This window comes from Streptomyces sp. NPDC058985 (assembly GCF_042740985.1).
In the GTDB taxonomy this organism is placed as follows: Bacteria; Actinomycetota; Actinomycetes; order Streptomycetales; family Streptomycetaceae; genus Streptomyces.
In genome coordinates, this window is sequence record NZ_JBHYJX010000030.1 from 57,018 (window position 1) to 104,062 (window position 47,045).

The window sequence follows — 47,045 nt, forward strand, 5'->3', positions numbered from 1 at the left end:
CCGAGGGAGGCGGCGTGCGCGAGGGCGGCGCGCTGGGCCGCGGCACGCTGGGCCGGGGTGACGGCGCCGAGCGCGGCGGCGCGTACGGCGTGGTGGTCGTCGCCGGTGAGCGGGCCGTCCCCGCGGGCGACCCGGCCGGGGGTCAGATCGAGCAGGGCGGTGGTGGCGACGGCCGAGTGGACGTCGATACGGCTGAGATAGAGGGGCCGGCCGCCGGTGGCCCGGTCGAGTTCGGCGCGGGTCGGCGGTACGCCGTCGGGCCAGCGGGCGGCGTCCCAGCCGTGGCCGAGGAGTACACGGTCGTCCGGGCGGGCGGCGGCGAAGTCGCGTACGAGGGTGAGGGCGGCCTCCCGGGTGGGGGCACCGGAGAGGTCGAGACCGGTGAGGGCGAGGCCCGTCGCGGTGGTGTGCACATGTGCGTCGGTGAACGCCGGGGTGACGAGGGCGCCGTCCAGGTCGACCACCTCGTCCACACCGTCCGCGAAGGCGTCCGCGGCGCCCTCGGAGCCGACCCAGGCGACCTGGCCGCGCTCGACGACCATGGCCGTGGCGAAGGGGTCGGCGGGACTGTGGACCTCGCCGCGGCGCAGCAGGACGGTCGAGGACGGGGTGGTGGTCTCACTCATGGACACCAGTCTCGCCCCTCACGGGGACCGCCCGGCAGCCGGGGCGGCCACGCGGGCGAGGGGGCGGCCCGGAGTCAGACGCGTGGCGGACGGGCCTCGTACGGCGTGGAGAGCACCACGGTGGTCCGGGTCGAGACGCCGGCCAGGGAGCGCACCCGGGCGAGCAGTTCCTCCAGTTGGTGCGGCGTGGAGACGCGGACCTTGAGGATGTAGTTCTCGTCGCCCGCCACGCTGTGGCAGGCCTCGATCTCGGGGACGCCGGCCAGGCGGTCCGCGATGTCGTCGGGGGCGCTGGGGTCGAAGGGTTTCACCGAGATGAAGGCGGTCATCGGCAGCCCGACGGCCTCGGGGTCGACGACCGCGGCGTACCCGCGGATGACGCCGCGCTGTTCCAGCCGCCGCACCCGCTGGTGCACGGCCGACGTGGACAGGCCCGTGGCCTTGCCCAGGTCGGTGTAGCTCATCCGCCCGTCCTTGACGAGCAGCTGCACGATCTGTCGGTCCAGCTCCTCCATGGCGCAAGAACCTACAGTGCGGTTGATCTCCTCGGATACCTGAGCGGTCCGGGGCATGTCCGGTTCGTGATGTGACGGGGCGTCGGCCGCGTTCGGGGCGGGGACAAATCCGCCGGACGGGGCACCTGCGCACGGCATGTGACGAAGACCACACCGCCCGAACGGTCTCCGTGATGTTCGCGTGATTACCCCGCGGAGGGGACGGGAAGTGCTTGCTGTGGTCGAGGCCGCAGTGCCGTCACGGCCCAGCCCGAGGGGGAGAATCCCATGCAGAGTCTTAAGCGCCCTGGTCGTACCACGCCCAAGCGGCAGCAGCCGGTCGTCGAGCCCGTATCGGAGGGCGTCGAACCCGACGCCTTCGACGACGAGGACCTCGACGCCTACGACACCTTCGAGATGTACCGGGTGATCTGCCCGGACTGCGCGCAGCCCATCGCGCTGCTGGCGGACGAGCGGGAGCTGCCGGAGCACGCGCTCTGCGCCTCTCCGTGGAACCCGTTCGGGCTCACGGTCTGCGCCGGCACCGGCCGCAGGGCCACGGACGCGCGCCCCGCGGACGAGTCGTCCAAGCCCCACGAGCAGGACACGGCCCTGCTGTTGACGCTCCCCCTGGGTCTCGACTGGCGGACCCAGCCCTTCTCCCACGTCGGCGGCCCGGGCTCACGCCCGATGCGGGTGCCGACGATGCGGAGCGAAGCGGCCTGAGGCACCCGGGCACCCCCGTTCGGGGACGCCGCCCGACTCGGTCACCCCACCCGCGCCACGGCTCGCAGGACGCCGGGGCGCGGGTCGGCGTCGACGGAGCCGACGACACGTCAGATCGCCCCGGCAACCGCGCGACGGCGGCGGACACCCGCGAACTCACGCTCGATTGCGCCCGCCGGTGACCTGTCCTCACATCGCCGCGTTGCCCTGGTATGACCCACACGTACTCGGCGACCGGGAGTCGGCGCCGCGTGTTCGTCCCGGTGCCCGCCGGACCGGTTCCGTCGGCCCCGCAGATCCCGGACCCGCCCATCTACCGCGAGCTGATGCGGACCTGGGCCGACGGCGGCCGCACCTTGCCCGGGCGCCACGACCCGGAGTGGATCAGGCTCGCGGAACCCCCGCGCGGACTCGGCGACTTCTTCACCGGCGCCGACACCCTGACCACCGCCGACGCCCTCGCCACCGGCGACTCCCGCGTCACCGGTGGCTTCACCGTCACCGGTGACTTCAGCGTCCCTCGGGGCCCGCGAGGTGCCGGGCGATGACCATGCGCTGGATCTGGTTGGTGCCCTCGACGATCTGGAGCACCTTCGCCTCGCGCATGTACCGCTCGGCCGGGAAGTCCGCGGTGTAGCCGTACCCGCCGAGGACCTGCACGGCGTCGGTGGTCACCTGCATCGCCGCGTCGGTGCAGTACAGCTTGGCCATGGCCGCCTGCTTGGCGAACGGGCGTCCGGCGTCACGCAGCCGCGCCGCCGTCAGGTACAGCGCACGCCCCGCCTCGATCCGGGTCGCCATGTCGGCCAGCATGAAGCGCAGCCCCTGGAAGTCGGAGATCGGCTTGCCGAACTGGCGCCGCTCGGACGCGTAGGACACCGCCTCGTCCAGCGCCGCCTGGGCCACGCCGACCGCGCAGGCGGCGATGCCGAGGCGCCCCGAGTCGAGCGCGGACAGCGCGATCGCGAAGCCCTGACCCTCGTCGCCGAGCCGTCGGTCGTCGGGGACCCGCACGCCGTCGAGGTGGACCTGCGCGGTGGGTGAGCCCTTGAGCCCCATCTTCTTCTCCGGCACCGCCGCGCTCAGCCCCTCGGCGTCGCCGGGCACCAGGAAGGCCGTGATGCCGCGCGGCCCGTCCTCGCCGGTGCGCGCCATGACGGTGTAGAAGTCCGCGACGCCGCCGTGGGTGATCCAGGCCTTGGTGCCGTCGATCACCCACTCGTCGCCCTCGCGCACGGCCTTGGTGCGCAGCGAGGCCGCGTCGGAGCCGGAGGCGGGCTCGGAGAGGCAGTAGGCGCCCACCAGGCCGCCGCCGAGCATCGCGGGCAGGTGGCCGGCCTGCTGCTCCTTGGTGCCGTAGGCGGCCAGCGCGTAGCAGGCGAGGGTGTGCACGCTGACGCCGAGGCCGACGGTGAGGCGGGCCGCGGCGAACTCCTCCAGGACCTGGAGGTACACCTCGTAGGGCTGCTCGCCACCGCCGAACTGGGCGTCGTAGGGCAGGCCGAGCAGGCCGGAGTCGGAGAGCAGGGCGAAGACCTCGCGCGGGAAGCGTCCGGCGTCCTCCTCCTCGGCCGCGCTCGGGGCGATCTCACGCTGCGCGATGTCGCGGACGAGCGAGATCAGATCCCGTGCCTCGTCCGTGGGCAGTTGCCGGTCCACCGGCTGCGGGGCGCGGTCGGGCATGGCGACGCTCTCCTCCCTGTCGGGCGCAACGGCGGGTGCGCGCCTTGGGTGGAGGCGGTTCCGCCGGGTCGTTCGGGCCTGGCCGATGCTCGCACTCCCGGGTCGCGGAAGCGGCTGACCAGCGGCTGTGCGCTGTGAGTATGCCCGATCGGACGCATGGAGTCACCAGTTAACGACCGCTTACTTCAAGAAAGGGGCCGGCCCGCCGCGCAGGGCCGCAATTCGACGCTCCGGACGGAAAATGGTCCGCACCATTGACCCCACTGGTCTAGTCCTTCTACGGTGACGGCCCGAACGCGTTACCGCGTTCATGCCAATCGGCGCGCGTTTCCCTCTTCCCCCCACGAGGAGACACCCGATGCACGTCCCGCACCTCCCCCGCGCCCGCTCCCTGCGGACGCTCCTCGGCGCTCTGTGTTCCGTCGCCCTCGGCGCGGGGCTGCTGGCCGGCGCAGGCACGGCCACGGCCACGCCCCCTCCGCAGGCACCCGCCACGCAGGCCGCGGCCGGTTCCAAGGTCGTCGGCTACTTCACCGAATGGGGCACCTACGACCGGAAGTACTACGTCAAGAACGTCGAGACCTCCGGTTCCGGCGCCGAACTGACCCACATCAACTACGCGTTCGGCAACGTCACCGGCGGCAAGTGCGCGATGGGCGACGCCTACGCGGCGACCGACCGGGCGTACACAGCGGCCGAGTCCGTCGACGGCACCGCCGACACCTGGGACCAGCCGCTGCGGGGCAACTTCAACCAGCTGCTCAAGCTGAAGAAGAAGCACCCCGACCTCAAGATCCTGTGGTCCTTCGGCGGCTGGACCTGGTCCGGCGGGTTCACCGAGGCCGCCAAGGACCCGGCCGCCTTCGCCCAGTCCTGCTACGACCTGGTCGAGAACTCCAAGTGGGCCGATGTCTTCGACGGCATCGACATCGACTGGGAGTACCCCAACTCCTGCGGCCTGAGCTGCGACGAGAGCGGCCGGGAGGCGTTCCCGAAGCTGATGGGCGCGCTGCGTGCCAAGTTCGGCCAGGACTACCTGGTGACCGCGGCGATCACGGCCGACGCGACGGCCGGCGGCAAGATCGACGCGGCGGACTACGCGGGCGCCGCACAGTACGTCGACTGGTACAACCCGATGACGTACGACTTCTTCGGCGCCTGGGACGCCACCGGGCCGACCGCCCCGCACTCGCCGCTGACCTCGTACTCCGGCATCCCCAAGGCGGACTACCACTCCTCGGCGACCATCGCGAAGCTCAAGGGCCTCGGCGTTCCGGCCTCGAAGCTGCTGCTCGGCATCGGCTTCTACGGCCGCGGCTGGACCGGCGTCACCCAGTCGGAGCCCGGTGGCACCGCGACCGGCCCGGCGAAGGGCACGTACGAGAACGGCATCGAGGACTACAAGGTGCTGAAGACCAGTTGCCCGGCGACCGGCACGGTGGCGGGCACCGCGTACGCCAAGTGCGGCAGCGACTGGTGGAGTTACGACACCCCGCAGACCATCGCGACCAAGATGTCGTACAAGAACGAGCAGGGTCTGGGCGGGACGTTCTTCTGGGAGCTGAGCGGCGACACGGCGAACGGTGAGCTGATCAAGGCGATCGACTGAACCACCCGGCGCACGGGGGCGGGGCGGAGGCCGGCTCGGGCCTCCGCCCCCTCGTCAGGTGTCGCGGCGGGCGGCTTCGGGGGCCGGGTAGGCGGGGTCCAGCTCCTCGATGGCGCGCAGGGTGCCGCCGAGCGACTTGACCAGCAGTTCGCGCATGGTCTCGCGGGGCAGTTCGGGCCGGCCGATCCAGTCGAGGGTGGCGCCCTCGACGCTGCACACCCAGGCGAGCAGGCCCATGCGGGCCAGCGGCCCGATGTCGGAGCGGCCGTAGGCCCCCTCCGCGATGGTGGCGACGATGGCCTCGCGCACCCCGTCCCGGATGGCGTGCACCTCGGCGTCGAAGCCGACCCCGCCGCTGACGATGGTCCGGTAGGCGGCCTGGTTGTGCTCGGCGTAGCGCAGGTAGCCGTCGATGGTGCGCTGCACGCGGTCCACCTGCGGCAGTTCGGTGCCCCGGGCGGCGGTGGTGACCAGGTCGGCGACGGAGTCCTCGATGATCGCCAGGTAGTAGCCCCGCTTGGACTGGAAGTAGTAGTAGATCAGCCCCTTGGCGACATGCGCCTGGCGGGCGATGTCGTCCATCGAGAGCGCGTCGTAGGACGTGTCCGCGAACAACCTCCGCCCGATGGCGATGAGTTCGGCGCGACGTGCCAGCGACCGCTCGGTGCCGCGCGCCCGGGGACGGACGTCGGCACGCTGTTGACTGATATTCAATTTCGACCCTGGTCTCCTACGGGCGGCGGGACATCCGCAGTATGGCAGGTCGGGTCGTGGGGCAGGTCACACGCCGGTCACGTCACAGCAGCCCCAGCTGAACCACGAGCATCGCGACCACCACGACGAGGGTCCAGCCCATGACGTGCTCGAGGATCTTCGGACCGTCGTCCTTGGGGCCCCCGGTACGGACACGGGCGGCAGTGGCGGTGTGTGCGGTCATGGCTTCTCACTGGTCTCGGGCGTTCGGTGGACTCCCCCCGCGGTCCTGTCCACCTTGCCACCGACGGCGGCTTTTGCGCCGGAGACCTTGGTCACAGCGAAGGCCCCGGCGGCGGTCCGCCGCCGGGGCCTTCGAACGGCGTCAGCGCACGCCCACCGCCGCGAGCGCCCTGCGCTGGCGCGCGCTCGGGTGGGCCGGGAAGTACAGGTAGCAGACGCCGCCGGTGCCGGAGACGACCTTGCCGTCGGCGTTGTACCGCTTGGTCCGCAGCCAGATGTTCTCCCACTCGCGCCGCTTGTAGACGCGCCGCACCGCCTCGTTGTCGTCCGAGGCGGGGTCGTTGGCGATCACGTCCCCGTCGGCGGTGAAGCCGATCACGGTCATCAGGTGGCCCGAGGTGCCGTACCCCGCCCCGGTCAGCTCCTTCTCCAGGAACGACTGGGACGTTATGGCCGGGATGCCGGCCGCGATCAGCGTCTCCAGGTCGGTGAGGGAGCCGAGACGGGTCACCACGCCCTGGAGGCCCTTGAAGGTGGCCGCGTAGGCGGCGTTGAACGGCCAGTTGCCGCAGCCGGAGTACTGGTAGTCGTATGTGTGCCGGGCCGCGTGGCAGACCTGCGGGTCGGCGTAGGAGGGGTCGACCCAGGAGAGCTGGTCCTCGGTGAGCCTGCCGCCCCAGTACTCGATGATCATCTGCGAGGAGGTGGGGCTGCACCAGGCCTCGCCGCCGTTGTCGTACTCGGGGTACTGGCCCTTGTGGATCTCCTGCGAGTAGCGCGGGACGCGCAGTTCCCGGGCGAGGCCGGGCGCGGAGGCCGGGACGGTGAAGCGGTCGGGGACGTCGGAGCCCATCGCGCCGAGCCGCCAGACGGTGGGCGCGCTCCGTGCGCCGGGGCGCCGGTACAGGGTGAGCCGGAGCCGGTAGGAGGCCAGGCGGAGGCCCGAGGCCGCGTCGTCGATCGCGAAGGTGTCCGTCCAGACGCTGCTCCTGCCGTCGCCCTGGTCGTCGACCGACGTGCGGCGGATGTCCTGGTCGCCGTCGCCCGCCGCCCAGCGGCCCAGCACGTACCAGGGCGTGTCCGTGCCGTCCGAGTAGGTGCCCCGCAGCTCGACCTGGATCCAGGTGCCGCTCGGGGTGTGCGCGTTCCAGGAGGCGATGGCCTCCGTCGAGGGCACGGCGAGCCGGTGGACGGGCGAGGTCCAGGTGGCGTACTCCCAGGCGGCGGTGGTGCCGGTGTGCGGGTCGGTGTAGTCGGTGGTGCCGGCCGGGGTGCCGATCGTCACGCCGGGCCGGGAACCCGCCACGACCCGGGCTCCCCGGGTGGTACCGCGCCGCCAGTCGCCGTACGTCGTCCAGGCGCGGTAGTCGACCCGTCGGGCGGGGGCACCGCCGGTGCCCCCGTCGCCACCGCCGGTGCCCGCGCCGGACGCGGCGGCCTCGGCGGTGGCCGGGACTGCGCCACCGGCCACGGCGGCCGCGGCGACTGCCACGGCCAGGACGGCTCTGCGGGACGGCTGTTCGGCTCTGCTCATGGGCGGGAGACCCCCAGGTGTCCGAGTCGGGCGTGTCCATGCACGGTCGTGCGCCCACTATGACCGCAGGCGCCCGCTCCTGCCAGCACTTCCGCGCACGCCACGCCACGAACATTGGTGTCGACCTGTGGCGCGAACGGCGAGGTGGGGGCGGGCCGGGCACGCGGTTAGAGTGCGGGGCGAACCGTGTCCGCCCCCTCGTCCCGCACAGGATCCGTCATCCACGACCTCACCGCCCGGCTCCGCAGCCTTCCGCCCTCCTGCGGGCCCGTGCGCCTGATCGGCGTCGACGGGCACGCCGGCTCCGGGAAGTCCACGTTCGCCGGGCGGCTGGCGGCCGGGCTGGGCGGCGCACCGGTGCTCCGCCTCGACGACATCGCCAGTCACGACGCACTGTTCGACTGGACCGAACGGCTGCTCGGCCAGGTGATCGAGCCGCTGCGGCACGGGGACACCGCGCGCTACACCCCCTACGACTGGCGGTCCCGGCGCTTCGGGGCGCCGCGTCCGCTGCCGCCCTCGCCGGTGGTACTGGTCGAGGGGGTCGGCGCGGGCCGCCGGGCGCTGCGCCCGCACCTGGCGCTGCTGTTCTGGATGGACCTGCCCGCCGAGGAGGCGTGGGCCCGCGGCCGGGCGCGCGACGGAGCGGAACAGCGGGAGTTCTGGGACGGATGGGTCCCGGCGGAGCGCCGCCACCTCGCGGACGACCCTTCGCGCCCCTTCGCGCACTGCCTGGTACGGCAGAGGGAGGAGGGGTACGAGGTGCTGCCGGGGCCGGCGGGGACCACTTCCGGACCCCATTTTTTCACGCAGGGTGACGGACCGTCGGCAATGTGCTGAACTCGTGAAGATCGCGACCCGACAACCCGCGGAGGCGCCCCAACTCCGCTTGACCCAGGGGTCGTACAGGTCTTACGTTCTGGATGTGCGGTCGTTCGAAGCCGCCGACAGACGCGAAGCCCCCGGTTGTTCCCCCGTGACCGGGGGCTTCGTTCTGCCCTGAGCCCGTTTTCCGGGTGCTCCGTGACGCCGGACACTCACCCTCGGTCACCATTCGGTCGCCTGTTCCAGCCACTCCCACCTCGCGGAACGGCGGCTCCCCCGCACCCTTCGGAGGACCGGGCGCCGCGGGTACGATGCCCTCGGTGCGACCTACGGGCGGTTGCCGCGCGCACCTGCAACTCCGGTCCTCGGTGCAGCCGTTGACCGAGGCGGCCGACGGGCGACGGCTCGGCGGCATACCGACGGGGGCACGGTACGTGGGGGACGGGATGGACTTCGGCACGCGGGGCCCGCGGGCCCCGGCCGACCTCGCCTGGCTGCGCGGCGTGGACGCCTACACCATGGGTGCCTACCCGCAGGCGGAGGAGGAGTTCCGGACCGCGGTACGCATCGACCCCACCATGGCCGACGGCTGGCTGGGACTGCACGCCCTGCGCGTCGACACCACGAACGCCCTGCTGCGGATGTTCCGCAACCGCGAGCGCTTCGGCGAGCAACGCGGCCGCCACCGCCGCACCCTCAACTCCTGGTACTGGCTGGGCTGGTGGGTGCAGCCCGTGCTGGAGAACCCGCGCGACCTGCTACTCGCGCACGCCTCCCACTGGCTGGACGGACGCCACGTCCCGGAACTGGACCGGGCGCTGGCCGGGCTGCCGCCGGTCGACACCGACTCCCAGGTCCGCTTCCTGCATGCCTGCCGCGCCTACCTCGTCAAGGACTGGGAGCAGCTCGTCCGGCACACCGACCCCCTGCTCGGCGATCCCCTGCTGGGCATCGAGGCCGGCCTCTTCAGCGGCATGGCCCGGGTCCGTCTGGAGATGTTCGGACAGGCCGAGCCGCTGCTGTCGGCCGCCCTGATGCGGTGCCGCAGCGAGCAGCCCCAGCGCAAGGAACTGCGCTACTGGCTGGCGCGGGCCCACGAGGGCACCGGCCGCAGCGCCGCGGCGCTCCCCCTGTACCGGGCCGTGCACCGCGTCGACCCGGCGTTCATGGACACCTCGGCCCGGCTGGCGGCGATCGACGAGAGCGACGGCTACGACGACGCCGCCGACCTCGCCGGCCTCGCGGGAGCCGGCCCGGGCGTGGACGGCCTGGACGGTCTCGACCCGCTCTTCGGCACCGAGGAGCGCGACCTCAAGGTCTCCACGCCCGGGTCCCCGCCGGCCGCGCCGCTGCCCGCGCTGAGCGGACCGCCGGTGCGCCGGAAGGCCGACGGGGCCGACCCGTCCCTGCCGACCGGGCCCACCGACCCCGCGCTGCTGGAGGAGGCGCTCGCCGAGCTGGAGCGCATGGTGGGACTCGAGCCGGTGAAGCGTCAGGTCAAGGCGCTGTCCGCGCAGCTGAACATGGCGCGGCTGCGCGCCGGGCAGGGCCTGCCGGTCCAGCCGCCCAAACGTCACTTCGTCTTCTCCGGCCCCTCCGGCACCGGCAAGACCACCGTGGCCCGCATCCTGGGCCGCGTCTTCTACGCCCTCGGCCTGCTCGGCGGTGACCACCTGGTGGAGGCGCAGCGGGCCGACCTGGTCGGCGAGTACCTCGGCCAGACCGCCGTGAAGGCCAACGAACTGATCGACTCCGCGCTCGGCGGCGTCCTCTTCGTGGACGAGGCGTACTCCCTGTCCAACTCCGGCTACGGCAAGGGCGACGCGTACGGCGACGAGGCGCTCCAAGTGCTGCTGAAGCGCGCCGAGGACAACCGCGACCACCTGGTGGTGATCCTGGCCGGTTACCCGGAGGGCATGGACCGGCTGCTCGCCGCCAACCCGGGCCTGTCCTCCCGCTTCACCTCCCGGGTCGACTTCCCCTCGTACCGGCCGCTGGAGCTGACCTCGATCGGTGAGGTGCTCGCGGCCGAGAACGGGGACGGGTGGGACGAGGAGGCGCTGGACGAGCTGCGGTCGATCGCCGGGCACGTGGTGGACCAGGGGTGGATCGACGAGTTGGGCAACGGGCGGTTCCTGCGGACGCTGTACGAGAAGAGCTGCGCCTACCGGGATCTGCGGTTGTCGGTGTACCCCGGGGAGCTGACCCGGGACGACCTGGCTACGTTGCGGCTGCCGGACTTGATGCAGGCGTACGGGGAGGTGCTGTCGGGGCGGGGGCCGCAGGATCCGCCGGCCGGGTGAGGTACGGCGTCACCACCCGGTGGGCCGGGTCCCTGACCTCCCCCACCAGCAGCTCCAGCACGTCCTCCAGCGCGACCAGGCCCAGCACCCGGCCGGAGGCGTCCGTCACCTGGGCCAGGTGGGTGGCCGCGCGGCGCATCACCGTGAGGGCGTCGTCGAGGGGAAGTTCGGGGCGCAGTGTGGTCATCGGGCGCCAGAGGTGCTGGGGCACGGCCCGCTCGGACTCCTCCAGGTCGAGGACGTCCTTGACGTGCAGATACCCCATGAAGGCGCCCTGTCCGGCGGCGACCGGGAAGCGCGAGTACCCGGTGCGGGCGGTGAGCGCGACGATCCGGGCCGGGGTGACCGCGGGGCTGACCGTCACCAGGGACTCCCTCTTGAGGAGTACGTCGGTGACCGGGCGGGAGCCCAGTTCCAGGGCGTCCTCCAGGCGCTCCTGCTCCTCCGGGTCGAGCAGGCCGGCCTGGCCGGCGTCCTCCACCAGGCGGTTGAGCTGCTCGCTGGTGAAGACGGCCTCGACCTCGTCCTTGGGCTCGACGCGGAACAGCCGCAGGACGACCCGCGCGCAGGCGCCCAGTGCGACGGTGACCGGTCCGCAGAGGCGGGCGAAGGCGACCAGGCCGGGGCTGAGCCACAGCGCGGCCTTCTCGGGGGCGGCCATCGCGAGGTTCTTCGGGACCATCTCGCCGATGACGAGGTGGCAGAAGACCACGGCGGCCAGCGCGATGACGTAGCCGAGCGGGTGGATCATGCCGTGCGGCAGGTGGATCCACACGAAGGCGGGCTCCAGCAGATGCGCGACGGTCGGTTCGGCGACGGCACCGAGCGTCAGTGAGCAGACGGTGATGCCGAACTGGGCGGCGGCCATCATCCGCGGCAGCCGCTCCAGCCCGTACAGCACCTGGCGGGCGCGGGCGGTGCCGAGTGGTTCGATCTGGCTGCGGCGCACCGAGACCAGCGCGAACTCGGCGCCGACGAAGAACCCGTTGGCGAGCACGAGCAGCGCGGCGAACAGGAGTTGCAGGACGCTCATCGGGCGCCCTCCGGCACGGGGACCGGTGCCGTGCGCACCAGCCGTATCCGTTCGGCGCGGTAGTGGCCCACCTGGCGGACGGAGAGCCGCCAGCCGGGCAGTTCCGCGCGGTCGCCGACGGCGGGGATGCGGCCGAGCAGGTCGGCGACGAGCCCGGCCACGGTCTCGTAGGGTCCGTCGGGCGCTTCGAGGCCGACGCGGCGCAGGGCGTCGACGCGGCAGCTGCCGTCGACGTCCCAGGCGGGGCGGCCGTCCTCGGGCGGGGCGGGGGCCAGTTCGGGCGCGTCCAGGCCGTCGTGCTCGTCACGGACCTCGCCGACGATCTCCTCGACGATGTCCTCCAGCGTGACGAGGCCGGCCGTGCCGCCGTACTCGTCGACGACGACCGCGACGGGCTGCTCGCTGCGCAGGCGGGCGAGGAGCGGCCGGACGGGCAGCGTCTCGGGGACGAGCAGCGCCGGACGGGCGATCCGGCCGGTCAGGACGCGCAGCCGGTCGTGGGCGGGGACGGCGAGCGCGTCCTTGAGGTGCACCATGCCGACGATCTCGTCGATCCTCTCCCGGTAGACGGGGAAGCGGGACAGGCCGGTGGCGCGGGTCAGGTTGACCACGTCCTGGGCGGTGGCCGAGGAGTGCAGGGCGCTGACCTTCACCCGCGGGGTCATGACGTGCTGGGCGGTCAGGTCGCCCAGGGACAGGGTCCGCACGAAGAGGTCGGCGGTGCCCTGTTCCAGCGCGCCGGCGCGGGCGGAGTGCCGGGCCAGGGAGACCAGCTCGCCGGGGGTGCGGGCGGAGGCCAGCTCTTCGGCGGGCTCGATGCCGAGTGCGCGGACCAGACGGTTGGCCACGGAGTTCAGGGCCGCGATCACGGGGTGGAAGAGCCGGGCGAAGGCGTGCTGCGGGCCGGCGACGAAGCGCGCGACCTGGAGGGGCCTGGAGACCGCCCAGTTCTTGGGCACCAGCTCGCCGATCACCATCTGCACCGCCGATGCCAGCAGCATGCCGACGACGACCGACACGCCGGGCACGGCGCCGTCGGGGACGCCGAGGGCCGTGAACGGGCCGTCCAGGAGCTGGGCGAGCGCCGGTTCGGCGAGCATGCCGACGACCAGGGAGGTGATGGTGATGCCGAGCTGGGTGCCGGAGAGCTGGAAGGACAGCTCCTTGAGGGATTCGACGACCCGGTGGGCCCGCCGGTCACCGTCGGCGGCGGCCTGTTCGGCGTCCGGCCGTTCGACGGTGACGAGGCCGAACTCGGCGGCGACGAAGAAGCCGTTGGCGAGGATCAGCAGGAACGCGGCTGCGAGGAGCAGCAGGGGGGTGGTCATGATGCCGCCGCCTGCGGGATGTCACGACAGGGGGCGGCGCAGGTACTGAAGGACGGTCCGTCCATCGCCGGAGGGAGTCACTCCTCGGGTAGCAGGAACCCCCGCGCACCGGGCGGAGCGGCAGGGGCGAGGACGCGGTGGGCGCGTCTGTCGTTCCCAGATTAATCAGGAAAAGGGCGCCCGCGGCAGGGCTCGCGGCGCGCTGTCAGTCGCGCGTCGGATCGGGTTGGGCGCCGGACCGGGCCTCCACGAGGGCGCGCAGGGCGCGGGCGTCGGCGATGGCGTGCTGCTTGGCGATGCCCGGCTGGATGCCGAGCACGGGCAGGCTGGTGCCGTCGCTGAGGTCGAGGAAGACCCAGGGGTCGCCGTGGCGGAGGTTGACCCGGAGGATCTCGGGCCAGGCCAGGCGCCGCCTGGTGGTCAGGTTGACGACGGTGACACCCGTCGCGTCGGCGGCGACGTGGGGCCGGGCCAGCAGCAGCAGTCCGCCGGCCAGGAGGAGGGCCGTCAGCACGAAGCTGAGGCGCTCCCCCGTCCCGAGGCCGCCGAGCACCGTCCCGACCGCCGTGATGGTCGCGAAGGTGGCGACGGCGAGGACGACCAGGACGGCGCGGGTGCGGCCCGGCCGGAAGGTGACGGGCAGGGCGGGCAGGTCCGGCGTGGTGTCGGGCATGGCGTCGCTCCGGGCGGGCTCAGAGACGGCAGGCGTGGATGGCCGTGGTCAGGATGGCCCGGGCACCGATCTCGTACAGGTCGTCCATGATCCGCTGGGCCTCCTTGGCGGGGACCATCGCGCGGACGGCGACCCAGCCCTCGTTGTGCAGCGGGGAGACGGTGGGGGATTCGAGGCCGGGGGTGAGCGCGACGGCCTTCTCCAGCTGCTCCACCCGGCAGTCGTAGTCCATCATCACGTACGTCCGGGCGACCAGGACACCCTGGAGGCGGCGCAGGAACTGCTGGACCTTGGGCTCGGTGGTCGCGTCGGGCTCGGCACCCGCGCGGCGGATCACGACGGCCTCGGACTTCATGATGGGCTCGCCGAAGACCTCCAGGCCCGCGTTGCGCAGGGAGGTGCCGGTCTCCACGACGTCGGCGATGACTTCGGCGACGCCGAGTTCGATGGCGGTCTCGACGGCGCCGTCGAGGTGGACGACGGAGGCGTCGATGCCCCGGTCGGCGAGGTGGGCGGCGACGATGCCCTCGTAGGAGGTGGCGACGGTGCGGCCCTTGAGGTCCTCGACGCCGCCTGCCGCGCCGGGCTTCCCGGCGAAGCGGAAGGTGGAGCGGGCGAAGCCGAGCGGCAGGATCTCCTCCGCGTCGGCGCCGGAGTCGATCAGCAGGTCCCGGCCGGTGATGCCGATGTCCAGCTGGCCGGAGGAGACGTAGATCGCGATGTCGCGGGGCCGGAGGTAGAAGAACTCCACCTCGTTGACCGGGTCGACGACGCGCAGTTCCTTGGACTCGCGGCGCTGCTGGTAGCCGGCCTCATGCAGCATGTCCGCCGCAGGGCCGGAGAGGGAACCCTTGTTGGGGACGGCGATGCGCAGCATGAGGTCGGCTTCCTTTGCGTGGAGTGGGGCAGGGGGTGTGCTGGGCTTACAGGTGGGCGTAGACGTCGTCCAGGGAGATGCCGCGGGCGACCATCATCACCTGGACGTGGTACAGCAGCTGCGAGATCTCCTCGGCCGCCGCGTCCTTGCCCTCGTACTCGGCGGCCATCCAGACCTCGGCGGCCTCTTCGACGACCTTCTTGCCGATGGCATGGACCCCCTTGTCCACCAGCTCGGCGGTGCGGGAGGTGGCGGGGTCGCCGTTGGCGGCCTTGTGCTGGAGCTCGGTGAAGAGCTCCTCGAAAGTCTTCTTGGACATGGTGGCGCCCACTTTACGCGTAGTGCCGGCGGGGCTAGCGCCACGGTTCGGATACTGAGCGGAGCGTGGCCGCAGTGGCGACGGCCGCGGTCACCGCTTCGTGCCCCTTGTCCTCGCTCGACCCCTCGAGTCCGGCGCGGTCCAGGGCCTGCTCCTCGGTGTCGCAGGTGAGGACGCCGAAGCCGATGGGGACGCCGGTCTCCACGGAGACCTGGACCAGGCCCTGGGTGACGCCCTGGCACACGTAGTCGAAGTGGGGGGTGCCGCCGCGGATGACGACGCCGAGGGCGACGACCGCGTCGTAGCCGCGGCCCGCGAGGACCTTGGCGACCACCGGGAGCTCGAAGCTGCCGGGGACCCTGAGGAGGGTCGGCTCGTCGATGCCGAGGTCGTGCAGGGCGCGCAGGGCGCCGTCCACCAGTCCGTCCATCACCTGGTCGTGCCACTGTGCCGCGACGACGGCGACCCGCAGGTCCCCCACGTTGCGTACGGACAGTTCCGGTGCACCCTTGCCGCTCACGTCGCTCCTCGCGTTGCTGCTTGCTTACTGGTTGCCGCAGGTGGACACGGGCTTCGTGTCCAGCCAGGGCAGGTCGTGTCCCATCCGGTCCCGCTTGGTGCGCAGGTAGCGGAGGTTGTGCTCACCGGCCTGGACGGGCATCGGCTCGCGGCCGGTGACGTCGATGCCGTGCCGGACCAGGGCGTCGCTCTTGTCCGGGTTGTTGGTCATCAGGCGGACGGAGCGTACGCCGAGGTCCTGGAGGATCTGGGCGCCGGCGCCGTAGTCGCGGGCGTCGGCGGGCAGGCCCAGTTCCAGGTTGGCGTCGAGGGTGTCCCGGCCGCGCTCCTGGAGTTCGTAGGCGCGCAGCTTGGACATCAGACCGATGCCGCGCCCCTCGTGGCCGCGCAGGTAGACGACCACGCCCCGGCCCTCGGCCTGGATGCGGTCCAGGGAGGCGTCGAGCTGGGGGCCGCAGTCGCAGCGCTGGGAGCCGAAGACGTCGCCGGTGAGGCACTCGGAGTGGATGCGGACGACGACGTCCTTGCCGTCGCCGATCTCGCCGTGCACGAGGGCGACGTGCTCGACGCCGTCGACGGTGGAGCGGTAGCCGTACGCCGTGAACTCGCCGTGCCGGGTGGGGAGGTGGACCTCGGCCTCGCGGCGGACGGTGGGTTCGGCGCTGCGGCGGTAGGCGATCAGGTCCTCGATGGAGATGATCGTCAGGCCGTGCTTGCGGGCGAACGGGATCAGCTCGGGCAGCCGCAGCATCCGGCCGTCCTCACCGGCGATCTCGACGATGGCGCCGGCCGGGCGCAGCCCCGCGAGGCGGGCCAGGTCGACGGCGGCCTCGGTGTGGCCGTCGCGGACGAGGACGCCGCCGGAGCGGGCGCGCAGCGGGAAGATGTGGCCGGGGCGGACCAGGTCGGTGGGTTCGGCGGTGCCGCTCGCGAGGAGCTGGAGGGTGGTGGCACGGTCCGATGCCGAGATGCCGGTGCTCACGCCGTGGGCGGCGGTGGCGTCGACGGAGACGGTGAAGGCGGTCTTCATCGACTCGGTGTTGTCGTCGACCATCTGCGGGAGCCGGAGCCGGTCCAGTTCGTCGCCCTCCATGGGGGCGCAGATCAGGCCGCGGCACTCGCTCATCATGAAGGCGACGATCTCCTCCGTCGCCTTCTCGGCGGCGATGACGAGGTCGCCCTCGTTCTCGCGGCTCTCGTCGTCGACGACGACGACCGGGCGTCCGGCGGCGATGTCGGCGATGGCCCGCTCGACCGGGTCGAGCGAGAGGTCGTCGATGCCGTCGGGGCTGTAGAGGATCGGTGCGGTACTCATGCGGGCGCTCCTTCCGGGATGGGCCGCGTCGCCTCACGGGAGCGCAGCCACCAGTCGCGCAGGCCCCACAGGACGAGCGCGCCGTAGAGGACGTAGACGAAGCCGGAGAAGGCGAAGCCGTTGGCGAAGTTCAGCGGGACGCCGACCAGGTCGACCAGCAGCCAGGCGAACCAGAACTCGACCATGCCGCGCGCCTGGGCGTACATCGCGACGACGGTGCCGACGAAGATGTAGGCGTCCGGCCAGGGGTCCCAGGACAGGGTCGGGTAGGCGGTGAACAGGCCGCCCACCGCGAGGGTGCCGGCGGCGGCCGCGGCGGCCAGGACGCCGCGCTCGCGCCAGGTGGCGAACCGGACGGCGATGGAGCCGTCCTGGTTCTGCTGCCGGCCGCGGTTCCACTGCCAGAAGCCCCAGGCGGCGACCGCCATGACGACGACCTGCTTGCCGGCGCTGCCGGAGAGGTGGGCGGTGGCGAAGGCGGTGAAGAGGACGAGTCCGGAGACGAACTGCACGGGCCAGGTCCAGATGGAGCGCCGCCAGCCGAGCGCGAGGCCGAGCAGACCGATCACGTTGCCGATCATGTCGGACCACTTGATGTGCTGGTCGAAGAGCGTGAACGCCTCGGAGTTGAGCCAGTTCACCGGGCGTCTCCCTGTCCGGCGCGGTCGCCCAGCAGCCGCTCGACGTACTTCGCGATGACGTCCACTTCGAGGTTGACCGGGTCGCCGGGCTGCTTGAGGCCCAGCGTGGTCAGGGCGAGGGTGGTGGGGATGAGGCTGACGGTGAAGAAGTCGGGTCCGGCGTCGACGACGGTGAGGCTGATGCCGTCGACGGTGATGGAGCCCTTCTCCACGACGTAGCGGGCGAGGTCCGCGGGCAGGGAGATCTTCACGACCTCCCAGTGCTCGGAGGGCTTGCGCTCCAGGATCCCGCCGGTGCCGTCGACGTGGCCCTGCACGATGTGGCCGCCGAGGCGGGCGCCGACCGCGGTGGGGCGCTCCAGGTTGACGCGGGAGCCGGCGGTGAGGACGCCCAGGCTGGAGCGGTTCAGGGTCTCGGCCATCACGTCGGCGGTGAACTCGTCGCCCTCGTGGTCGACGACCGTCAGGCAGACGCCGTTGACGGCGATGGAGTCTCCGTGCCGGGCCCCTTCGGTGACCACGGGGCCGCGCAGACGGAAGCGGCAGGCGTCGTCGAGGGTCTCGACGGCGGTGATCTCGCCCAGCTCTTCGACGATTCCGGTGAACACTTCCCGGGTCCTCCTGCCTCTTCGGGCACGGACTCCGGGGCTGTCGAGATCGACAGAGACCGCGAGCGAGGACACCTCGGACGACGCCGGACGGGCCCACCCGTGACGGGCGAGCCCAGAGATCGGCGGCGCGCACGCATGCCCGCTCGCCGCGCACTGCCTCCCATCCGGACTTTAACCGTCGGTCCAGGAATTTCACCTGGTCAACCGGTCGCTGGAGGCGACCGGGTCGCGGACTGTAACCGCCGGTTCGGACTTTCACCGACCCCGGAGTGCGCTGCTTCTGGTACAGAGCCAGTGTGCCACGCCTGATCGCCGTCCATGCGGACGGAGTGTGTGGGGTGGCTCACAGAGCGCTTTCCGGCCGGGGCCCGACCGCCCGGCACCTCCTCAACTGGCCCGCCCGCACTGGGCTTTTCAATTGGTCCATACCTATTGACGCTCTGGTCTAGTCCTCTCTACTGTCTGCGCAACTTCCGTGGAGAGGAACCCGACTGTGCCTTCCCCCTCACGTTCCAGATCCCCCCGCCGGGCGAGACCCGCGCTCCTCGCCGCTGCCGCCGCCATCGCCGGGCTCTTCCTCGCCGGACTCCCGGCGACCGCCTCGCAAGCCGCCGACCAGGAGTCCTGTCGCCCGGACGGGCTCTACGAGACCCCCGGCACCGACGTCCCGTACTGCTCGGTCTACGACTCCGCCGGCCGGGAGAAGATGGGCGCGGACCACCCGCGCCGGGTGATCGGGTACTTCACGAGCTGGCGCACCGGCAAGGACGGCAAGCCGGCGTACCTGGCCTCGGACATCCCGTGGGACAAGATCACCCACATCAACTACGCCTTCGCGCACGTCGACGGCGGCAACCGGCTCTCCGTGGGGTCGGACGGCGCGAAGAACCCGGCCACCGGCATGACCTGGCCCGGGGTCGCGGGCGCCGAGATGGACCCGGACCTCCCCTACAAGGGCCACTTCAACCTGCTCAACAAGTTCAAGAAGCAGCACCCCGACGTCAAGACGATGATCTCGGTGGGCGGCTGGGCCGAGACGGGCGGCTACTTCGCGGACGACGGCTCGCGCGTGGACTCGGGCGGCTTCTACTCGATGGCCACCCACGCGGACGGCTCGGTCAACCAGGCCGGCATCGACACCTTCGCGGACTCGGCCGTCGACTTCGTACGCGAGTACGGCTTCAACGGCGTCGACATCGACTACGAGTACCCGACGACGATGAAGGACGCGGGCAACCCGCTGGACTGGTCGTTCGCGGGCGGCCGCCGGGCCGGACTGGTCAAGGGCTACGCGGCGCTGATGAAGACGCTGCGCGAGAAGCTCGACCGGGCGGGTGCCGCGGACGGCCGGCACTACCTGCTCTCCGTCGCCGCTCCGTCCTCCGGGTATCTGCTGCGCGGCATGGAGACCTTCCAGGTCCAGAAGTACCTGGACTACGTCAACATCATGTCGTACGACCTGCACGGCGCCTGGAACGAGTACGTCGGCCCCAACGCCTCCCTCTTCGACGACGGCAAGGACGCGGAACTCGCCGCCGCGGGCGTGTACACGACCTCCCAGTACGGCGGCATCGGCTACCTCAACACCGACTGGGCCTACCACTACTTCCGCGGCTCGATGCCCGCGGGCCGCATCAACATCGGGCTGCCGTACTACACGCGCGGCTTCAAGAACGTCACCGGCGGCACCGACGGGCTCTGGGGCCGGGCCCCCGCCACGGACTGCCCGGCCGGCTCCGGCCTGACCAAGTGCGGTGACGGCGCGGTCGGCATCGACAACCTGTGGCACGACCTGGACACCGACGGCGAGGAGTCGCCCGCGGGTTCCAACCCCATGTGGCACGCGAAGAACCTGGAGAAGGGCATCGTCGGCGACTACGTCACCGACTACGGCTTCCCCGCCGGCACCCGGCTGACCGGGACGTACGCCCGCAAGTACGACGCCACACTGGTCGCGCCCTGGCTGTGGAACGCCGAGAAGAAGGTCTTCCTCTCCACCGAGGACGAGCAGTCGGTGCGGGCGAAGGCCGACTACGTGGCCGACCGCGGCATCGGCGGGGCGATGATCTGGGAGCTGGCCGGCGACTACGCCTGGGACGCGGGCAAGGGCCAGTACGTGCCGGGTTCGACGCTGACCGACACGATGTACGACACCTTCAAGGCGGCCGGTCCGTACGGCGCCCGGCGCGCCACCATCGAGATGCCGTCCGAGACGCTGGACGTCGGCGTGGAGTTCGAGCAGTTCCCGCTGGGCGACTCCAACTACCCGATCAGCCCCAAGCTCAAGATCACCAACAACACGGACACGGCGCTGCCCGGCGGTACGGCTTTCCGGTTCGACTACGGCACGTCCGCGCCCGGCAACGCCAAGGACCAGTCCGGCTGGGGCACTTCGGTGGTCCGCAGCGACCACACCGGCGCCAACGTGGGCGGGCTCAAGGGCGACTACCACCGGGCCTCGCTGAAGCTGCCCGCCTGGCAGTCGCTGGCGCCGGGGGCCTCCACGACGGTGGACCTCGTGTACTACCTGCCGGTGTCGACGCCGTCGAACTGGACGGTGACCTTCGGCGGGAAGTCGTACGGCCTGACGGGTGACCTCGCCCGCGGCACGACCGTGGTCGACCCCGGCACACCGAGTCCGACGCCGACACCCACGCCCTCCCCCACGGGATCCGGGTCGCCCGGCCCGACGGAGTGCGCCGCCCCGGCGTGGGAGACGGCCACGGCGTACGGCGGCGGCATCACGGTGTCCCACCAGGGGCACACGTGGAAGTCCAAGTGGTGGACGAAGGGCGAGGAGCCCGGCACCACCGGTGAATGGGGCGTCTGGCAGGACCTGGGGGCCTGCTGACCTCCGGACAGAACCGGCCCGGCGGCGGTGACGACGGCCCTTGCCCGCCGCCGGGCCACCCAGTCGGCGACCTGCGGAGCGGGACCGGCCTCGACAGACTGGACGTGACAGCAGGGCGCTCCACCCCGGAGCCCCGCGTCCGACAGGGGCTGAGCAGCATGACCGACATCCTGGTGACCGGCGGTACCGGCACCCTCGGCCGGCTCGTCACCGAACGGCTGCGCACGGACGGGCACGAGGTACGGGTGCTGAGCCGGCACAGCCCGCCGTACGCCGTCGACCTGCGCGAGAACGGCGGCGGACTGGACGCCGCGCTCGGCGGAGTGGAGACGGTCGTGCACTGCGCGACCTCACCGCGCGGTGGTGACGAACGGGCGGCCTCGAACCTCGTCGCGGCGGCGCGGCGGGCCGGGGTGGCCCATCTGGTCTACATCTCGATCGTCGGCGTCGACCGGGTGCCGTACGGCTACTACCGGTCCAAGCTCGCGGTCGAGCGGATGGTCGAGGAGTCGGGGCTCGGCTGGACCGTACTGCGGGCGACCCAGTTCCACGACCTGGTCGTGCAGGCGCTCCAGGCGCTGGCCAAGGCGCCGGTCCTGCCGCTGCCGGCCGGGATCCGCGACCAGCCGGTCGAGGTGGCGGAGGTGGCCGGCCGGCTCGCCGCACTGGCCGCCGGCGCGCCCGCCGGACGGGTGGCCGACATGGGCGGCCCCGAGGTGCGGACGTTCGAGTCACTGGCCCGCGCGTATCTGCGCGCGACGGGTCGCAGGCGGGCCGTGGTGAAAGTGCCGCTGGCGGGGAAGACTTACCGGGCGTTCCGCGAGGGCGGGCACCTGGCGCCCGGACGGGCGGTCGGCACGGGCACGTTCGAGGAGTATCTGACGGCACGGTTCGGCGGCGGGGAGGACGGGCGGCGCGGATGAGCCGACGCGCGTGGCTGCGGGCGGGTCTCGGTCTGCTCGCCGGTACGCAGGTGGTGCTGGGGCTGGCGATCGTGCTGCTGCCCGAGCTGTTCTGGAAATGGCCCTGGGTGTCGCACCTGCCGCCCTACAACGAGCATCTGCTCCAGGACTTCGGCGGCGCCAGCCTCGCGCTCGCCGTGGTGCTGTGCGCGGCGGTGGCGGCGATGGAGCGGCGTCTGGTGCTGACCGCGCTGGTGGCCTACCTGGTGAACTCCGTCGCCCATCTCCTGTTCCACGCCCGGCACCTGGAGCCCCTGCCCGCGGCGAGCGCCGCGGGTTTCATGGCACTGCTGGGAGCGGCGGTCCTGCTGCCCGCGGTCCTGCTGTGGCTGGCGGCGGACGGGTCGGCCTTCGGCGGCACGGACGCGGAGGCGCGGCGGCCGGCACCCTGACCGCGCACGCGGGCTCGCGACGGCAAGGGTAGTAAGCGGCCCGCGCACCGGCCGTGGAGGTGCCCCGCCCGCCGGGGAGTGCAGCGCGCGCCAGGGACGGCCCGGTTCCGTGCACCGGCTTCGGGGCCGAGTGCCCGAGCCGACTCGCCGGTCCACCTGCCTGGGCTTCCGGGACGGGCATGTGTGCACCGCCGCCGGCGCGGTGGGTGCGTGCCGGGCCGAGGTAGGCCGACCCACCACCGCCATCGCGCCGCCGGCTACCGCTCCGGCGGGGTGAACAGGTCGTCCTGGGCCCGGTCGCGGGCGGTGAGCAGGGCGCCGCGCAGGACGGCGCCGCCGCCCAGGGTGCTGGGGCGTACCTCGGTGGCGAGGGGTGACATCCGGGTGAGGCGGTGCTGGACGCGGGTGGCCAGGGCGTCGGCGCCCGCCCGGCCGATCTCGCCGGCCAGCACCAGGCAGCCGGGGTCGAGGACGGAGACGACGGCGGCGGCCCCGAGGACGATCCGGTCGGCGAGCGCGTCCAGGAAGGGTTCGGCGCCCGGCGCACAGCCGCGTACCGCCTCCCGGACCAGCGCGGCCGCGTACGGCTCGGCACCGGCCGGGGTCGCGGTGAGGCCGTGCTCCGCGGCGAGGGCGGTCACCGCGGCCGCCCCGGCGACGGAGTGGAAGCCGCCGTCGCAGTCGGTGGCGGACGGCAGGCCCGAGGTGCCCGGCACCGGCATGAAGCCGATCTCGCCGGCGCCGCCGGAGACGCCCCGGCGCAGCGTGCCGTCGAGGACGACGGCGGCACCGATGCCGCGGCCGAGCCAAAGGAGCACGAAGGTGTCCCGGTCCCGGGCCGCGCCGTCGCGCTGCTCGGCCAGGGCGGCGAGGTTGGTCTCGTTCTCGACGCCCACCCGCGCCTCGGGGAACTTCTCCTGGAGGGCGGCCGTCAGCCGGCGGTGCCACGCGGGCAGGCCGCTGGAGTCGCGGAGTTCGCCGCTGGCCGGGTCGATCAGGCCGGGCGCGCCGATGCCGACGGTGTGCAGCCGGTCGGCGCCGGCCTCCTTCGCCGCGCGCTCCACCAGGCCCATCGCCTGCTCCACCGCGGGCCCGGTGCCCGAGTCGTCGTCGATCGGCGCGGACGCCTCGGCGAGCACCCGGCCGACCAGGTCGGAGACCAGGACGGCGACGCCCTCGGTGCGGACGTCGAGGGCGGCGAGGTGGGCCCGCCCGGCGACGATGCCGTACAGCTTGGCGTTCGGACCCCGGCGCTGCTCGCCCGACTCGCCCGCCACCTCGATCAGCCCGGCGGCGGTGAGGCGTTCGACGAGGTCGGCCACGGTGGGCCGGGACAGGCCGGTCAACTGCTTCAACTGCCCTGCCGTCAACGGGCCCTGCCGCTGGAGCAGGTCGAGGGCGAGCCGGTCGTTGATGGCCCGGGCGGTGCTCGGGGATGCGGGCATGCCGGGATCCTTCCAGATCGGCGGCGCGGAGCGCGCGCCGGTTATTCACTATCTATCAGGCAGGGTCCCTGATAGTTTACGCGGCGGCCGCCGGCTCGCGCGGCGCGGAGACGGAGGGGTGGACGATGGGCACAGTGGCCTACGGGCAACGCGAGGTGAGGCGGGCCCGGTACGCCGTGGCGGCCGTGTTCGCCGTGCACGGCGCCGTCACCGGTTCCTTCGCGACCCGCGTGCCGTGGATCCAGGACCACGCCGGGGTGAGCGCGGGGCAGCTGGGGCTGGCCCTGGCCTTCCCGGCGCTGGGCGCGTCCGTCGCGATGCCGCTGGCGGGCACCGTCAGCCACCGCTTCGGCGCCCGCACCGCGCTGCGCGGTCTGCTGGCGCTGTGGACGCTGGCGCTGGTGCTGCCCTCCCTCGCCCCGAACCTGCTCACCCTGTGCCTCGCCCTGTCCGTCTACGGCGCCACCGCGGGCATGTCGGACGTGGCGATGAACGCGCTCGGCGTGGAGACGGAGAACCGGCTCGACCGGTCGATCATGTCCAGCCTGCACGGCATGTGGAGCGCGGGCGCGCTGATCGGATCGGCCGCCGGCACACTCGCCGCCCACCTGGGCGCGGACGCCCGGCTGCACCACGTGCTGGCCGCCGCGGTGCTGACCGTGACGGGCCTGGTCGCCTGCACATGGGTGCTGGACCTCCAGTCCGCCGAGGACGAGGACCCGCCGCCGCGGTTCGCGCTGCCGCCCAGGTCGGCGCTGCTGATCGGCGCGGTCGGGTTCTGCGCGGTGTTCGCGGAGGGGGCGAGCCTGGACTGGTCGGCGGTCTATCTGCGGGACGAGCTGGAGACCTCGGCCGGTCTGGCGGCGGCCTGCACGACCGGCTTCACGCTCACCATGGCGCTGGCCCGGCTGGCCGGCGACAAGGTGGTGGACCGGTTCGGCGCGGTGCGTGTGGTGCGCGTGAGCGGCGTCCTGGCCACGCTCGGCGGTCTGCTCGTCGTCGTGGGGGGCCGTCCGGCGGTGGCGATGACCGGTTTCGCGCTGATGGGCCTCGGCATCGCCGTGGTCGTCCCGCTGTGCTTCGCCGCGGCCGGCCGGGCCGGGTCCAACCCGAGCCTGGCCATCGCGGGCGTCGCCACCATCACGTACACCTCGGGGCTGGTCGCCCCGAGCGCGATCGGCGGGCTGGCCCAGGCGACCAGCCTGGTGGTGTCGTTCGGTCTGGTGACCGTGCTGGCCTGCTGTCTCGTGGTGTTCGCGAAGGTGCTGCGCGTCGGGGACCGGGACCGCCCGAAGATCAGCCCGTCGAACGCGGGCGTGCCCGGCCGGCAGTCCTGAGGACCGCCGCCCCGGGGCGCCACCGGGCGACAGCCACCGGGAAGTCGCTGGTCAGCCGGGGAGGGGGGCGGGACGTGAGCGGGCCGGGCGTCCCTGACAATGGTCCGGACCGTCCTCACGTACAGAGAAAGCGAAACCTCACCATGGACCTCGGCGTGCGCTGGAAGCTGCACGGGGACGGGAAGACCCCCGCCCCCGGAGCGGTGGTCCGCCCCGACGAACGGCTCTCGTGGCCCCGCACGGCCGGGCTCGGCGCCCAGCACGTGGTCGCCATGTTCGGGGCGTCCTTCGTGGCTCCGGTCCTGATGGGCCTGGACCCGAACCTGGCGATCATGATGTCGGGCGTGGCGACCGTCATCTTCCTGCTCGCCACCCGCGGCCGGGTCCCCAGCTACCTGGGCTGCTCACTCTCCTTCGTCGGCGTCGCCGCGGTCATCCGGGCGCAGGGCGGCACCAGCGCCACGGTGACGGGCGCGGTCCTGGTGGTCGGCGCCGCGCTCTTCCTGGTGGGTCTCGCCGTGCGGCGCTTCGGGGCGCGGATCATCCACGCCGCGATGCCGCCGATCGTCACCGGTGCGGTGGTGATGCTGATCGGCTTCAACCTGGCGCCGGTCACCGCGTCCACCTACTGGCCGCAGGACCAGTGGACGGCGCTGCTGGTGATGCTGTTCACCGGTCTGGCCGTGGTCTGCCTGCGCGGCTTCTGGTCCCGGATCGCGATCTTCCTGGGGCTGGTCTTCGGCTACCTGCTGTCCTGGGTGCTCGACCTGGTCTTCGGGAAGATCCACTCGGTGGACGGCAGCGGCAAGCTCACCGACCACTGGCGCCTCGACCTGTCCGCCGTGGGCCAGGCCGACTGGATCGGCCTGCCGTCGTTCCACGGGCCGAGCTTCGAGTGGTCGGCGATCCTGGTCGCCCTGCCGGTCGTCATCGCGCTGGTCGCGGAGAACGCCGGGCACGTCAAGGCGGTCGGCGAGATGACCGGCGACCCGCTCGACGACAAGCTGGGCACGGCGATCTCCGCGGACGGCGTGGGCTCGATGCTCTCCACCGCGGTGGGCGGCCCGCCCAACACCACGTACTCCGAGAACATCGGCGTGATGGCCGCGACCCGGGTCTACTCGACGGCCGCCTACTGGGCCGCCGCGGGATTCGCCCTCCTCTTCGGCCTCTGCCCGAAGTTCGGCGCGGTCGTGGCGGCCATCCCGGGCGGTGTCCTCGGCGGCATCACCGTCATCCTCTACGGCATGATCGGCCTGCTCGGCGCCCAGATCTGGGTCAACGCCAAGGTGGACCTGCGCAACCCGCTCAACCTGGTGCCGGCCGCCGCGGGCATCATCATCGGCGTCGGCAACGTCAGCATGGAGTTCACCGACACCTTCTCGCTCAGCGGCATCGCGCTCGGCACCCTGGTCGTCATCACCGGCTACCACGCGCTGCGGGCGTTCGCCCCGGCCCACCTCAAGACGCAGCGGCCGCTGCTCGACGAGGGGACGTCCTCGTACGACGAGAAGGGCGGGGGCGACGATCCGGGCGCTCAGCGCGCCAGGTCGTAGGCGTACGACGGCGTGAAGGTGCCCGGCTTCCCCCGGCAGCCGTCGGACTCGCCGGGCAGCTTGACCCACAGGTAGGCGTCGACGCGTCCCATGCCGGTGTGCAGGGTCGGCGCGCGCCCGAGTGCGCGGCCGGCCGGGTCGCACCACTCGCCGTCGGACGGCGCGCCGTTGCCGTTGCGGCTGGTGTCGATGACGGCGCCGAGGCTCTCCGGGCCGCCGAGGGCGTCGAGGACGGCGCGGTCGTGGGCGACCTCGTCGGCGGTGGCGTGGAAGTTGGAGACGTTGCTGAAGACGCCGTCGGAGGAGTCGGGCGAGGCGGCGCCGGCCTGTTTCAGCCAGGCCGCCTGTCTGGCGGGCGCGTGCCAGCCGGAGTGGCCCGCGTCGAAGTAGACCCGGGCGGCGGGATTGGCCTCCTTCATCACCCGGCCGGCCCGGGCCAGGGAGGCGAAGCGGTCGGCCCGCTCCCCCGCTGACAGGCAGTCGGCCTGCGCGACCGAGTCGGGCTCCAGGATCACGATGACCTCGCCGGAGCCGAGCCCGGCCGCGAACCGGTCGATCCAGTCGTCGTAGGCGTCCAGATCCGGCGCCCCGCCCTGGGAGTGGCCGCCGCAGTCGCGGTCGGGTATCGCGTACGGCACGACGACCGGCACTTGGCCCCGGGCGGCGCCCTCGGAGGTGACGGCGCGGACCCGGGAGGTGAGGGTGGCGGGCGTGTGGTCCGCGAACCAGACGGCGGCCGGACGGCCGGCCACGCGGGACGCGATGACGTCCCGACGCGGGTCGTCGGGGTGGGTCCGGACCCAGTCGAGGACCTGGGACTCGGGGTGCCGGTAGAGGCGGGTGGCGGGCTCGGCGGTACGGGACGGCGCCGGCCGGGCCGTCCGCGCCGGAGAGGGCGTACCGCTCGCCTTCCGCACCGGGGGCGCGGCGGAGACCGGCGCGGAGACCGAGGGCGACGGCACGGCGGGCGGGGACTTCGGCCACGGCGTCCGCGTCACGGCCGGGCGGGCCTCGTCCGCACCGCCGCCACCGTCGTCGCCGAGCACGGTCAGCATGCCGGTCGTGGCGCCCACCGCGGCCACGACGGACGCGAGCGCGGCCATGGCGCCGCGCCGGGCGGCGCGTCCGCGCTCCGCCCTGCGGGCGGCCCGGCGCCGGGCACGGTGGCCTGACACGTACGGTTCCCCCTCCCCCGCGCGGCGGGCGCGTTCCCCCGTTCTGGGGAAGCGCCGGGCCCGCCGGCACTGCCGTCACCCTAAAGCTGCGACGCTGCCGCCATGGCCCACTGCGAGCAAGTACCGACGGCCGTCCGGACGGTGGACTCGGTGCTGACCCGGATGCGCGCCCTCGACGCGGCGCTGCCCGGCAGGGACGGGGTGGCGGTCTTCAACCGCGTCTACCTCGCCGTCACGGAGGCGGTCGACCGGCACATCGACAGCGGCCGGTTCCCGGACGCCCGAGCGGCGATCGCGCTGGACGTGCGGTTCGCGGAGCGGTTCCTGGACGCCGTGGACGCGGCGGATCGGGACCGCCGTCCGCCCGCGTGCTGGCGGCCCGTGTTCCAGTTCCGCCGCCATCCCGGCGTACGCCCGCTGCAGTTCGCGCTGGCGGGCATCAACGCGCACATCGGTCACGATCTGGCGCTGGCCGTGGTGGACACCTGCCGTACGCTCGGCTGCGAACCCGCCGACCTGGAGGACGAGTTCGACCGTGTGGGCGATCTCCTCGTCTCGCTGGAGGAGCGGATCCGCGACGAGCTGATGCCGGGCCCCGATCTCCTCCGGATCGCCGACCCGCTGACCCATCTGCTCGGCTCCTGGAGCCTGGACCGTGCCCGCGCCGCCGCCTGGGCGGCGGCCCGCGCGCTGTGGGCGCTGCGCCGGCTGCCGGACGTCGCCGGGGAGTTCACCGAACGGCTGGACGCGGCGGTGGGCTTCGCCGGACGCATGCTGCTCACCCCGCTGCCGGACTGAACCCGGCTTACCGCCTCCGGTGCGCACGGGGCAACCGCGGCCTGTCCGTTGTACGTTGCAAGCGTGCGCGACATCGCACCCCGACTGCGAAGGAGCACCCAGGCATGACGATCCGGCTCGGACTCGGCCTCCCCCAGATGCGCCAGTACGACATCGGCAAGGACGTCCCCGACGTCGCCCGCGCGGCGGAACGAACGGGTTACGACAGCCTCTGGGTCTTCGAGCGGGCCCTGTTCCCCGAACCCGCGACCCAGGGGCTGTACGGCATCGAGGGCCTGCCCTGGCCCGACGAGTACCGCGACGTGGCGGAACCGCTGGTCACCCTGGCCCTCGCCGCCGCGGCCACCGAACGGGCGGAGCTGGGCTCCAGCGTCCTGGTGGCCCCGCTGCACGTGCCCTTCCAGCTGGCCAGGACGCTCGCCACACTGGACGCGGCCAGCGGCGGCCGGGTGGTCGCGGGCTTCGGCACGGGCTGGTCCCACGACGAGTACGCGGCGGCGTCCGTGCGGCCGTTCGCCGAGCGCGGTGCCGCCCTGGACGAGCTGATCGGGGTGTGCCGGGCCGTCTGGGGGCCGGACCCCGTGGTCTACGACGGCCACGTCACCAGGATCGCGTCGGCCGTGGTCGGGCCCAAGCCCGCCCGCCCGATCCCCATCCTGCTGGCCGCCGGCAGCGGCAGGGCCCGGCGCCGCCTGGTCGACCACGCCGAGGGCTGGCTGCCCTCCGGCATCGGCGCCGACGCCGTGGCCGCGCAGTGGCGGCAGCTGCGCGAGCTGGCCGAGGAGCGCGGACGCACCGCGCCGATCCGGACCTCGCTGCGGGTCAACGCCCGCTACTCCCCGGCGACCGACGACAGCGCCGGGCGCCGCCCGTTCCACGGCAGCGTCGACCAGATCGTGGCGGACCTCGCCGCGTACACCGACCTCGGCCTCGACGAGATCCTGCTCGACCTCCAGAGCACCCTGCGGGACGCCGAGGAGCTGAAGGACGTCGCCGCCCAGGTGTACGAGAAGGCCCGGGCGGCCGGCGTCTGAGCGGACCCGCCCGGGACCGCCCGGTGGATCAGTCCTCGGGCAGCTCCACCGGCGCGATCTCGTCGTACACGTCGCCCGGCCCCGGGTTGGTCGCGTCGGTCTCCCCGCCGAAGTGGTGCATGACGCCCCAGACGGCGTTCAGCGCCGTCTGGACCGCGCCCTCGGCCCAGCCGGCCGTCCAGGAGATATCGTCGCCGGCGAGGAAGATGCCGCGCTTGTCCTCGGGCAGCTCCTCCTGCATGAAGTGCGTGAACAGGCGCCGCTGGTAGCGGTAGTGGCCGGGGAGGTTGGCCTTGAACGCGCCCATGAAGTAGGGCTCGTTCTCCCAGGAGACCGTCACCGGGTTGCCGATGACGTGCTTCCTGATGTCGACCTTCGGGTAGATCTCGCCGAGGGACTTCAGCATGACCTCCATCCGCTCGTTGGCGGAGAGCGGCAGCCACTTCAGGCTGTCGTCGCACCAGGTGTAGGAGAGGCAGATGACGGCGGGCCTGTCCGGGCCGTCGTCCAGCAGGTAGGTGCCCCGGGTCATGCGGTCGGTGAGCGTCATCGACATGACGTCCCGGCCCGTCGGGTTTCCCCTGTCGTCGGCGGCCTTGTCCAGCCAGAAGGGGCGGTCGACCGGGACGAAGAGCTTGGACGACTCCATGTAGTGGGTCCGCTCGATCGCCGTCCAGTGGTCGATCGGGAAGAGCGAGTCGTCGCAGGCGATCTTGGACAGCAGCATCCAGGACTGGGCGGTGAAGATCGCCGCCCGGTACGTGCGGATGTCGCCGTCGGCGTCCGTCACCGTGATCCGGTTGCCGGCGGTGCGGTTCAGCCGGGTCACGGCCGGGCGCGGCTCGCCGTCCGCGTGCAGCGAGGCGAGCGAGGTGCCGTGCGGCCAGTGGACGATCTTCTCCGGCTCGCGCTCCCACAGCCGCGTCGGCAGCTGCTGGGAACCGCCGACGATGCCGCGGTGGTGGTCGTCGGCCTCGGTGTAGACGACCCGCAGGATCTCCAGGATGGAGTTGGGGAAGTCGGTGTCCCAGCCGCCGGTGCCGAAGCCGACCTGGCCGAAGATCTCCCGGTGCCGGAAGGACTTGAAGGCGTCGGAGTCGCAGAGGAAGCCGTAGAAGGTCTGGTTGTCGAACTTCTCGACCAGCTTCGACCAGATCTCTCGGATGCGCGGGACGTCGCGCTCGCGCAGGGCGCGGTTCATGTCGGAGAAGTCGGCGCCCTCCTCGAGGCACTTCGCCCAGGCGTCGGCCACGTCCCGGTACACCTGCGGAAGGTCGTCGAGCGTCTCGGCGTAGTGCGACTCGCCCTTGAGGTCGACGACGGTGGAGGGCGTCGCCTCGGCGAGCGGGTTGGGGAAGGGGGTGGTCCGCAGCCCGACCAGGTCGATGTAGTGCTGGAGGGCGGTGGAGGACGGCGGGAAGCGCATCGCGCCCATCTCGGCGGTCAGGGACTCGTCGCAGCCGTCGAAGCCCACGGTCCGCAGCCGGCCGCCGATCTTGTCGGCCTCGTAGACGACGGGCTTGAGGCCCATCTTCATCAGCTCGTAGGCCGCGACGATGCCGGAGAGTCCGCCGCCGACGACCGCGACCTCGGCGCCGTGCTCGGTCGCCGGTATCTGGCCGAGTCCCGCCGGGTGGGCGAGGAAGTCGTCGTACGCGTACGGGAAGTCCGGACCGAACATGGTGATCGGCGGCTGCTGCTCGTCTGCGTGCTCGACGGCGTTGGGCACGGTGGACGTCATGGGGTACGGACTCCTTGCACGGGTGGAACGGGGGTGGGGGCGGGGGTTCGGACGAGGGACCCGTAGAGACCGGGGCGACGGTCCCTCAGGTACGGGTTGTGCTCGCGGGACGCAGCCAGGAGAGCCGGGTCGACGTCGCCGAGGACCAGTTCCTCGGCGCGGCCGGCCCGCGCGCGGGCGGTGCCGTCGGGCCCGGCGAGGGTGGAGAGACCGACGAACTCGAACTCGCCCTCCTGACCGGCCCGGTTGACGTACGCCACGTACATCTGGTTCTCGAAGGCCCGCACCGGCACGACCGACTCGGCGACGAACTGGAACGGGTGCATCTGCGCGGTCGGCACGAGCAGCAGGTCGGTGCCGGCCAGGGCGTGGGCCCGGACGTTCTCCGGGAACTCCACGTCGTAGCAGATCATCAGGCCGACGGTGACGCCGCCGAGCCGCGCCTGCACGACCGGCTGCTCGCCGGGGGTGAAGTGGTCGCGCTCGAAGCAGCCGAAGAGGTGGGTCTTGCGGTAGTCGGCCAGGCGGGTGCCGTCGGCGGAGATCAGCTGGACGGAGTTGAAGACCCGCTCGCCCTCCCGCTCGGGGTAGCCGTACGCGATCGCGAGGCCGTGGCGCCCGGCGGTCTCCGCGACGGCGTCGGCCGAGTCGCCGTCGGCTGGCTCGGCGAGGACGCCGATGTCGTCGCCGATCGCGTACCCGGTCAGGAACAGCTCCGAGGTGACGAGTAGCCCGGCACCCGCGGCGGCGGCCCGGCCGGCGGCCTCGTCGAGGACCTTGAGGTTCTCGGCGGTGGAGCCGGGCCGGCCGGAGCTCTGGAGCAGGGCGGTGCGCATGCGTGTTCCTCACCGGTGGGAGGGGGTGGGGGGGCCAGATAGACGGTACGGTCGGCGGACTCGGCCGGACAAGACGGACCTGTTGCGCACCGGAGAGCGGTTCGTTGCGTGCGTCGGGCGCGGCGCGGAGATTCGTTGTGCGCGGCTGCCTGCGGCGCGGGACGGGCGCCCGGCCCGCGCTCCCGGACCCGCCCGGCGGGGCGTCGCCTGGGGCCCCCGCTCCTCCTCGGGTGGCATCCCGGGCGGATGCTCCCCGCCGCGCGGCGGAGGGCGGTCCCGCCCCGGGGGCGATGTGGCGGGGGTGCGGCGACGGGACAGTGGTGGGCGTTCACGTCCGCCGCCATCCGCCCACCGAGGGGACCGCCATGAAACGAAGCCGTACGACGACCGCCGCGCTCTGCGCCGCCCTGTTGCTCACTGCCGTCACCACCGGTGCCGCGGTCGCGTCCGGGCCGCACGAGGGCGTCCCGCAGGGGCCGCCCCCGCGGGAGGCCGCCGCGCTGACCGGCAGCGCCAAGCTCTACCGGTCGGCGGGCGACGACATCACCTTCACCTTCGACGCCCACCTCGCGGCGGAACACGACGACAACCCGCTCGAGGCCACCGGGACGTTCGAGTTCAGCCACTACCTCGACGGCGGGGGCGCCAGGGCCAAGGCCACCGTCGACTGCCTCCTGACCGGCGGCGACGTGGCCGTCGTCTCCGGCGTCATCACCGACTCCGACCTGCCGGGCGCCGAGGGCAGGCGGGTCGGCGTCACGGTCCACGACCTCGGCCGCCACGACCGGCTCGGCTACACCTGGGCGGCGACGGGCAGCCCCGTGGAGGGCGGGGAACCGCCCAAGTGCGTCGGGTCGGCCCCCTTCGAGAAGGTGAAGAAGGGCAGCGGCGACTTCACGGTCGTGCCCTGGCGGCCGAGGCTGTAGCCCGCGCGACGGTGGCCAGCGCCAGCGCCGTCAGCAGGTACGGCACCGCGGCCAGGGCGAACGCGGTGCCGTATCCCGTCGCCGTGGCCACCGTCGCGAAGGCGCCGTAGGTGGCGAGAGTGCCCAGCTCGCTGCCCAGTCCGGCGACGGAGGTGAGCGTGGCGCGCCTGCTGTCGTCGATGCGTCGCTGGAGCCGCGCGTCGGCCAGCACGGTCGCCAGCTGGAAGCCGCCGAAGGCGAGCGCCACCAGGACCAGGGCGACCGGCGTTCCCGCGGCGGCGCCCACCGCCAGGGCCAGCGCGGAACCGGCGAGCACGGCGGCGAACCCGGTGGTGGTGAGACGGTCGGCGGGCCCGGCCAGCAGGCTGCCGACGGTGGCGCCGGCCCAGATCATCAGCAGCAGCCACGGAACGGTCTCCTCCGCGACGCCGGTGTCCAGCGCCAGCAGCGGCGTGTACTCGTCCAGAGCGCCCCACACCGCGGTCACGGCCGGGACCAGCAGCAGCGCGCCGCGCACCGAGCGGTCGGAGCGGGCGTCGGCGAGTCCGGCGCGCAGGGTCGCGGTCCACCCCGGGCCGCCGGCGGACGGTTCGCGGTGCTCGGGGAAGCGTGTCGCCACGGCCGCCCCGGCGAGGCAGACCAGCACGCTCGCCGCGCCCACCGCCCCGTAGCCGCCCCAGGCGAACACCGGACCGGCCAGGCCCATCGCGGTCATCGTCGCGACGATGCCGACCGCCCGCGCCCGGCCCATCACCCGGGCGTACCGGTCGGCCGCGCCGGCCCGGTCCAGTTCGTCGTAGACCAGCGCCTCCTGCGCGCCGGACCCGAGGGCACCGCCCGCGCCCCACAGCACGAACCCGAGCGCGAAGGCGCCGTAGGAGGGCACGAGCACCCACAGGGCGAAGCCGGCGGCGGTGAGCAGCGGGCCGAGGACCAGGAGCAGCCGCCGGGAGACGGCGTCGGCCCAGGCGCCGGACGGCACCTCCAGCAGGACGCCGGTCAGCGACCACAGGGCGAACAGGGAGGAGATCTGCCAGACGGACAGACCGGTGTCGCTGAACAGCAGCGCGTACACCGGGTAGAGCAGGACGAAGTCGTCGCAGAACGCGGAGGCGTACAGCGTGCGCGTCAGCCGCCGGGTACCGGCGGTGGCGGGGGCACGCCCGGGTGAGAGAGTCATGAGGCCTTCCCGAGGGGGCGGATCGGACACCGGAGGTACGGCGTCCGGGGCGGCCCTCGGGAGGAGGCGCTACGGGTGAATCAATGTCGCCAGGTCATGCCACCGATGCTAGACGTCACCGGGCCTCCTGCCCACCGATTACGCGGGCGACCCCGACGAGAAGCGCCGCAGCAGCGGCGAGAGCACCAGCACGGACTTGGTCCGCTCCACGAACGGCTCCCCCGCGATCCGCTCCAGGACCCGTTCGAAGTGCCGCATGTCGGAGGCGAAGACCTGGGCGACCGCGTCCGCGTCCCCGGTGACGGTGGACGCGGCCACGACCTCCTGGTACCGCTCCAGGCCCCGCTGGATGGTCTCCGGCGAGGTGTTGCGGCGGCAGTGGATCTCGACGAACCCCTCGGTCTCCCAGCCGAGAGCGGCGGGGTCGACCCGTACGGTGAAGCCGGTGATGGCCCCGGTGGCCCGCAGCCGGTCCACGCGCCGTTTCACGGCGGGCGCGGACAGGCCGACCGACTGCCCGATGTCCGCGTAGGAGCGGCGGGCGTCCTCGGCGAGGGCGTGCACGATGCGTTCGTCGAGTTCGTTCAGCACTGCGGGCGGTTCACTTCACTTCTGGTGCGTCCGGACCGTGGACGTGTCCGGCGTGGCGAGTCGGGAGCGGCGGTGGCCGTACACGAAGTAGAACACGAGCCCCACCGCCATCCAGACACCGAAGACCACCCAGGTGACGGTGGACAGGCTGCCCATCATCCAGACGCAGAAGCCGAAGCCCAGGGCGGGCAGGACCGGCGACAGCGGTACCCGGAAGGTGCGGGGCATCTCCGGACGGGTCCGGCGCAGCACCACGACGGCCACGTTGACCAGGGCGAAGGCGAAGAGGGTGCCGATGCTGGTGGCGTCGGCGAGCTGCCCGAGCGGGATGGCGGCGGCCAGCACGCCGCAGAACAGGGAGACGATCATCGTGTTGGCGCGGGGCGCGCCGGTCTTCGGGTGGACCTTGGAGAAGACCTTGGGCACCAGTCCGTCGCGGGACATGGCGAACAGGACGCGGGTCTGGCCGTAGAGCACGGTCAGGACGACGCTGGCGATGGCGACGACCGCGCAGAAGGCCAGCAGGGTGCCCCAGAAGCTTTGTCCGGTGACGTCGGTCATGATCTGCGCGAGGGACGCCTCGGAGTCGGTGAAGTTCCGCCAGGGCTTGGCGCCGACGGCGACGGCCGCGACGAGGACGTACAGCACCGTCACGATGATCAGGGAGAGCATGATCGCGCGGGGCAGGTCGCGCTGGGCGTTCTTCGCCTCCTCACCGGCGGTGGAGGCGGCGTCGAAGCCGATGTAGGAGAAGAAGAGCGTGGCGCCGGCCGCGCTGACGCCGGCCATGCCGAGCGGCATGAAGTGGTCGTAGTTGCCGGAGCGGAAGCCCTGGACGCCGATCGCGCAGAACAGCACCAGGGCCGCGATCTTGACGACGACCATGATCGTGTTGGCGCGTGCGGACTCGCGGGCGCCGCCCAGCAGGAACACCATGGCGAGCAGTACGACGATCAGCGCGGGCAGGTTGAAGATGCCGCCGTCGCCGGGTGGCGCCGACAGGACGGCGGGGAGGGTGACGCCGATGGTGCCGTCGAGCAGCTCGTTCAGGTACTCGCCCCAGCCGACGGCGACGGCGGCCACCGACACGCCGTACTCCAGGACCAGGCACCAGCCGCAGATCCAGGCGACCATCTCGCCCATCGTGGCGTAGGCGTACGAGTACGAGGATCCGGCGACCGGGATGGTGCCGGCCAGTTCGGCGTAGGACAGGGCCGAGAAGAGCGCCGTGAGGCCGGCGATGACGAAGGAGAGCGTGACGGCGGGACCGGCCTTGGGGACGGCCTCGCCGAGGACGACGAAGATGCCGGTGCCGAGGGTGGCACCGATGCTGATCATCGTGAGCTGCCAGAGGCCGAGGGAGCGGCGGAGGCTGCCGCCCTCGCCCTGGCCGCCCTCGGCGACCAGCCGTTCGACGGGCTTGCGGCGCATGAGGCGCGCGGCCAGGCCCGGGGACGGTGCGGTGGCCGTTGCGTCGTGGTGCGGGGGTGCGCCTTGGTCGAGCACGCGTTGACTCCTTCGTCGCTTCCGGTCGGCCCCGTCGCGGTGCGCGGACGGGCTCGGGGCGGGGCCTGGGAGCGGCGGGGACCGGTGGGCGCGCTCGTGCGGAACGAACGGGAACCCACCGAGCGGGGTCCCCGCCACGCCACGTACAGCGCAGAACACTACGAGCGGGGCGCGGCCCGGGTAATGCAGCAACCTTGCGCGTCCCAGCACGATCGTTGCGTTCACCGGGGCATCGCGCGTGTTCGTTGCGCGAGGGCCGTGGTGCGTTGCGCGGCGGGTCCGGCGGAGGGTGAATCGTCCCTGGTCAGGGGCTGTCGGGATGGCCCGCCACGGCCCTCGCCTCGGCCACCTCCGCCGTGTCGGGGCCGATCTCGCCGGGCCGGTCGCGGGCGGCCTCCTGGGCGTCGATCCAGCGCGTGTGCGCCTCCCAGGCAGCCTGCTTGCTGGTGCCGAGGGCGGCCCCGATCTGCGACCAGGAGGCCCCGGCCTCGCGGGCGGCCCGCACGGTGAGCTGCCGTCCGTAGGCGGCCTTGCGGGCCACCACCTCGCTCAGCGCGAGCAGTTCCAGGAGCTGAGGACGGTCGAGGGCTTCCGCGTCGCTGCCCATCCCCGTGAGGGGCTCGCGGACGCGCAGCTCGTCGAGGCGGGCCACGGCGGTCAGCAGGGTGTGCTGCGGCTCGATGCTCCGCGGTGTCGTCATGCGGCCGGCGTCATGTCAGGGCGGCTTGACGTCAAGCCGCCCTGACACCCTTCACGCGCGAGCCGGTGCTCAGCCCCAGCTGGCGTGCAGCGGCTTGCCCTCGGCGTAGCCGGCGGCGCTCTGGATGCCGACGATGGCCTTCTCGGCGAACTCCTCCAGCGAGCCGGCACCGGCGTAGGTGCAGGACGAGCGGACGCCCGCGATGATCGAGTCGATCAGGTCCTCGACGCCGGGGCGGGCCGGGTCGAGGAACATGCGGGAGGTGGAGATGCCCTCCTCGAACAGCCCCTTGCGGGCCCGGTCGTACGCCGACTCCTCGGAGGTGCGGTTGCGCACCGCGCGGGCGGAGGCCATGCCGAACGACTCCTTGTAGGCACGGCCGTTGGCGTCGTGCTGGAGGTCGCCCGGGGACTCGTAGGTGCCCGCGAACCAGGAGCCGACCATCACGTTGGAGGCGCCGGCGGCGAGGGCCATGGCCACGTCGCGCGGGTGCCGGATGCCGCCGTCGGCCCAGACGTGCTTGCCGTACTTCCTCGCCTCGGCGGCGCACTCCAGGACGGCGGAGAACTGCGGCCGGCCGACGCCGGTCATCATGCGGGTGGTGCACATGGCACCCGGTCCGACGCCGACCTTGACGATGTCGGCGCCGGCCTCGATCAGGTCGCGCACGCCCTCGGCGGAGACGATGTTGCCCGCGACGATCGGAACCCGCGGGTCCAGGTCGCGGACCACCTTGACGGCGCTGATCATCGACTCCTGGTGCCCGTGGGCCGTGTCGATGACGAGGGTGTCCACGCCCGCGTCGAGGAGCTGCTTGGCCTTGCCCGCGACGTCGCCGTTGATGCCGACCGCGGCGGCGATGCGGAGCCTGCCGTTAGCGTCCGTCGCCGGGGTGTACAGCGTGGCGCGCAGGGCGCCCCGGCGGGTGAGGATGCCGGCGAGGCGGCCGTCCTTGTCGACGGCGGGGGCGTAGCGCCGGTTGGCGGCGTCGAGGGTGTTGAAGGCCTCGCGCGGGTCCATGTCCGCGTCGATGAGGATCAGGTCCTTGGACATGACCTCTTCGAGCTGGGTGAAGCGGTCCACGCCGGTCAGGTCGGTGTCGGTGACCACGCCGACCGGCTTGTGGTCACCGTCCACGACGACGCCCGCGTTGTGCGCGCGCTTGGGCAGCAGGGCCAGCGCGTCGGCCACGGTCTGGTGCGGGGCCAGCACGATCGGGGTGTCCAGGACGTGGTGGCGGCTCTTCACCCAGGAGACGACCTCGGTGACGACCTCGATCGGGATGTCCTGCGGGATGACCACGAGGCCGCCGCGCCGGGCGACCGTCTCCGCCATCCGGCGTCCCGCGATGGCGGTCATGTTGGCGACGACCAGCGGGATGGTGGTGCCCGTGCCGTCCGGGGAGCCGAGGTCCACGCCCTGCCGGGAGCCCACGGCGGAACGGCTCGGCACCATGAAGACGTCGTCGTACGTCAGGTCGTACGAAGGCTGGATGTCATTGAGGAAACGCACGTGCTGCACATCCCAGTCGATCAGAGGTGGCCCCCGGACAGGTCAGCCAGGGGGAAAGAGCACGTACTTCATTCTCCCACGGCCCGGCGCCGGCAACCCCCGGGCAGATCATCCAGGCTGGTCAGGAGCCTCCTTGGAGGAACCTCCAGGACCGAGCGTGACGAAGAGCCCCGGCCCGCGGTCGGTGGCCTCGGCGAAGACCTCCTCGGCCACGGTCCACTCGTCCGGCCGCGCCTCGGCGTACGCCCGCCAGCCCCGCACCACGAGGACCAGCCCCCGCTCCTGGGCCTCCGGCGGCCAGACGGACGGGTCGGAGAGGGAGTCGGCGAGCGCGTCCCAGTTCCGGCCGAACCAGTCGGGCAGGGCCAGGTCACGGGCGCAGCGGTCCATCAGGCCCGCCTTGTCCGTGACCCCGTCGAGGTCCAGCGTGACCACGAGCCGCCCCGCGGGATCCTCGGTCATGTCCTGTCCACTCCCGTTCTGATCGTCCGTCCCGTCCTGAGCGCCCGTCAGATCCCGTCCGGGTCCGTCCGGTTGAGCGTCGACTTCGGTGCCGAGCCCAGGGTCATCAGGTGGTCGGCGGCCGACGTGTCCGTCACCAGGCTGGTGACGAGGCCGGAGCGCAGCACCGCGTCGATCGCCGCCGCCTTGCGCTGCCCGCCCGCGATCGCGACGACCTCGGGGATGCGGCGGAGCTGGTCGGCCTTGACCGTGATGCACCGCTCCCCCAGGTCCCGTCCGACCCGGCGCCCCTCGGCGTCGAAGAGGTGCGCGGACATCTCGGCGGCGACCCCGAGCGAGGCGTAGTGCGCGCGCTCCTCGTCGCTGAGCATGTCGTGCACCGTCGAGATGCCCGGCTCCCAGGAGCCGATGGAGACGCAGGCGACCGTGACCTTGTCGAAGTACTCGAAGGCCCGGGCGATCCCGGTCTGGTGGCGCAGCGCCTGCGCGGTGGCCGCGTCCGGCAGGAGCATCGGCGCGTAGATGGGGTGCGCGTCGCCGCCGGACACCTGTGCGGCGCGCCGCACGGCCTCGACCGAGCCGCGTTCGGCGGTCCCGGCGTCGTACACGCCCGTGAGCTGCACCACCGTGCACGGCGGCAGCCGGTCGAGCGCCGCCGCCATGTGGATGGTGGACCGGCCCCAGGCCAGGCCCAGCACGTCGCCCTCGGTGACCAGCTCGCCGAGCAGGTCTGCGGCCACCTCGCCCAGGTTCTCGGGGTCGGGCGTCTCCTCGGCGTCGGCCGGGGACTCCACCACGACGGCGTGCCTGAGCCCGTAGCGGGCGCGCAGCGCGTCCGAGCGCTCGGCGTCCAGCTCGGCCGGCACCCGGATCTCGATTCGTACTAGGTCTCGCTCAAGGGCGGTCTCCAGGACCCTGGCCACCTTGAAGCGGCTGACGCCGAACTCCTCCGCGATCTGGATCTTGGACTTGCCCTCGAGGTAGAAGCGGCGGGCCATGGCCGCCGCCTGGACCAGCTCAGCGGGTCCCATCCGCATGGCTGAACGGCCCGCCGACATACCCGACACGGCGATCTCCTCACTGCTGTTCACACTCTGGATACGCCGTTCATCCTTGCAGATTCGGCGCACTTGATCAGCCCTGATGGGAGCCGTTCACGTTCTGTTCCTCAGTGGTCGCAGGACCAGGACGCCCCGGCGGTCGCCGACTCGGCCTGCGTGCGCAGTGCACGTACCGCCTCGGCCGGGTCGGACGCCCCGTAGACGGCGGAACCCGCGACGAAGACGTCCGCGCCGGCGTCGGCGCACTGCTCGATCGTCGACGCCGACACGCCGCCATCGACCTGGAGCCACAGCTCCAGACCATGCTTCTTGATCAGCTCACGGGTGCGCCGGATCTTCGGGAGCATGATGTCGAGGAACGCCTGCCCGCCGAAGCCCGGTTCAACCGTCATGATCAGCAGCATGTCGAGTTCGGGGAGCAGGTCCTCGTACGGCTCGATCGGCGTCGCGGGCTTCAGCGCCATGGACGCGCGGGCGCCCTTGGCGCGGATCTCCCGGGCCAGCCGCACCGGCGCGGCGGCCGCCTCGACGTGGAAGGTGACGGAACCGGCGCCGGCCTCCACGTACTGCGGCGCCCAGCGGTCGGGGGCGTCGATCATCAGGTGGCAGTCCAGGGGGGTCTCGGTCGCCTTGGCCAGCGACTCCACGACCGGCACGCCGAGTGTGAGGTTCGGGACGAAGTGGTTGTCCATGACGTCGACGTGGAGCCAGTCGGCTCCGGCGACCGCCTCGGCCTCGTCCGCGAGGCGGGCGAAGTCGGCGGAGAGGATGCTGGGGTTGATCTGCGCGGCCATGGCCCCAAGCCTGCCATGCCCTCCGGGGGTGGGGCGGGACGGGTCCCGGGTGGGTGCGGGTTGTTCGTCGGGTGCGGGTGGGATGTGGTTGCTCGCGCAGTTCCCCGCGCCCCTTCGGGGCCCGGTTCGTTATGCGGTTCTGCGGATCAGGGCCAGGTACATCGCGTCCGTGCCGTGGAGATGCGGCCAGAGCTGTACGTCGGGGCCCTCGCCGAGGGCGGGGACGCCGGGGAGGAGGGGGCGGGCGTCGAGGAGGTCGGCGCCGGGGTTCTGCTTGAGGACGTCCGAGACGACCGCTCGGGTCTCGGCGAGGTGGGGTGAGCAGGTCGCGTACGCGACCACGCCGCCGATCCGTACGGCGTCCAGGGCACCGCGCAGCAGGCCGCGCTGGAGCGGGGCGAAACCCTCCAGGTCCTCGGGCCGGCGCCGCCAGCGCGCCTCGGGGCGGCGGCGGAGGGCGCCCAGGCCGGTGCAGGGGACGTCGACCAGGACGCGGTCGAAGCTGCCGGGCCGCCACGCCGGACGGGTCCCGTCGGCGGCGATCACCTGGTACGGCCCCGGGTTCCCGTCCAGCGCCTTGGCCACCAGTCCCGCGCGGTGCGGCTGCTTCTCCGAGGCGAGCAGGAAGGCGCCGCGTTCGGCGGCCAGGGCACCGAGCAGCGCGGCCTTGCCGCCGGGACCTGCGCACCCGTCCAGCCAGCGCCGGTCGGGGCCCTCCAGGGGCGCGCCCGCGAGGGCAAGGGCGACGAGCTGGCTGCCCTCGTCCTGCACACCCGCGCGGCCCTCGCGTACGGCCTCGACGGCCCCGGGCTCGCCGCCCTCGCTGAGCCGCACCGCGTACGGCGACCAGCGGCCCGGCACGGCTGCCTCCTCGCCGAGCAGCTCGTCGGTGGTGGCCCGGCCGGGGCGGGCGACGAGGGTCACCTCGGGCCGCTCGTTGTCGGCGGCCAGCAGGTCCTCGATGCCGGCCCGGCCGCCGCCAAGCGAGTCCCACAGCGCGGAAACCACCCAGCGGGGGTGCGAGTGCACGACGGCGAGGTGGTCCTCGGGATCCTCGTCGTAGGGCGGCGCGACCCGCTCCAGCCAGCCGTCGAGGTCGTCCCGCGCCACCTTGCGCAGCACGGCGTTGACGAACTTGGCCCGCCCGTCGCCGAGCACGACCCGCGCCAGCTCCACGGAGGCGGACACGGCGGCGTGGCTGGGGATCCGGGTGCCCAGGAGCTGGTGCACACCGAGGCTCAGGACGTCCAGGACGGGCGGGTCGACCTCCCGCAGCGGCCGGTCGACGCAGTCGGCGATGATCGCGTCGTACGTCCCCTGCCGGCGCAGCGTCCCGTACACCAGCTCGGTCGCGAGGGCGGCGTCCCGGGCGTCGAACTTCTCGGGGCCCTCCTTCTCCCGCGCCTTGCGCAGAAGGGGCGGCAGCACCAGGTTGGCGTAGGCGTCCCGCTCGTCCACCGCCCTGAGCGCCTCGAAGGCGAGCAGGCGGACGGGGTCCTTCTGCGGCCTGCGGTACGGCTTGCCGGGCTTGCGGGGACGACGAGGCTGCTCGCTCACGAAAAGGTGCTCCGGGTGTGTGATGAAGTGCGCTGTCCAGCCTACGTCGGGCCGGTGAACGGTGGTGCGGCGGTGGTCAGTCGCCCAGCAGCTCGCCCTCGGTGATCCGCGCCCCCCGCGCCCAGTCCGCGGCCCGCATCGGCTTCTTGCCCTGCGCCTGCACCCACAGCAGCTCGACGGCGTACGAGCCGGTGCCGACGTACACGTTGTTCTTGCCGGGGGCGAGCTGCCCCGGGGCGAGGTCGTTCCGGTCGGGGAGCGGGACCGCCTGCACGAGCTTGAGCCGCTCGCCCCGGAAGGTGGTCCAGGCACCGGGCGCCGGGGTGCACCCGCGCACCACCCGGTCCACGCGCAGCGCCGGGGCGGCCCAGTCGATCCGGGCGTCCTCGACGGTGATCTTCGGAGCCAGGGTGACACCGTCGGCCGGCTGCGGTACGGCGTCCAGGGAGCCGTCCTCGATGCCGTCCATGGTGGCCGCGAGCAGCCCGGCGCCGGCGAACGCGAGCCGGGTCAGCAGGTCGCCGCTGGTGTCGGTGGGCCGCACGGTCTCGGTGACCGTCCCGTAGACGGGGCCGGAGTCCAGGCCCTCCTCGATCAGGAAGGTGGACGCGCCGGTGATCTCGTCGCCCGCCATGAGCGCGTGCTGCACGGGCGCGGCCCCGCGCCAGGCGGGCAGCAGCGAGAAGTGCAGGTTGACCCAGCCGCGGGCGGGCACGTCGAGGGCGGCCCGCGGCAGCAGGGCTCCGTAGGCGACCACGGGGCAGCAGTCGGGCGCGATCGCGCGCAGCCGCTCCAGGAACTCGGGGTCGCGCGGCTTCGCGGGCTTGAGCACCTCGATGCCCGCCTCCTCGGCCCGCTCGGCCACGGGCGAGGCGACCGTCCGGCGTCCGCGCCCGGCCGGAGCGTCGGGCCGCGTGACGACGGCGGCCACCTCGTGACGCCCGGAGGCGATCAGGGCGTCCAGAGCGGGAACGGCGACCTCGGGGGTACCGGCGAAGACGAGCTTCATGGGTGGGACGGGCCTCTCGGGCGGGGGTGTTGACGAGCAGCACACCAGTCTACGAGCCCGCGCGAAACGGATTGCCGCCGACGGCGAGCCACCACGACGGCAGAGGTCAGCCTCTCGACGAACGGCGAACGGGCGGTGCGCGGGTGGGAGAAGGAATCCGAGGGCCGAAGGCCGAGGCGCACACCCCACCGAAACAGGCGCACGCATATGCCCCCACGCCCCCACCCCGTGACCCGCGGAGCCCCCACGCGTTGGTCAAGGAAGAGTTGACCACACCGGGCCGCCCGCGCGGCCCGATTCCTTTCAACGCCGGTTCGAGAGGCTTGTTCATGGCCGACCACGCAACCCACGACGCCCAGGCTCGGGCCAGCCTGCACTTGCTGGTGCGGGACATCGAGCGGGTCCGCCGGCAGGTGGACGCACTGCGCACCCTCACCGCCCAGCTGGGCAACGTCTACCGCCCGCGCCGCTCCGGCCCCTCCACGGGCTTCGTCGTCTACGGACGTGCCCCCGCCCCGACGGTCCGGCTCGCCCAGGAACTGCGGGACAGCGTCGAGACCCTGGTCACCGCCGCCGTGGACTTCGACCGCTCGCTCGGCTTCTCGTGGGACGCGGTGGGCTCCGCACTCGGCGTCACCAAGCAGGCGGTGCACCGCCGCTACGGCTCCCGCCGCGCCGCTGCCCAGCCGGTGGCCGCCGCCGAGGCGCCCGAGCACACCCCGGAGCCGACGGGCACCCGGCCGGTCAACGTGGGTCCCGGCCTCCCCACAGCGCCCACGGTCCCGGCCGCCCGTTCGATGCCGACCCAGCCGACGTCGAGCAGCCCGGCCTGGCGCGACGAGGTCCGGCCGACGGCCTTCCCGGGCCCGCGCAACGGCTGACGACACCCCGGCCGCCCTCCCGGATCCTCCGGGAGGGCGGCCGGCCGTTTCGCCCACCGGCTCCCGCGTCGGCCGCCCGCGCCCCTCAGCCGATGTCCGGCGGATCGATCCGCACCCACACCACCGCGTCGCTCCCCCGTGCCGTCCGCGCCGCCTGGGCGGCCTTCAGCGCACCGGCCAGCACTGACCCGCGCCCCGGCGGCACCCGGATCAGGGCCCGCTCCCAGTGCTCCCCGGGCGGTGGGGCCCCCACCCGGCGCGGACGCCCTGCCGAGGTGACCGGCAACGGCACCGGTCCCAGCACCTCGGCCTCGGGCGGCAGCTCCGCGGCGCCCAGGAAACCGGCCACCGCCTCCGGCGGCCCGGCCACGGCCGCCATCCTGGACACCGGCGGAAAGCCCAGCTCGGCCCGCTCGGCCAGCTCCCGCACCGCGTGACCGACGGGGTCCCAGCGCACCAGCGCCTGCACGGGCCTGAGGGTCGGCTCGGCGACGGCGACGACGGTGCCGCCGGCGCTCTGCGGGCGCACCAGCGCGGCGGCGGCCAGCCAGCGGCGCAGCGCGTCCTCACCGGCGCGCAGGTCGGGCCGCCCGAGCATCGCCCAGCCGTCGAGCAGCAGCGCCGCCGCGTAGCCGCCCTCGGCGACGGGCTCGGCGCCCGGGGTGCTGACGACCAGCGCGGGGGCCTGCGCCACGGTGTCCAGCACATGCTCACGTCCGGAGGTGCGCACGGGCACCGCGGGGAAGGCGCGGCCCAGTTCCTCGGCGGTGCGGCGCGCCCCCACCACCTGCGCGCGCAACCGGAAGGCGCCGCACTCCGGGCAGTGCCAGCCGCTCTCCTCGCGCCCGCACCAGCCGCACCGCAGCGCGGACCCGGACTCCTGCCCCTCCAGCGGCCCCGCGCAGTGCCGGCACCGCGCGGGCGTCCGGCACGCGGCGCACGCCATCCGCGGCACGTAGCCCCGCCGCGGCACCTGCACCAGCACCGGTCCGTGCCGCAGTCCGTCCCTGACGACCTGCCAGGCGAGCGTCGGCAGCCGCGCGGCGCGGGCCGCCTCGTCCCGGGCCAGGTCGCCGTCGCCCACGGTGCGCACCAGCGGGGCCACGGCCCGCACCTGGTCCCGGGCGGCGACCAGCGGCCGGGCCCAGCCGGTCTCCACGAGCTGGGCGGCCTCCACGGTGCAGCTCCAGCCGCCCAGCAGGAAGGCGCACCGGTCCTGGGCGGCGCGCAGCAGCAGCACCTCCCGCGCGTGCGGCTGCGGGGCGTGCGGCTCGCTGTGGCTGTCGTCGCCGTCGTCCCAGAGGGCGACCAGCCCGAGGTCGCGCACCGGCGCGAACATCGCGGCTCGGGTCCCGACGACGGCCCGCACGGCACCCCGGCGCACCGCGAGCCACTGCGCGTACCGCTTCTCGGGTCCGGCGTCGGCGGTGAGCACCGCGTGCCGCCCCTCGCCCAGCAGGCCGGTCAGCGCGGCGTCGACGCGGGCGACCGACCGCCCGTCCGGCAGGACGACGAGCGCGCCCCGGCCGGAGGCCAGCGTGGCCCCCACCGCCCGGGCCAGCTCCTCGCTCCACTGCGGGCCGGGCAGCGCGTTCCACACCGCGCGGGGCGCGCTCCCCGAGGCGAGCGCCGTCACGAATGCCGCCCCCCGCTCGTACCGCGCCCAGGACCCCGGCGCGGGCGCCGGCGGTGGGGGCAGCGGGTCCGGCGAGGCCCGCTTCTCGGCGCGCGCGTTGCGCGGGGGTACGGCGAGCTGGAGCACGTCGGCGAGGCTGCCCGCGTACCGGTCGGCGACGGCGCGCACGAGTCCCAGCAGCTCCTCGTCGAGGATGCGCTCGGGCGAGACGACCTGGGCCAGCGCCGCGAGGGGCCCGGAGTAGTCGGACTCGGCGCGCCGCTCGACGAGGAAGCCGTCGATGAGGCCGCCGCCCTCGCGCCGCCCGTCCCGCACCCGGTGCCGCCCGGCCCCGAAGCGCACCCGCACCCGCACACCGGGCTGGGCCTCGGCGTCGAGCTCCTCGGGCACCGCGTAGTCGAAGTACCGGTCGAGGTGGAGGACGCCCTTGTCGACGAGCACCCTGGCGACCGGCAGCTCCCCGGCGAGCGCGGCTCCGCGCCAGGTCCGCGGCTTGGCCCGGGGCGTCTTCGCCCGGCGCACGGTCTCCCGGATGAGCGCGAGCTGCTCGGGCGGCGCGTCCTGCGCGCCGCCCTCGGCCGGTCCGTTCTCGCTGCTCACGCCTGCATTCTCGCAAAGGCCACTGACAACCGTGGACGCCCGCGATCACACCGTCCCGGTACGGGCCCCGGCGCCGCCCCGGAACGCGCCGGGGCCCGGCGCCCCCATCGGGGGCACCGGGCCTCGTGACGTGCGAAGGACGCGTCCGCGCCTTTCGGCGTGGCGCTCCGGGCGTCCTAGAGCCCCGCCGCCTTGCGCAGCGCGTCCACCCGGTCGGTGCGCTCCCAGGTGAAGTCCGCCAGCTCACGGCCGAAGTGGCCGTAGGCCGCGGTCTGGGCGTAGATCGGGCGGAGCAGGTCGAGGTCGCGGATGATCGCGGCCGGACGGAGGTCGAAGACCTCGTCGATCGCCTTCTCGATCTTCTCGGTGTCGATCTTGGCGGTGCCGAAGGTCTCCACGAAGAGGCCGACGGGCTCGGCCTTGCCGATGGCGTAGGCCACCTGGACCTCGC

At 73.2% G+C, this 47,045-nt stretch carries 45 protein-coding genes and 1 riboswitch (1 of these 46 only partly in view); of the genes, 14 read left to right on the forward strand and 31 right to left on the reverse strand.

The window, feature by feature from the left end; translation table 11 throughout:
• A protein-coding gene (locus ACFW01_RS24395; RefSeq protein ID WP_384506564.1) for an amidohydrolase crosses the window boundary here: on the reverse strand, window positions 1-626 show its 5' end (the start). 979 nt of this gene lie to the left of the window's left edge; the window shows 626 of its 1,605 coding nt (coding positions 1-626); it begins with the start codon at window positions 624-626; its stop codon lies off the left edge, out of view.
• Between the two features lie 74 nt (window positions 627-700).
• A complete protein-coding gene (locus ACFW01_RS24400; RefSeq protein WP_122617133.1) occupies window positions 701-1,141 on the reverse strand; it encodes an Lrp/AsnC family transcriptional regulator in 441 nt (146 codons plus the stop codon).
• Between the two features lie 267 nt (window positions 1,142-1,408).
• On the opposite strand from ACFW01_RS24400, the gene ACFW01_RS24405 reads away from it, so the two are divergent.
• Window positions 1,409-1,846 carry a hypothetical protein gene (locus tag ACFW01_RS24405; protein ID WP_234958236.1) on the forward strand — a complete coding sequence of 146 codons (438 nt, stop codon included), beginning with the start codon at window positions 1,409-1,411 and terminating at the stop codon, window positions 1,844-1,846.
• Between the two features lie 212 nt (window positions 1,847-2,058).
• The gene (locus ACFW01_RS24410; RefSeq protein WP_384506567.1) at window positions 2,059-2,394 is read left to right on the forward strand and encodes a hypothetical protein; all 336 of its coding nucleotides are present in this window, start codon (window positions 2,059-2,061) and stop codon (window positions 2,392-2,394) included.
• On the opposite strand, the gene ACFW01_RS24415 is transcribed toward ACFW01_RS24410, so the two are convergent.
• Window positions 2,357-3,529 (reverse strand): acyl-CoA dehydrogenase family protein, encoded by a 1,173-nt coding sequence (locus tag ACFW01_RS24415; RefSeq protein ID WP_384506570.1) that lies wholly within the window; start codon window positions 3,527-3,529, stop codon window positions 2,357-2,359. The genes ACFW01_RS24410 and ACFW01_RS24415 overlap by 38 nt on opposite strands.
• 358 nt (window positions 3,530-3,887) lie before the next feature.
• Between ACFW01_RS24415 and ACFW01_RS24420 the strand changes: the two genes are divergently transcribed.
• A complete protein-coding gene (locus ACFW01_RS24420; protein ID WP_234958239.1) occupies window positions 3,888-5,138 on the forward strand; it encodes a glycoside hydrolase family 18 protein in 1,251 nt (416 codons plus the stop codon).
• A gap of 54 nt (window positions 5,139-5,192) precedes the next feature.
• Here ACFW01_RS24420 and ACFW01_RS24425 read toward each other — a convergent pair whose 3' ends face one another.
• The 3 genes from ACFW01_RS24425 to ACFW01_RS24435 all read right to left on the reverse strand — a co-directional run bounded on the left by ACFW01_RS24425 (window position 5,193) and on the right by ACFW01_RS24435 (window position 7,608).
• Entirely contained in the window at window positions 5,193-5,852 is a 660-nt protein-coding gene (locus ACFW01_RS24425; RefSeq protein ID WP_234958240.1) for a TetR/AcrR family transcriptional regulator, read from the reverse strand.
• Window positions 5,853-5,934: 82 nt separating this feature from the next.
• Window positions 5,935-6,075, reverse strand: a complete 141-nt coding sequence (locus ACFW01_RS24430; protein WP_161331921.1) for an SCO1431 family membrane protein — start codon at window positions 6,073-6,075, stop codon at window positions 5,935-5,937.
• Window positions 6,076-6,216: 141 nt separating this feature from the next.
• Window positions 6,217-7,608, reverse strand: a complete 1,392-nt coding sequence (locus tag ACFW01_RS24435) for a peptidase C39 family protein (RefSeq protein WP_234958241.1) — start codon at window positions 7,606-7,608, stop codon at window positions 6,217-6,219.
• Between the two features lie 186 nt (window positions 7,609-7,794).
• On the opposite strand from ACFW01_RS24435, the gene ACFW01_RS24440 reads away from it, so the two are divergent.
• Together ACFW01_RS24440 and ACFW01_RS24445 are read left to right on the forward strand one after the other, a co-directional pair.
• Entirely contained in the window at window positions 7,795-8,448 is a 654-nt protein-coding gene (locus ACFW01_RS24440) for a uridine kinase (protein ID WP_384506576.1), read from the forward strand.
• A 431-nt stretch (window positions 8,449-8,879) separates the two neighbouring features.
• Window positions 8,880-10,736: an AAA family ATPase gene (locus ACFW01_RS24445; protein WP_234958400.1), complete on the forward strand. Its 1,857-nt coding sequence runs from the start codon at window positions 8,880-8,882 to the stop codon at window positions 10,734-10,736.
• On the opposite strand, the gene ACFW01_RS24450 is transcribed toward ACFW01_RS24445, so the two are convergent.
• The 9 genes from ACFW01_RS24450 to ACFW01_RS24490 form a co-directional block, all read right to left on the reverse strand.
• Window positions 10,654-11,769 (reverse strand): hemolysin family protein, encoded by a 1,116-nt coding sequence (locus ACFW01_RS24450; RefSeq protein ID WP_384506579.1) that lies wholly within the window; start codon window positions 11,767-11,769, stop codon window positions 10,654-10,656. The genes ACFW01_RS24445 and ACFW01_RS24450 overlap by 83 nt on opposite strands.
• On the reverse strand, window positions 11,766-13,097 hold the full coding sequence (locus ACFW01_RS24455; RefSeq protein ID WP_234958244.1) for a hemolysin family protein: 1,332 nt from the start codon (window positions 13,095-13,097) through the stop codon (window positions 11,766-11,768). Before ACFW01_RS24455 ends, ACFW01_RS24450 begins: the two co-directional genes overlap by 4 nt.
• Window positions 13,098-13,302: 205 nt before the next feature.
• Window positions 13,303-13,770: a PH domain-containing protein gene (locus tag ACFW01_RS24460; RefSeq protein ID WP_384506582.1), complete on the reverse strand. Its 468-nt coding sequence runs from the start codon at window positions 13,768-13,770 to the stop codon at window positions 13,303-13,305.
• 19 nt (window positions 13,771-13,789) lie between these two features.
• Complete coding sequence (hisG, locus tag ACFW01_RS24465; protein WP_234958246.1) at window positions 13,790-14,647, reverse strand: ATP phosphoribosyltransferase; 858 nt, start codon at window positions 14,645-14,647, stop codon at window positions 13,790-13,792.
• A 46-nt stretch (window positions 14,648-14,693) separates the two neighbouring features.
• Window positions 14,694-14,966, reverse strand: coding sequence for a phosphoribosyl-ATP diphosphatase (locus ACFW01_RS24470; RefSeq protein WP_011027788.1), 273 nt, complete (start codon window positions 14,964-14,966; stop codon window positions 14,694-14,696).
• A 34-nt stretch (window positions 14,967-15,000) separates the two neighbouring features.
• The gene (ribH, locus tag ACFW01_RS24475) at window positions 15,001-15,486 is read right to left on the reverse strand and encodes a 6,7-dimethyl-8-ribityllumazine synthase (protein ID WP_125490438.1); all 486 of its coding nucleotides are present in this window, start codon (window positions 15,484-15,486) and stop codon (window positions 15,001-15,003) included.
• A 24-nt stretch (window positions 15,487-15,510) separates the two neighbouring features.
• Window positions 15,511-16,800 (reverse strand): bifunctional 3,4-dihydroxy-2-butanone-4-phosphate synthase/GTP cyclohydrolase II, encoded by a 1,290-nt coding sequence (locus tag ACFW01_RS24480; protein WP_234958247.1) that lies wholly within the window; start codon window positions 16,798-16,800, stop codon window positions 15,511-15,513.
• A complete protein-coding gene (locus ACFW01_RS24485) occupies window positions 16,797-17,441 on the reverse strand; it encodes a nicotinamide mononucleotide transporter family protein (protein ID WP_234958248.1) in 645 nt (214 codons plus the stop codon). Before ACFW01_RS24485 ends, ACFW01_RS24480 begins: the two co-directional genes overlap by 4 nt.
• A complete protein-coding gene (locus ACFW01_RS24490) occupies window positions 17,438-18,049 on the reverse strand; it encodes a riboflavin synthase (protein ID WP_384506588.1) in 612 nt (203 codons plus the stop codon). The genes ACFW01_RS24485 and ACFW01_RS24490 overlap by 4 nt, the downstream gene beginning before the upstream one ends.
• A 149-nt stretch (window positions 18,050-18,198) precedes the next feature.
• A riboswitch (FMN riboswitch) is annotated at window positions 18,199-18,329 on the reverse strand.
• Between the two features lie 216 nt (window positions 18,330-18,545).
• Here ACFW01_RS24490 and ACFW01_RS24495 point away from each other — a divergent pair.
• From ACFW01_RS24495 to ACFW01_RS24505, 3 genes are all read left to right on the forward strand, one after another.
• The gene (locus ACFW01_RS24495; RefSeq protein WP_384506591.1) at window positions 18,546-20,903 is read left to right on the forward strand and encodes a chitinase C-terminal domain-containing protein; all 2,358 of its coding nucleotides are present in this window, start codon (window positions 18,546-18,548) and stop codon (window positions 20,901-20,903) included.
• 158 nt (window positions 20,904-21,061) lie between these two features.
• Window positions 21,062-21,826 (forward strand): SDR family oxidoreductase, encoded by a 765-nt coding sequence (locus ACFW01_RS24500; RefSeq protein ID WP_384506594.1) that lies wholly within the window; start codon window positions 21,062-21,064, stop codon window positions 21,824-21,826.
• Window positions 21,823-22,257: a hypothetical protein gene (locus tag ACFW01_RS24505; protein ID WP_384506597.1), complete on the forward strand. Its 435-nt coding sequence runs from the start codon at window positions 21,823-21,825 to the stop codon at window positions 22,255-22,257. The genes ACFW01_RS24500 and ACFW01_RS24505 overlap by 4 nt, the downstream gene beginning before the upstream one ends.
• A gap of 257 nt (window positions 22,258-22,514) precedes the next feature.
• On the opposite strand, the gene ACFW01_RS24510 is transcribed toward ACFW01_RS24505, so the two are convergent.
• A complete protein-coding gene (locus tag ACFW01_RS24510; RefSeq protein WP_234958253.1) occupies window positions 22,515-23,702 on the reverse strand; it encodes an ROK family transcriptional regulator in 1,188 nt (395 codons plus the stop codon).
• A gap of 125 nt (window positions 23,703-23,827) precedes the next feature.
• Here ACFW01_RS24510 and ACFW01_RS24515 point away from each other — a divergent pair, with 125 nt between their 5' ends.
• Together ACFW01_RS24515 and ACFW01_RS24520 are read left to right on the forward strand one after the other, a co-directional pair.
• Window positions 23,828-25,039, forward strand: a complete 1,212-nt coding sequence (locus tag ACFW01_RS24515) for an MFS transporter (RefSeq protein ID WP_384506601.1) — start codon at window positions 23,828-23,830, stop codon at window positions 25,037-25,039.
• Window positions 25,040-25,182: 143 nt separating this feature from the next.
• Window positions 25,183-26,595: a uracil-xanthine permease family protein gene (locus tag ACFW01_RS24520; protein ID WP_384506604.1), complete on the forward strand. Its 1,413-nt coding sequence runs from the start codon at window positions 25,183-25,185 to the stop codon at window positions 26,593-26,595.
• Here the strand turns inward: ACFW01_RS24520 and ACFW01_RS24525 are convergent.
• The gene (locus ACFW01_RS24525; RefSeq protein ID WP_384506632.1) at window positions 26,577-27,698 is read right to left on the reverse strand and encodes a glycoside hydrolase family 6 protein; all 1,122 of its coding nucleotides are present in this window, start codon (window positions 27,696-27,698) and stop codon (window positions 26,577-26,579) included. The two genes, ACFW01_RS24520 and ACFW01_RS24525, sit on opposite strands and share 19 nt — an antisense overlap.
• Window positions 27,699-27,872: 174 nt before the next feature.
• Between ACFW01_RS24525 and ACFW01_RS24530 the strand changes: the two genes are divergently transcribed.
• Both ACFW01_RS24530 and ACFW01_RS24535 read left to right on the forward strand, forming a co-directional pair.
• Window positions 27,873-28,568 (forward strand): DUF5995 family protein, encoded by a 696-nt coding sequence (locus ACFW01_RS24530; protein WP_384506607.1) that lies wholly within the window; start codon window positions 27,873-27,875, stop codon window positions 28,566-28,568.
• Between the two features lie 104 nt (window positions 28,569-28,672).
• Window positions 28,673-29,602 (forward strand): TIGR03619 family F420-dependent LLM class oxidoreductase, encoded by a 930-nt coding sequence (locus tag ACFW01_RS24535; protein ID WP_234958257.1) that lies wholly within the window; start codon window positions 28,673-28,675, stop codon window positions 29,600-29,602.
• A gap of 28 nt (window positions 29,603-29,630) precedes the next feature.
• Here ACFW01_RS24535 and ACFW01_RS24540 read toward each other — a convergent pair whose 3' ends face one another.
• Together ACFW01_RS24540 and ACFW01_RS24545 are read right to left on the reverse strand one after the other, a co-directional pair.
• Window positions 29,631-31,343: an NAD(P)/FAD-dependent oxidoreductase gene (locus tag ACFW01_RS24540; protein WP_234958258.1), complete on the reverse strand. Its 1,713-nt coding sequence runs from the start codon at window positions 31,341-31,343 to the stop codon at window positions 29,631-29,633.
• Entirely contained in the window at window positions 31,340-32,179 is an 840-nt protein-coding gene (locus tag ACFW01_RS24545; protein WP_234958259.1) for a carbon-nitrogen hydrolase family protein, read from the reverse strand. The genes ACFW01_RS24540 and ACFW01_RS24545 overlap by 4 nt, the downstream gene beginning before the upstream one ends.
• Before the next feature lie 365 nt (window positions 32,180-32,544).
• Between ACFW01_RS24545 and ACFW01_RS24550 the strand changes: the two genes are divergently transcribed.
• A complete protein-coding gene (locus tag ACFW01_RS24550; RefSeq protein ID WP_234958260.1) occupies window positions 32,545-33,105 on the forward strand; it encodes a Repetin in 561 nt (186 codons plus the stop codon).
• Here the strand turns inward: ACFW01_RS24550 and ACFW01_RS24555 are convergent.
• The 10 genes from ACFW01_RS24555 to fmt form a co-directional block, all read right to left on the reverse strand.
• Window positions 33,074-34,285, reverse strand: coding sequence for an MFS transporter (locus ACFW01_RS24555; RefSeq protein ID WP_234958261.1), 1,212 nt, complete (start codon window positions 34,283-34,285; stop codon window positions 33,074-33,076). The two genes, ACFW01_RS24550 and ACFW01_RS24555, sit on opposite strands and share 32 nt — an antisense overlap.
• A 138-nt stretch (window positions 34,286-34,423) precedes the next feature.
• Entirely contained in the window at window positions 34,424-34,876 is a 453-nt protein-coding gene (locus tag ACFW01_RS24560) for an Lrp/AsnC family transcriptional regulator (RefSeq protein ID WP_122617162.1), read from the reverse strand.
• Window positions 34,877-34,891: 15 nt separating this feature from the next.
• Entirely contained in the window at window positions 34,892-36,382 is a 1,491-nt protein-coding gene (locus ACFW01_RS24565) for an amino acid permease (protein WP_234958262.1), read from the reverse strand.
• Between the two features lie 304 nt (window positions 36,383-36,686).
• Window positions 36,687-37,082: a hypothetical protein gene (locus ACFW01_RS24570; RefSeq protein WP_234958263.1), complete on the reverse strand. Its 396-nt coding sequence runs from the start codon at window positions 37,080-37,082 to the stop codon at window positions 36,687-36,689.
• A gap of 69 nt (window positions 37,083-37,151) precedes the next feature.
• A complete protein-coding gene (locus ACFW01_RS24575) occupies window positions 37,152-38,594 on the reverse strand; it encodes a GuaB1 family IMP dehydrogenase-related protein (protein WP_234958264.1) in 1,443 nt (480 codons plus the stop codon).
• A gap of 108 nt (window positions 38,595-38,702) precedes the next feature.
• Window positions 38,703-39,056: a barstar family protein gene (locus ACFW01_RS24580; protein WP_161332823.1), complete on the reverse strand. Its 354-nt coding sequence runs from the start codon at window positions 39,054-39,056 to the stop codon at window positions 38,703-38,705.
• A gap of 47 nt (window positions 39,057-39,103) precedes the next feature.
• The gene (locus ACFW01_RS24585; RefSeq protein WP_161332824.1) at window positions 39,104-40,147 is read right to left on the reverse strand and encodes a sugar-binding transcriptional regulator; all 1,044 of its coding nucleotides are present in this window, start codon (window positions 40,145-40,147) and stop codon (window positions 39,104-39,106) included.
• Window positions 40,148-40,224: 77 nt separating this feature from the next.
• Window positions 40,225-40,911, reverse strand: a complete 687-nt coding sequence (gene rpe, locus ACFW01_RS24590; RefSeq protein WP_234958265.1) for a ribulose-phosphate 3-epimerase — start codon at window positions 40,909-40,911, stop codon at window positions 40,225-40,227.
• A gap of 129 nt (window positions 40,912-41,040) precedes the next feature.
• Window positions 41,041-42,468: a transcription antitermination factor NusB gene (locus tag ACFW01_RS24595; protein ID WP_234958266.1), complete on the reverse strand. Its 1,428-nt coding sequence runs from the start codon at window positions 42,466-42,468 to the stop codon at window positions 41,041-41,043.
• Window positions 42,469-42,544: 76 nt separating this feature from the next.
• Complete coding sequence (gene fmt / locus ACFW01_RS24600; RefSeq protein WP_234958267.1) at window positions 42,545-43,477, reverse strand: methionyl-tRNA formyltransferase; 933 nt, start codon at window positions 43,475-43,477, stop codon at window positions 42,545-42,547.
• A 329-nt stretch (window positions 43,478-43,806) separates the two neighbouring features.
• Here fmt and ACFW01_RS24605 point away from each other — a divergent pair, with 329 nt between their 5' ends.
• A complete protein-coding gene (locus ACFW01_RS24605) occupies window positions 43,807-44,358 on the forward strand; it encodes a hypothetical protein (protein ID WP_234958268.1) in 552 nt (183 codons plus the stop codon).
• Between the two features lie 85 nt (window positions 44,359-44,443).
• On the opposite strand, the gene ACFW01_RS24610 is transcribed toward ACFW01_RS24605, so the two are convergent.
• Both ACFW01_RS24610 and ACFW01_RS24615 read right to left on the reverse strand, forming a co-directional pair.
• On the reverse strand, window positions 44,444-46,594 hold the full coding sequence (locus tag ACFW01_RS24610; protein ID WP_384506620.1) for a primosomal protein N': 2,151 nt from the start codon (window positions 46,592-46,594) through the stop codon (window positions 44,444-44,446).
• A 176-nt stretch (window positions 46,595-46,770) separates the two neighbouring features.
• Window positions 46,771-47,045: methionine adenosyltransferase domain-containing protein (locus ACFW01_RS24615; protein WP_384506623.1), on the reverse strand; the 275-nt coding region annotated here is incomplete at its 5' end.

Coding starts and splice junctions, on each gene's coding strand:
- ACFW01_RS24400 (WP_122617133.1), bottom strand. CDS start 1,141: ATGGAGGAGCTGGACCGACAGATCGTGCAGCTGCTCGTCAAGGACGGG.
- ACFW01_RS24405 (WP_234958236.1), top strand. CDS start 1,409: ATGCAGAGTCTTAAGCGCCCTGGTCGTACCACGCCCAAGCGGCAGCAG.
- ACFW01_RS24410 (WP_384506567.1), top strand. CDS start 2,059: ATGACCCACACGTACTCGGCGACCGGGAGTCGGCGCCGCGTGTTCGTC.
- ACFW01_RS24415 (WP_384506570.1), bottom strand. CDS start 3,529: ATGCCCGACCGCGCCCCGCAGCCGGTGGACCGGCAACTGCCCACGGAC.
- ACFW01_RS24420 (WP_234958239.1), top strand. CDS start 3,888: ATGCACGTCCCGCACCTCCCCCGCGCCCGCTCCCTGCGGACGCTCCTC.
- ACFW01_RS24430 (WP_161331921.1), bottom strand. CDS start 6,075: ATGACCGCACACACCGCCACTGCCGCCCGTGTCCGTACCGGGGGCCCC.
- ACFW01_RS24435 (WP_234958241.1), bottom strand. CDS start 7,608: ATGAGCAGAGCCGAACAGCCGTCCCGCAGAGCCGTCCTGGCCGTGGCA.
- ACFW01_RS24445 (WP_234958400.1), top strand. CDS start 8,880: ATGGACTTCGGCACGCGGGGCCCGCGGGCCCCGGCCGACCTCGCCTGG.
- ACFW01_RS24450 (WP_384506579.1), bottom strand. CDS start 11,769: ATGAGCGTCCTGCAACTCCTGTTCGCCGCGCTGCTCGTGCTCGCCAAC.
- ACFW01_RS24455 (WP_234958244.1), bottom strand. CDS start 13,097: ATGACCACCCCCCTGCTGCTCCTCGCAGCCGCGTTCCTGCTGATCCTC.
- ACFW01_RS24460 (WP_384506582.1), bottom strand. CDS start 13,770: ATGCCCGACACCACGCCGGACCTGCCCGCCCTGCCCGTCACCTTCCGG.
- hisG (WP_234958246.1), bottom strand. CDS start 14,647: ATGCTGCGCATCGCCGTCCCCAACAAGGGTTCCCTCTCCGGCCCTGCG.
- ACFW01_RS24470 (WP_011027788.1), bottom strand. CDS start 14,966: ATGTCCAAGAAGACTTTCGAGGAGCTCTTCACCGAGCTCCAGCACAAG.
- ACFW01_RS24480 (WP_234958247.1), bottom strand. CDS start 16,800: ATGAGTACCGCACCGATCCTCTACAGCCCCGACGGCATCGACGACCTC.
- ACFW01_RS24500 (WP_384506594.1), top strand. CDS start 21,062: ATGACCGACATCCTGGTGACCGGCGGTACCGGCACCCTCGGCCGGCTC.
- ACFW01_RS24505 (WP_384506597.1), top strand. CDS start 21,823: ATGAGCCGACGCGCGTGGCTGCGGGCGGGTCTCGGTCTGCTCGCCGGT.
- ACFW01_RS24510 (WP_234958253.1), bottom strand. CDS start 23,702: ATGCCCGCATCCCCGAGCACCGCCCGGGCCATCAACGACCGGCTCGCC.
- ACFW01_RS24515 (WP_384506601.1), top strand. CDS start 23,828: ATGGGCACAGTGGCCTACGGGCAACGCGAGGTGAGGCGGGCCCGGTAC.
- ACFW01_RS24520 (WP_384506604.1), top strand. CDS start 25,183: ATGGACCTCGGCGTGCGCTGGAAGCTGCACGGGGACGGGAAGACCCCC.
- ACFW01_RS24525 (WP_384506632.1), bottom strand. CDS start 27,698: ATGGCCGCGCTCGCGTCCGTCGTGGCCGCGGTGGGCGCCACGACCGGC.
- ACFW01_RS24530 (WP_384506607.1), top strand. CDS start 27,873: ATGGCCCACTGCGAGCAAGTACCGACGGCCGTCCGGACGGTGGACTCG.
- ACFW01_RS24535 (WP_234958257.1), top strand. CDS start 28,673: ATGACGATCCGGCTCGGACTCGGCCTCCCCCAGATGCGCCAGTACGAC.
- ACFW01_RS24540 (WP_234958258.1), bottom strand. CDS start 31,343: ATGACGTCCACCGTGCCCAACGCCGTCGAGCACGCAGACGAGCAGCAG.
- ACFW01_RS24545 (WP_234958259.1), bottom strand. CDS start 32,179: ATGCGCACCGCCCTGCTCCAGAGCTCCGGCCGGCCCGGCTCCACCGCC.
- ACFW01_RS24550 (WP_234958260.1), top strand. CDS start 32,545: ATGAAACGAAGCCGTACGACGACCGCCGCGCTCTGCGCCGCCCTGTTG.
- ACFW01_RS24555 (WP_234958261.1), bottom strand. CDS start 34,285: ATGACTCTCTCACCCGGGCGTGCCCCCGCCACCGCCGGTACCCGGCGG.
- ACFW01_RS24570 (WP_234958263.1), bottom strand. CDS start 37,082: ATGACGACACCGCGGAGCATCGAGCCGCAGCACACCCTGCTGACCGCC.
- ACFW01_RS24580 (WP_161332823.1), bottom strand. CDS start 39,056: ATGACCGAGGATCCCGCGGGGCGGCTCGTGGTCACGCTGGACCTCGAC.
- rpe (WP_234958265.1), bottom strand. CDS start 40,911: ATGGCCGCGCAGATCAACCCCAGCATCCTCTCCGCCGACTTCGCCCGC.
- fmt (WP_234958267.1), bottom strand. CDS start 43,477: ATGAAGCTCGTCTTCGCCGGTACCCCCGAGGTCGCCGTTCCCGCTCTG.
- ACFW01_RS24605 (WP_234958268.1), top strand. CDS start 43,807: ATGGCCGACCACGCAACCCACGACGCCCAGGCTCGGGCCAGCCTGCAC.